Annotated in this window: 43 protein-coding genes (2 of these 43 cut by a window edge); 20 read left to right on the top strand and 23 right to left on the bottom strand. The window is 67.1% G+C overall.

The features are described from left to right. The 4 genes from AC07XB_RS06450 to AC07XB_RS06435 form a co-directional block, all read right to left on the bottom strand. Positions 1-879 carry the 5' portion of an alpha/beta fold hydrolase gene (locus tag AC07XB_RS06450; RefSeq protein WP_492809232.1) on the bottom strand. It extends 84 nt beyond the left edge of the window, so the window shows 879 of its 963 coding nt (coding positions 1-879); the start codon lies at positions 877-879; the stop codon falls past the left edge of the window. Further along, entirely contained in the window at positions 876-1,790 is a 915-nt protein-coding gene (locus tag AC07XB_RS06445) for an SDR family NAD(P)-dependent oxidoreductase (protein ID WP_492373242.1), read from the bottom strand. Before AC07XB_RS06445 ends, AC07XB_RS06450 begins: the two co-directional genes overlap by 4 nt. A 66-nt stretch (positions 1,791-1,856) precedes the next feature. Further along, entirely contained in the window at positions 1,857-3,455 is a 1,599-nt protein-coding gene (locus AC07XB_RS06440; RefSeq protein WP_492827564.1) for a flavin-containing monooxygenase, read from the bottom strand. 273 nt (positions 3,456-3,728) lie between these two features. Further along, a complete protein-coding gene (locus AC07XB_RS06435; protein ID WP_492827566.1) occupies positions 3,729-4,832 on the bottom strand; it encodes an AraC family transcriptional regulator in 1,104 nt (367 codons plus the stop codon). A 193-nt stretch (positions 4,833-5,025) separates the two neighbouring features. Between AC07XB_RS06435 and AC07XB_RS06430 the strand changes: the two genes are divergently transcribed. The 6 genes from AC07XB_RS06430 to AC07XB_RS06405 all read left to right on the top strand — a co-directional run bounded on the left by AC07XB_RS06430 (position 5,026) and on the right by AC07XB_RS06405 (position 12,102). Then, on the top strand, positions 5,026-5,610 hold the full coding sequence (locus tag AC07XB_RS06430) for a hypothetical protein (protein WP_492827568.1): 585 nt from the start codon (positions 5,026-5,028) through the stop codon (positions 5,608-5,610). Between the two features lie 21 nt (positions 5,611-5,631). Beyond that, positions 5,632-7,227 carry a GMC family oxidoreductase gene (locus AC07XB_RS06425; RefSeq protein WP_492827570.1) on the top strand — a complete coding sequence of 532 codons (1,596 nt, stop codon included), beginning with the start codon at positions 5,632-5,634 and terminating at the stop codon, positions 7,225-7,227. 278 nt (positions 7,228-7,505) lie between these two features. After that, positions 7,506-8,441 (top strand): TetR/AcrR family transcriptional regulator, encoded by a 936-nt coding sequence (locus AC07XB_RS06420; protein ID WP_492827572.1) that lies wholly within the window; start codon positions 7,506-7,508, stop codon positions 8,439-8,441. Positions 8,442-8,780: 339 nt separating this feature from the next. After that, a complete protein-coding gene (locus AC07XB_RS06415) occupies positions 8,781-9,608 on the top strand; it encodes a DUF1571 domain-containing protein (RefSeq protein WP_492809225.1) in 828 nt (275 codons plus the stop codon). Between the two features lie 383 nt (positions 9,609-9,991). Further along, complete coding sequence (locus tag AC07XB_RS06410; protein WP_492373258.1) at positions 9,992-11,215, top strand: DUF2957 domain-containing protein; 1,224 nt, start codon at positions 9,992-9,994, stop codon at positions 11,213-11,215. A 35-nt stretch (positions 11,216-11,250) separates the two neighbouring features. Further along, positions 11,251-12,102, top strand: coding sequence for an OmpW/AlkL family protein (locus tag AC07XB_RS06405; RefSeq protein WP_492373259.1), 852 nt, complete (start codon positions 11,251-11,253; stop codon positions 12,100-12,102). An 80-nt stretch (positions 12,103-12,182) separates the two neighbouring features. On the opposite strand, the gene AC07XB_RS06400 is transcribed toward AC07XB_RS06405, so the two are convergent. Further along, positions 12,183-12,641 (bottom strand): Lrp/AsnC family transcriptional regulator, encoded by a 459-nt coding sequence (locus tag AC07XB_RS06400; protein ID WP_492373249.1) that lies wholly within the window; start codon positions 12,639-12,641, stop codon positions 12,183-12,185. A 154-nt stretch (positions 12,642-12,795) separates the two neighbouring features. Between AC07XB_RS06400 and AC07XB_RS06395 the strand changes: the two genes are divergently transcribed. Next, the gene (locus AC07XB_RS06395) at positions 12,796-13,404 is read left to right on the top strand and encodes a glutathione S-transferase family protein (RefSeq protein WP_492827574.1); all 609 of its coding nucleotides are present in this window, start codon (positions 12,796-12,798) and stop codon (positions 13,402-13,404) included. A 24-nt stretch (positions 13,405-13,428) separates the two neighbouring features. On the opposite strand, the gene AC07XB_RS06390 is transcribed toward AC07XB_RS06395, so the two are convergent. Next, positions 13,429-14,160, bottom strand: coding sequence for an oxygen-binding di-iron domain-containing protein (locus AC07XB_RS06390; protein ID WP_492827576.1), 732 nt, complete (start codon positions 14,158-14,160; stop codon positions 13,429-13,431). Positions 14,161-14,371: 211 nt separating this feature from the next. Between AC07XB_RS06390 and AC07XB_RS06385 the strand changes: the two genes are divergently transcribed. After that, positions 14,372-15,508, top strand: coding sequence for a CapA family protein (locus AC07XB_RS06385; RefSeq protein ID WP_492827578.1), 1,137 nt, complete (start codon positions 14,372-14,374; stop codon positions 15,506-15,508). Positions 15,509-15,512: 4 nt separating this feature from the next. Here AC07XB_RS06385 and AC07XB_RS06380 read toward each other — a convergent pair whose 3' ends face one another. The 4 genes from AC07XB_RS06380 to AC07XB_RS06365 all read right to left on the bottom strand — a co-directional run bounded on the left by AC07XB_RS06380 (position 15,513) and on the right by AC07XB_RS06365 (position 22,074). Next, positions 15,513-15,971, bottom strand: a complete 459-nt coding sequence (locus tag AC07XB_RS06380) for a GNAT family N-acetyltransferase (protein WP_492827580.1) — start codon at positions 15,969-15,971, stop codon at positions 15,513-15,515. Between the two features lie 210 nt (positions 15,972-16,181). Continuing rightward, complete coding sequence (locus AC07XB_RS06375) at positions 16,182-17,657, bottom strand: efflux transporter outer membrane subunit (protein ID WP_416050037.1); 1,476 nt, start codon at positions 17,655-17,657, stop codon at positions 16,182-16,184. A gap of 1 nt (position 17,658) precedes the next feature. Further along, positions 17,659-20,811 carry an efflux RND transporter permease subunit gene (locus AC07XB_RS06370; protein ID WP_492373254.1) on the bottom strand — a complete coding sequence of 1,051 codons (3,153 nt, stop codon included), beginning with the start codon at positions 20,809-20,811 and terminating at the stop codon, positions 17,659-17,661. A gap of 30 nt (positions 20,812-20,841) precedes the next feature. Continuing rightward, positions 20,842-22,074, bottom strand: a complete 1,233-nt coding sequence (locus AC07XB_RS06365; protein WP_492373255.1) for an efflux RND transporter periplasmic adaptor subunit — start codon at positions 22,072-22,074, stop codon at positions 20,842-20,844. Positions 22,075-22,520: 446 nt separating this feature from the next. Here AC07XB_RS06365 and AC07XB_RS06360 point away from each other — a divergent pair, with 446 nt between their 5' ends. Continuing rightward, positions 22,521-23,282, top strand: a complete 762-nt coding sequence (locus AC07XB_RS06360; protein WP_492373256.1) for a TetR family transcriptional regulator — start codon at positions 22,521-22,523, stop codon at positions 23,280-23,282. A gap of 34 nt (positions 23,283-23,316) precedes the next feature. Here the strand turns inward: AC07XB_RS06360 and AC07XB_RS06355 are convergent, their stop codons facing one another. Next, the gene (locus AC07XB_RS06355) at positions 23,317-24,474 is read right to left on the bottom strand and encodes an ABC transporter substrate-binding protein (RefSeq protein WP_492373260.1); all 1,158 of its coding nucleotides are present in this window, start codon (positions 24,472-24,474) and stop codon (positions 23,317-23,319) included. 247 nt (positions 24,475-24,721) lie between these two features. Between AC07XB_RS06355 and AC07XB_RS06350 the strand changes: the two genes are divergently transcribed. The 9 genes from AC07XB_RS06350 to AC07XB_RS06310 all read left to right on the top strand — a co-directional run bounded on the left by AC07XB_RS06350 (position 24,722) and on the right by AC07XB_RS06310 (position 34,852). Continuing rightward, positions 24,722-25,396: a response regulator gene (locus AC07XB_RS06350; protein ID WP_043352486.1), complete on the top strand. Its 675-nt coding sequence runs from the start codon at positions 24,722-24,724 to the stop codon at positions 25,394-25,396. After that, positions 25,396-26,865, top strand: coding sequence for a sensor histidine kinase (locus AC07XB_RS06345; protein ID WP_492376765.1), 1,470 nt, complete (start codon positions 25,396-25,398; stop codon positions 26,863-26,865). The genes AC07XB_RS06350 and AC07XB_RS06345 overlap by 1 nt, the downstream gene beginning before the upstream one ends. Positions 26,866-27,237: 372 nt before the next feature. Then, entirely contained in the window at positions 27,238-28,206 is a 969-nt protein-coding gene (locus AC07XB_RS06340) for a tripartite tricarboxylate transporter substrate binding protein (RefSeq protein ID WP_150986401.1), read from the top strand. Between the two features lie 242 nt (positions 28,207-28,448). Then, entirely contained in the window at positions 28,449-28,922 is a 474-nt protein-coding gene (locus AC07XB_RS06335) for a tripartite tricarboxylate transporter TctB family protein (protein WP_492809219.1), read from the top strand. A 16-nt stretch (positions 28,923-28,938) separates the two neighbouring features. Beyond that, positions 28,939-30,453: a tripartite tricarboxylate transporter permease gene (locus AC07XB_RS06330; RefSeq protein ID WP_006162311.1), complete on the top strand. Its 1,515-nt coding sequence runs from the start codon at positions 28,939-28,941 to the stop codon at positions 30,451-30,453. A gap of 301 nt (positions 30,454-30,754) precedes the next feature. After that, complete coding sequence (locus tag AC07XB_RS06325; RefSeq protein WP_492827584.1) at positions 30,755-31,813, top strand: AbrB family transcriptional regulator; 1,059 nt, start codon at positions 30,755-30,757, stop codon at positions 31,811-31,813. A 39-nt stretch (positions 31,814-31,852) separates the two neighbouring features. After that, on the top strand, positions 31,853-32,293 hold the full coding sequence (locus tag AC07XB_RS06320; protein ID WP_492375452.1) for a PaaI family thioesterase: 441 nt from the start codon (positions 31,853-31,855) through the stop codon (positions 32,291-32,293). A gap of 55 nt (positions 32,294-32,348) precedes the next feature. Further along, entirely contained in the window at positions 32,349-33,278 is a 930-nt protein-coding gene (locus AC07XB_RS06315) for a patatin-like phospholipase family protein (protein WP_492827586.1), read from the top strand. 80 nt (positions 33,279-33,358) lie between these two features. After that, a complete protein-coding gene (locus AC07XB_RS06310; RefSeq protein WP_492827588.1) occupies positions 33,359-34,852 on the top strand; it encodes a dihydrolipoyl dehydrogenase family protein in 1,494 nt (497 codons plus the stop codon). A 14-nt stretch (positions 34,853-34,866) separates the two neighbouring features. On the opposite strand, the gene AC07XB_RS06305 is transcribed toward AC07XB_RS06310, so the two are convergent. The 10 genes from AC07XB_RS06305 to AC07XB_RS06260 all read right to left on the bottom strand — a co-directional run bounded on the left by AC07XB_RS06305 (position 34,867) and on the right by AC07XB_RS06260 (position 51,110). Next, on the bottom strand, positions 34,867-35,766 hold the full coding sequence (locus tag AC07XB_RS06305) for a ChaN family lipoprotein (protein ID WP_492827590.1): 900 nt from the start codon (positions 35,764-35,766) through the stop codon (positions 34,867-34,869). 52 nt (positions 35,767-35,818) lie between these two features. Further along, positions 35,819-36,139, bottom strand: a complete 321-nt coding sequence (locus AC07XB_RS06300) for a DUF2149 domain-containing protein (protein WP_441640460.1) — start codon at positions 36,137-36,139, stop codon at positions 35,819-35,821. After that, positions 36,136-36,645 (bottom strand): MotA/TolQ/ExbB proton channel family protein, encoded by a 510-nt coding sequence (locus tag AC07XB_RS06295; protein WP_492827592.1) that lies wholly within the window; start codon positions 36,643-36,645, stop codon positions 36,136-36,138. The genes AC07XB_RS06300 and AC07XB_RS06295 overlap by 4 nt, the downstream gene beginning before the upstream one ends. 6 nt (positions 36,646-36,651) lie before the next feature. Continuing rightward, positions 36,652-40,743, bottom strand: coding sequence for a cobaltochelatase subunit CobN (cobN, locus tag AC07XB_RS06290; RefSeq protein ID WP_492827594.1), 4,092 nt, complete (start codon positions 40,741-40,743; stop codon positions 36,652-36,654). Between the two features lie 21 nt (positions 40,744-40,764). After that, positions 40,765-43,050 (bottom strand): TonB-dependent hemoglobin/transferrin/lactoferrin family receptor, encoded by a 2,286-nt coding sequence (locus AC07XB_RS06285; RefSeq protein ID WP_492827596.1) that lies wholly within the window; start codon positions 43,048-43,050, stop codon positions 40,765-40,767. A 281-nt stretch (positions 43,051-43,331) separates the two neighbouring features. Continuing rightward, complete coding sequence (locus AC07XB_RS06280; protein WP_492827597.1) at positions 43,332-46,529, bottom strand: efflux RND transporter permease subunit; 3,198 nt, start codon at positions 46,527-46,529, stop codon at positions 43,332-43,334. An 18-nt stretch (positions 46,530-46,547) separates the two neighbouring features. Then, on the bottom strand, positions 46,548-47,792 hold the full coding sequence (locus AC07XB_RS06275; RefSeq protein ID WP_492375460.1) for an efflux RND transporter periplasmic adaptor subunit: 1,245 nt from the start codon (positions 47,790-47,792) through the stop codon (positions 46,548-46,550). A gap of 198 nt (positions 47,793-47,990) precedes the next feature. After that, positions 47,991-48,620, bottom strand: a complete 630-nt coding sequence (locus AC07XB_RS06270) for an MOSC domain-containing protein (protein WP_492375461.1) — start codon at positions 48,618-48,620, stop codon at positions 47,991-47,993. A 147-nt stretch (positions 48,621-48,767) separates the two neighbouring features. Beyond that, a complete protein-coding gene (locus tag AC07XB_RS06265) occupies positions 48,768-49,943 on the bottom strand; it encodes an MFS transporter (RefSeq protein ID WP_492827598.1) in 1,176 nt (391 codons plus the stop codon). Positions 49,944-50,096: 153 nt separating this feature from the next. Continuing rightward, the gene (locus AC07XB_RS06260; protein WP_492809212.1) at positions 50,097-51,110 is read right to left on the bottom strand and encodes a D-2-hydroxyacid dehydrogenase family protein; all 1,014 of its coding nucleotides are present in this window, start codon (positions 51,108-51,110) and stop codon (positions 50,097-50,099) included. A 568-nt stretch (positions 51,111-51,678) separates the two neighbouring features. On the opposite strand from AC07XB_RS06260, the gene AC07XB_RS06255 reads away from it, so the two are divergent. Continuing rightward, entirely contained in the window at positions 51,679-53,535 is a 1,857-nt protein-coding gene (locus AC07XB_RS06255; RefSeq protein WP_492375464.1) for a phosphoenolpyruvate carboxykinase (GTP), read from the top strand. Between the two features lie 273 nt (positions 53,536-53,808). Here the strand turns inward: AC07XB_RS06255 and AC07XB_RS06250 are convergent, their stop codons facing one another. Together AC07XB_RS06250 and AC07XB_RS06245 are read right to left on the bottom strand one after the other, a co-directional pair. Then, entirely contained in the window at positions 53,809-54,477 is a 669-nt protein-coding gene (locus AC07XB_RS06250) for a response regulator (protein WP_492387246.1), read from the bottom strand. Further along, entirely contained in the window at positions 54,474-55,901 is a 1,428-nt protein-coding gene (locus AC07XB_RS06245; protein ID WP_492827600.1) for a cache domain-containing protein, read from the bottom strand. Before AC07XB_RS06245 ends, AC07XB_RS06250 begins: the two co-directional genes overlap by 4 nt. Positions 55,902-56,293: 392 nt before the next feature. Here AC07XB_RS06245 and AC07XB_RS06240 point away from each other — a divergent pair, with 392 nt between their 5' ends. After that, positions 56,294-57,671, top strand: the 5' portion of a protein-coding gene (locus AC07XB_RS06240) for a carbon starvation CstA family protein (RefSeq protein ID WP_183035997.1). It continues 695 nt past the right edge of the window; the window shows 1,378 of its 2,073 coding nt (coding positions 1-1,378); it begins with the start codon at positions 56,294-56,296; the stop codon falls past the right edge of the window.

Genomic DNA, 57,671 nt, shown 5'->3' with positions numbered 1-57,671 from the left:
GCGCTGCAGCCGCGCGCCAGGAATGCGCCCGGCAAAGGCTTGCGCATGCGCCGGCGGGATCCAGCGGTCACGCTCGCCCCACAGCACCAGCGTGGGCGAGCGGATGCCATTGAGCGCCTGCGTGTCGAGCGCGTCGAAGTCCAGCTTGGGCACCATGCGGCCGACCGCTTCGCGGCTGCCCTCGGCGTAGAAGAAATCGACATAGCGACGGAAGGTGCCTTCGTCCACCCGCGAGGCATCGCCGTAGACGTCGCGCGTGGCGGCGCGGATCACGCACTCCGGCAGCAGCCACGGCGCCGACCAGCGCACCGGCGCGTGGTTGAACAGCGCGATGTAAAGCGGCAGCTTCATCGGGAAACCGGCGGCATCGATCAGCACCATCTTGTCGACGCGCCCGGGATGGCGCGCGGCCATGTCCCATGCGATCAGGCCGCCCAGTGAGTTGCCGATGACGCTGGCGCGCTGCAGGTGGATGGCGTCGCAGAAGGCGTCGATAAAGCGGCGGTACGTGTCCACATCCATGGTGAGAATGCGCCCGCGCGCATCGCGCAACGGCCCGGTCAGGCCAAAGGGCGGCAGGTCCACGCGCAGCACGCGATAGCGTTGCGCGAGTGCCGGCAGCACACCTTGCCAGGTGTGCAGCGAAGCGCCGAAACCATGGATCAGCAGCAGCGGCTCGCCGCCGGGCACGCCTTCATCGGTGTAATGCACGAGCGTGCCCATGACCTGCACCCAGCGCGAGGCGGGCAGCGCGTAGCGTCTGGCGAGCATTTCACGCGACAGGCTAAACAGCCCTACGCGGCCCTGGCCGAACCAGCGCGTGAGCGCGCCGGGTGGCTGCGAGAGGCGGCTGTCCGCCGGCATGGCGACGCGGTTCATTGCGCATCTCCGCCATTGCCGCTGGCCTTGGCCGGCACCGTGTTGGGCACGTCCGCGGCAGGCTTGCCGAGCGGGCCTTTGCGGCGCGCGTCGAACACCACCAGCTTCTGGTAGGCCGCGGGCAGCAGCCGCGCCATCATGTCGGCGGCAACCGCATCCGGGCCGATCAGCACGCGGCGGCGGTTGTGGCGCACGCCGTTGAGGATCACGCGCGCGGCCTTGTCCGCCGTGGTGATGAAGTACTTCTCGAACTCATCGCGGCCCTGCTGCTCATCGTGCACCAGGAAGCCGGTGACGTTCGCGGAGATACGGCTGGCCTGCGCAATATTGGTCTTGATGCCGCCCGGGTGCACGCAGGTCGCGGACACGCCGCACGCCTGCATGTCGAGCTCCTGGCGCAGCGATTCCGTAAAGCCACGCACCGCATACTTGCTCGCGTTGTAGCCGCTCATGCCGGGCTGCGCGAAGATGCCGAAGATGCTCGACGTATTGATCACGTGGCCGTCGCCGCTGGCCTTCAGGTAAGGCAGGAACGCCTTGGTGCCATGCACCACGCCCCAGAAGTTGATGCCCATGATCCATTCGAGGTCATCGTAGCTCATGCCCTCGATGGTGCTCGACAGCGCCACGCCGGCATTGTTGAAAATCAGGTTGATGCGCCCGTGCGCGCGCGCGGCCTGCTCGGCCCAGGCGTACATCGCGGCGCGGTCCGATACATCCACGCAGTGCTGCGTGAACACCAGGCCTGGCGCCGCGCGCATGACCTCGGCCACCGTCTGCGCGAGGCCTTTTTCATTGCGGTCCGACAGCGCCAGCTGGCAGCCTTCGCGCGCCAGCGCGAGCGCCAGTGAGCGGCCCATGCCGGAGCCTGCGCCGGTAATGGCGGCCACCTTGTTCTTGAAATCCTTCATGCGGTGTCTCCTCGGTGTTCTTCTGGTGTGCTTCTGGTCAGCTTCGCGGCCGGGCACGCAACGCGCTCACGCCTCGATGGCCCGGTTGGCTTCGCTGGCTGCGTTGGCTGCATTGGGTGCGAGCGCGTGGTGCATCAGCGGGCGGATCTCGTAGTCGGCCATGCGAAAGCGTGCGGTGGCGCGGCGGAACTGCCAGGTGAACCCGGGCCACAGCGTGGTGTTCTTGCCGGTCTTGGGGTCGAGGTACCAGCTCACGCAGCCGCCCTCCGACCACACCGCGCCCGCCAGCTTGCGCTGCAGCCCCGCGTTGTAGTCGCGCTGCGCGGGCGGGCGCACGTCGATGGCCTGCACGCGCTGCTGGCCCATGGCCTTGAGCGCGCCGAGGATGTAGTTCACCTGCGACTCGATCATGAACACCATCGAGCTATGCCCCAGGCCGGTGTTCGGCCCCACCACCAGGAACAGGTTGGGGAAGCCGGCCACGGTGGTGCCCAGGTACGCCTCGGCGCCATCGCGCCAGGCATCGAGCAGATCGGCGCCGCGCTGGCCGAGGATGGCGCCGCGCGGAATCGGATCGGTGGCGTGAAAGCCGGTGCCAAAGATGATGCAGTCCGCCTTGCGGCGGGTGCCGTCGCGCATCACGATGGCGTCTTCCTCCACGTGGTCGATGCCGCAAGTCACCACATCCACGTTGGCGCGCGCCAGCGCAGGGTAATAGTCGTTGGAGATCAGCACGCGCTTGCAGCCGATGGTGTAGTCCGGCGTGACGGTGGCACGCAGCGCGGGATCGGCGATCTGCCGCTTGATATGGCGGCGCGCGATGCGCGCCACCACCGTCATCAGCTTGGGATGGATCACGAAGCCAAGCACGCGCGACTCCAGCGCCCAGTAGATGCCGGTGCGCATCAGCTTTTGCGTGAGCGGCAGGCGGCGGAACAGCCAGCGCTCGGCGGCTGACACCTTGCGATCGGGCTTGGGCATGATCCACGGCGGCGTGCGCTGGAACAGGTCCAGGTGCGCCACCTGCGCAGCGATCTGCGGCACGAACTGGATGGCGCTGGCGCCGGTGCCGATCACCGCCACGCGCTTGCCAGCCAGCGCGTAGTCATGGTTCCAGTGCTGCGAGTGAAACGCCTCGCCGCGAAAGCGCGCCAGGCCCGGGATATTGGGATACGCCGGCCGGCTCAGGCCACCCATGCCCGACACCAGCACGCGAGCCCGCACGCGCTTGCCATCGGCCATGTCGAGCTGCCACGTGCCGCTGGCGTCGTCCCATGCGGCGCGGCGCAGTTCGTGGTTCAGGCGCAGGTGGGGGCGCAGGCGGAACTGGTCGGTGCAGCGTTCCAGGTAAGCGCGGATCTCCGGCTGCGGCGAAAACATGCGCGACCAGTTGGGGTTGGGCGCGAAGGAGAACGAGTACAGGTGCGACTGCACATCGCAGGCGCAGCCCGGATAGTGGTTGTCGCGCCACGTGCCCCCCACCGAGGCGGCCTTCTCGAACAGCGCGAAGTCATGCAGGCCTGCCTGCTTGAGATGGATCGCCATGCCCAGCCCGGCGAACCCGGTGCCGATGATGGCGATATCGATGTGCTCGGTGGGGCCGGGCCCCTGCGGTGACGGCTGGGCTGTGGATAACTCCGGGGGCAGGTCTGCTGGCGCATTCATAAGCTGTCTCTCGTGTCGCTGGCGTGCACGGCGGGATGCCGCATTGCGTCGCAACATCCTTGATTGTGACATTGATGAATGTCATCGTAGGCACGCCAGCGCCCCGGGTCAACTCGGAGATTTGAATCGCCATTCTAATTTTTAGCGGATTTTAGTGGCTTGTTGAGCGCATAAAACAGGAAGAAAGCGCGCTTTCCCGCACCAAGGGGCGTACCCACCGCTGCGTTTGAAACCGGCACCAATCTGTCGAACATGGCAGAAAGGCGACGTTGGCTATCCCGGCGCGCGCCCCAGCAATCGCTTTCGCCAGGCATTCGGGGTTTCCTGCGTCCAGCGTTTGAACGCATGGCTGAACGCGCTCTGCTCCGAAAAGCCAAGCAGCATGGCCAGCTGGGCGAGGCTGATGGCGGGGTCGGCGAGGTAATGCTCGGCCTGCGCGCGGCGCACCCCGTCGACCAGCGCGGAGTAGTTCAGCCCCTGCGCCTGCAGCCGCCGCTGCAGCGTGCGCACCGGCAAGCGCAGATGCGCCGCCACCGCCGCGATCGGCACCTCGCCCCGATGCAGCGCCGCGCTGATAAAGGCCCGCGCCTGCGCGATCTCGCCGGTGCCGTCCGCCTCCAGCGCGCGCAGCTGGGCCTGGGCGATGCGCGTCATCTGTGCCTGCATTTGCGCATCGGCCTGCATCGAAGGGCGCGCCAGCAGCGCGGGATCGATGTGCATGGCGTGGCGCCCGGCGTTGAAGACCACCGGGCAGCCGAATACCCGGCTGTAGTCGTCGGCGTGGCCATCGGGTGGTGGCGCGTGGGGAAACTCGATACGCTCGGCAAAGAAGCCGTCGCCCAACAGCCAGCGGGCAAAGCCGATCCACGTGGCCATGTGCAGCTCGTGCGCGTGGCGCGACAGCGGGCCGTGCTGCGCCTCCCACGTCATCCACGCGCCCTGCGCCGTTTCATGCAGGCGGGTGCGGCCGATATCGTTGGCCAGCACCTCGTAGCGGATGCCCTGCAGGATGGCCTCGCGCACCGTGGGCGTGGTCAGCACCACATAGCCCATCTCGGCATAGTGGCGCGGCCGGAACGCCGCGCCCGCGTGCAGGCCCGCCAGCGGATCACCGGCGGCGCGCTCCAGCGCATCGAGCAGCGTCAGGTAGTGCGCAACGCCGATGCGCGTGGCGGGGCCGGCCGGGCTGTCGAGCAAGGCGGGATCGAGCCCTGCGAGCACGAGCTGGTCGGCCGGCGCGATGCCGGCGGCCTCGCCGTAGTCGAGCACGGTGCGCAGGTAGGGCAGCGACACGGTGCCGGGCGTCTCGGCGACGTAAGCTGCGCTGGCGATGTCGGTGATAGCAGCGGCGGGGAGCGCCGCGTTGGCGCGTGGCATCAAATCACCTGTCATGCGGGATCAAGACCGGGGCCCGATCTTTATCCAAACTGCGGCGAGCGTCAATGCGGGGTATCGGCAACGCGCATCGCATGGCCCGCGCCATGGACCCGCAATGGACCCGCAATGCACCCGCAATGCACCCGCAAAAGACCCGCAAACAGACGGATAAGCGCAAAACAGGAGACACACCATGCACACCCCAGCCACCGAGCCGCCCGCGCGCGCGCTGTCGCGGCGCGGCTTTCTCAAGATTGGCTTTGGCTTGTCCGCCGCACTCGCGTGCGCCGGCCTGGTCCCGGCATTGTCCGGCTACCCGCCCGCGCACAAGCAACCCGCCACCGGCATGCAGTTCCTGCGCGACGGCGACGTGGCGTTGTTCACCGCCTTGCTGCCCGCCGTGGTGGCGGAGCTCGCCGAGCGCGAGCGCGGCCCGCGCGAACTGCAGCTCGGCCAGGCCGTGCGCAATGTCGACGCCACATGCGCCGCCATGGATGCCAACGCACGCGCGGAACTGCGCAAGCTGCTCGACCTGCTCGCCATCGGGCCGTTGCGCTGGGCACTCGCCGGTGTGAGCCAGGACTGGAAGCAGACCGACATACAGCAGGCACGCCACTTTCTTGCGCGCTGGCGCGCCAGCCGCTTCGCCACCTTGAATGCCGGCGCCGTGGTGCTGGTCAAGCTCAGCAGCGTGGGCTACTACCTGCTGCCGGCAGCGTGGGCGGGCAGCGGATATCCCGGCCCCAATCCTGCGGTCTTTCGTGCGCTGCACGCCTGAAATCCAATACACGAGTACCTCATGGCCATTCCCGATATCTATAGCGCCGGCATCGCCGCCGGCTGGAACGTGGTGGACGGCGCCGCGCTCACCGCGCCGCTTTCGCTCGACGCCGACGTGGTGATTGTCGGCAGCGGCGCCGGCGGCGGCGTGGCCGCCGAGATCCTCAGCGAGGCCGGTCTGCGCGTGGTGCTGGTGGAGGAGGGCGCGCTGCGCACCTCCGACAGCTTCAAGGACATGGACGAGGGCCGTGCCTATCGCGAGCTGTACCAGGAGGGCGCGGCGCGCGCCACGTCCGATGGCGCCATCGCCATCCTGCAAGGGCGCTCGGTGGGCGGCAGCACGACGGTGAACTGGTCGTCGAGCTTTCGCACGCCAAAGGAAACGCTGGCGCACTGGGCCGCGCACCATGCGGTGAGCGGCCACAGCGCCGCGGACATGGCACCGTGGTTCGAGCGCATGGAGGCACGGCTGTCGGTGGCGCCGTGGGGCATGCCGCCGAACAACAACAACGATGTGCTCAAGCGCGGCTGCGACAAGCTGGGCTGGGAGTCGCACGTGATCCCGCGCAATGTGAAAGGCTGCTGGAACTCCGGCTATTGCGGGCTGGGCTGCCCGGTCAACGCCAAGCAATCGATGCTGGTATCGACCATTCCCGCCGCGCTCGCCAAGGGCGCCACGCTGGTCCACCGCGTGCGGGTGCGCGCGCTGGAGCATGACGGCAAGACGGTCACCACGCTTGCCGGTGAAGCGCTGGGTGCCGATGGCCGCACGCCCACCGGCATTGCGGTAACGGTACGCGCGCGGCACTACGTGGCGGCCGGCGGCGCCATCAACACGCCGGCGCTGTTGCTGCGCTCGCGCGTGCCGGACCCGTATCAGCGGGTCGGCGCGCGCACCTTCATCCATCCGGTCAACCTGAGCGTGGCGGTGATGCCCGAACAGGTCGACCCATACTACGGCGCGCCGCAATCGATCGCCTCCGATCACTTCCAGTGGAAGGATGGCGCCACCGGCCCGATGGGCTACAAGCTGGAAGTGCCGCCCTTGTTCCCCGGCATCAGCGCGGGCGTGTTCAACCAGGTGGGCGAGGCGCTGCGCACCGACATGGCCGCGCTGCCGCATACCAACGCGATGCTGGCGCTGCTGCGCGATGGCTTTGTGGCGCAGAGCGAAGGCGGGCGCGTGCGCATTGCCGACGACGGCAGCCCGGTGCTGGACTACGACCTGAGCGACTACGTCTGGGACGGCATGCGACGCGCCTGGCTGAGCATGGCCGAGGCCCAGTTCGCGGCCGGGGCGCTGCGCGTGCGCCCGGCCCACCTGGACGCGCCGTACTATGACAGCTGGGCGCAGGCCCGCCAGGGCATTGCCACGCTGCCGCTGGCCAAGTTCCGCGCGGCGCTGTTTACCGCGCACCTGATGGGCGGCTGCGCCATGAGCGACCAGCCGCAGGGCGGGGTGGTCGACAGCCATGGCCGCCATCACCAGCTGGCCAACCTGTCGGTGCTGGACGGTTCCGTGTTTCCGACCAGCATAGGAGCGAACCCGCAACTGTCTGTTTTTGCACTCAGCGCGCAGAACGCCCAGGCGCTGGCGGCGCGGCTGGCCGGATGAGCGCGGCCCGCCAATCCGCGCGGCTACGGGCGTTGGCTCGCAAGGACACGCCCCCCTTAAGCAGGGAAGTAAAATCCCGCATGGCGCGCGCGGCATGCGGGCACAATCAAATCGGATTAGAGGCATCGCTCCAAAATTACACTTGTGAAACGCCCGCAGCGCTCGCTAGGCTCCGTACAACTGTTTCAAGCATCCGTTTGCCGTCAGAGCAAGGAGCTGTTGCAGTGCGTGGAATTTTGCTGGGGTTGTGCGGCATGACCATGAGAGAGACGCCCCCTATGAAGACCGGAAGAGGCACGGCAGGAGACACCAAGGCCCGCATTCTCGACGCCACCGAGCGTTTGTTCATCGAGGTTGGTTACGAAGGCACCTCGCTAAGGCAAGTGACATCGCGCGCGATCGTCAACCTGGCCGCCGTCAATTACCATTTCCGCAGTAAAGAGATCATGATGCAGGCGGTCCTGGGCCGCCGGCTCGACCCGCTCAACACGCGCCGCCTGGCGCTGCTCGATGCCTGCGAGGCACGCTGGCCGGGGGCGCAGATACGCTGCGAACACGTGATGGGTGCGCTCTTCGTGCCCGCGCTGCAAATGGCGCGCGAGCCCGACGTGGGCGGCCCGTCGTTCCTGCGGCTGCTGGGGCGCGTGTATTCCGATACCTCGCCATTTATCCAGTCTTATCTGCTTGGCCATTACGCGCCGGTGTTCGGCCGCTTCTCCGATGCCTTCGCCCGCGCGCTGCCCGAGATCCCGCCACAAGAACTGGGCTGGCGCCTGAACTTCGCGCTCAAGGCGCTGGCCGGTGTGCTGGCCGGCGAGGAGCTTGGCAACCTGCTGCCGGCCTTTACGCAAGGCAAGGACCTGAGCGACGCGCACGTGCTCGCGCAGTTGAGCGCGATGGTGGTGGCTGCACTCAAGGCACCCGTGCCCGCCAGCCAGCAGCTGTGCGCGCTGCAGGACGTGTTCCAGATCGGCGAGACCCAGCAAGCTGAAGAGCATGCCGGGCATGCCGCGCTGACTGCCCTGGTGGCAGAACAGGCGCAACGCGCCGACACCCTATCCGTTGCCGCGCGCAAGACACGCCGCGCGGCACGCAACGAGGGCGCGACACGCGCTGCCGTCACCAGCATGGCGGTGCGCGGCGCGCGCGAGCACCCCTTCGTCTTCCCGAGCAATCCGCTCGACGACTGGATGCGTACCCGCTCCAGAACCTAGCGGCGCGCTGGCGCCGGCCAACCGCCGGCGCAGGCCTGGCCGCCTCCAGGAACCCGAGTTGCAAGTGCCCCGCTTGAGCCAGGCATCCGGCCGTCCTTAGCCCGGCATTTCCGCAGCGATCCGCACTCGGGCATTCCGTTCTCAACGACACCACGCGTGCGTCCCGCGCACGCGGTGGACCGCTGTCGCCCGCGTTTTCCGCGCGGGCCGACACCACAACAGGAGATCCGCATCGTGAAAGCCTTGTATTCCCACGCGCCGAGCGCAACCGTATCCGCATCGAGAAGGTCATTGCCCTTATTGCGCAATCTTGCGGCCACCGTCGCATTCGCACTCGCGATGGCCTTGCCCGCACCCGCACAGACGCAGCCGCAGGCGAGCGCCGGTTCGGGCACCGCCTTCGACGGGCTCGGCGCCCAGCAACAGGCCGCGCTGCTCTCGAAGCAGATCGCCAGCGGCGAACTGGCGAAGCTGCCCGACGAGCAACTGCTTGCGGCCATCAACGCATTGCAGCCCGAGGCCGCGCTGCTGTGGGCCAAGGCCGAGATGAACCGCTACCCCGAGTACGAGTACTGGATGACGCGCCAGGAGCGCCTCAACGGCCAGTGGCAAGACCAGCCCGCGCGCATGATGATCCGCTACCGCCACGCGCCGCGCCAGCTCTATGCGAAGTGGCTGCCGGGCGGCAGCCAGGCCGGCCAGGAAATCCTCTACGACGAGACGCAGCGCAAGGATGAGATGTACGGCCACCTCGGCGGCATGCTGGGCTTCACCTCGATGTGGATCGCGCTCGACGGCACCATCGCGCGCGCGCAGTCCAACCACACGGTGCGGGACCTGGGCTTCCAGTACGTGGTGTCGATGCTGGAGCGCGATGCCAGGTCGCTGCGCGCGGCCGGGCTCACGGAGAAGTTCACGCGCGCGGACATTGTGCAGGAGCAGGGCATGCGCATGGTCGCGCTCACCTGGGACCTGCCGGCCGGTGCGCCACGCTATTACGCCAAGCGGGTGCAGCTGATGCTGGACCTGAAGAACCCCTGGCCGCGTGTGGAAACCGCCTGGGATGCCGAGGGCAACATGGTCGAGAAGATTGTCTTCGAGAAGGCGGTGCGCAAGACCTTCGACGCGAGCGCCTTCGATGCGAAAAACAGCGACTACAAGTTCTGATGCTGCATCACCGTGTCCGCCATGCAGCGCCGCGCGCGTTTGAATCTGCTTGCGCGGGCACGCGTGCAGCAGTTTGAACAAACGGCGCGAGCGCTTGCGCAGCGGTGGCAAGGGCACGGCGCGCCATGTTTGGAACGCGCACTCTATTGACGCTCGCTTGCCCCGGCAGCGAGAGTCGCAGCACGGAAAAGGACGATGCGTTGCCAAGCATAGCGGCACGCAAGACAAAACAAAGCGGCACCACGCGCGACACAGCGCTTCAGGAGACAAGCATCATGCATCAGCATCCTTTGCAGCACGGACAGCATCGGCAGCGTACGCCGTGGAGAAAACATCATGGGCAGCGGATCCTGCGCTACGGCGTGGCGCTGCTGGGTGCCACGATGCTGGCCGCCTGCGGCGGCGGCGGCGATGGCGGCAGCGGCGGTGGCAGCGCCGCCGCGAGCACCAGCTCCGCCCCGGCCACACCAGTGCGCCTGTGTCCCGCGGCACTCGACTACACCACCACCTTCACCGGCGGCACCGGCTCGGGCGAACTGGTCAAGGTGCAGATCGACACCACCAGGAAGACCTGGCAAGTGACCTTCCTCGACTCCTCGGTGCCGCGCACCACGGGCACGGTCATGCCGACCCGCAGCGACACCACCGGCGGCCAGAACGTGATGACGGGCACGCTGTCGCAGGAAACAGGCCTGCCCACCGACAAGCTCAACCAGTGCGCGTTCCAGCTCAACGGCGCAAGCCTGGACCCGAATCGCCCCGCGCGGCTGTTCGTTGGCGAAGGCGTGGCGGGCGGCACCATTCCGGGTGCGCGCATCCAGTTCAATGGTGTCCTGGGTGCAGGCGCGGTGCCGGATACCACCTTCCCGTATTTCCAGTTCATCGGCTTCGCGCAGACCGAAACCGACCTCACCAAGATCGCCGGCCAGTACAACGGCTACGGCTTTCACGAGGTGCCGTCGAAGAACTTCCAGACGGTGGCGCAGGACTACCGCATGGCGCTGGCGGCCGACGGCTCGTTCCAGGTGTGCGACAACAAGACGGGCGGCACCTGCTCGCAAAAGGGCAAGAACTTCGTGCCCCAAGCCAACGGCAGCCTGATGTCGGCCAACTACAAGGGTGAGATCGATCCGCCCACGCTCGGCGCGACGCTGGGCCGCGCCTACCTGATCGTGGGCAAGCTACGCGGCCAGTTGGTCCCGGTGATGATCCGCGTGGGCTACGCCAACGGATCGCTCACCAACGGCATGCCGCTGGGCGCCGACGACGAGATCGGCATCGGCATGATGGCGCCAGCCATCGCCGTGACGCAGGGCACGGTCAACGGCGAGTACGTCGGCGTGGACAGCAACTTCGACTACCGCACCACCGCGCTGGTGGCAGCGGACGCGGCCATGCTCGACCCGTTCCACCCGTCGGACGCCTCGCTCGCCACGGCGCTCAAGCTGGACTTCTCCCAGCAGTTGCCCGGCGTGGTCACCACCACGCGCAAGGATGGCGCGGCGGGCAGCCCCACCGGCAAGTTCATCTTCACCGGCGGCGTGTTCGGTTTCCTCGAGTCGCGCAGCGGCAGCCCGTACTTCACCATCGGCGCCTTCGTGCAATGACGGCCATGCAATCCAACTTATTCCGGGAAGACAAGATGACGAAGAATGCCTTTCGTTTGGCAGCGCCCTTGCTGATCGCCGCGCTCGCCTGGCTGGGCGGCATGCCCAGCGCCCATGCACAGAAAGCCGGTGACAACGTCGTCGCTGCCGGCTGGTTCCACATCAACACGAGCGGCAACAGCAGCCCGTTCACCACCAGCGTGATCGATGCGCCCATCAATGGCCCGCTGGGCTTGCCGTCGTCATTCACGGCGCCGGGCAGCAGCATCAGCACATCCAACGCGGACACGCTGGGGCTGACCTTCAGCCACTTCTTCACGGACCACATCGCGCTCACGGCGGTGGGCGGCATTCCGCCCAAGTTCAAGCTCTACGGCCACGGCAACCTGATCCCGCCGGGCCCGGCGGGCGCGCTGGGGCAGCAGCCGCTGGGCGACCCGGGCCTGAACCCGATCATCACCAGCGCACGCCAGTGGAGCCCGGCGTCGATGGTGCAATACCACTTCTTCGAGCCTACCGCGCGCGTGCGTCCTTTCCTGGGCATCGGTGTGTCGTACAACTTCTTCACCAACATCGAGCTCAACCCGGCGTTCGCCGCCTCGGTCAACAACAACCTGGGCGCCACGCTGGCCGCCGGCGCCGGCAAGCCGGGGCCGACCTCCGTCGAGGCCAAGGCGTCGAACTCGTTCGCGCCGGTGTTCAACATCGGCGGCTCCTTTGCGATCACGGACCAGTGGGGCCTGACCGCATCGGTCACCTACATTCCGCTCAAGACGACGTCGTCGATGATCATCAAGGCGTCCGACGGCACGGTGTTGTCCACCTCCAAGGCCACCATCAGCCCGAACCCGCTGATCATGTTTGTGGCGGCGACGTATAAGTTCTGAAGTGGGCAAAGCCGCTTGCGATGACGAGGGCTGTCACTCCCTCTCCCACTTGTGGGAGAGGGGAGCAAACCAGCGCTAGATCAAGCCGTTCGAACTCTCACGGCCGGTACCGTCACGGTCTTGCGCACAGGGCTTGAGAGCACCAGCGATGTGGTCACCGAGCCGTGGGCCGCGAGCGTGTCGACCACGTGCTCCAGGTCGGCCGGATCGGCGATGGCGCAACGCACGATAAAGCAATGCGCACCGGTCACGCGATCGGCGCTCAGCACTTCGGGCATGCTCTCGAACAGCTTCACATACTTCTGGATATAGGCGTGCGTGGTCTCGATATGGATGATCGCCTGCAGGCCGACGCCCAGCGCGCGCAGGTTCACCCGCGCGCCGTAGCCTTCGATCACGCCCGCGTCCTCCAGCTTGCGCACACGCTCGCTCATGGCGGGCTGCGACAAGCCAATGCGCTTGCCCAGCGCTGCCAGGCTCTGGCGGGCATCGGCCTGCAGCGCCTCCAGGATCAGTCGGTCTTTCTTGTCCAGCTCCATCCCATTCTCCTATGGCACCTGTTGCGCGCCACCGATGAATCATCGGTGCGCGGTGCCGATTTCCGATGCCTTGCCATTCGTGGCGACGGCTGCTGCGATTATGCTGGAACTCAGTGCGGCTCAATGCGCAGCCCGATATCCTTCCGGAGGCAATATGCAACTCATCGGCATGCTCGACTCACCCTATGTGCGCCGCGTGGCCATCTCACTGCGGCTGCTGGACCTGCCGTTCGAGCATCGAGCCGTCTCGGTATTCAGCACGTTCGAGCAGTTTCGCGCGATCAATCCCGTGGTGAAAGCGCCCACCCTGGTTTGCGACAACGGCGTGGTACTGATGGAGTCCGGCCTGATCCTCGACTATGCCGAGACGCTGGCCACGCGCAGCCTGATGCCCGCGCAGCACAAGCAGCGCCAGCACGCCTTGCGCGTGATCGGCCTGGCGCTGGCGGCGTGCGAGAAGACGGTGCAGATCGTCTATGAGCGCAACCTGCGCCCGGCGGAAAAGCAGCACGAGCCATGGATCGAGCGCGTGCAGGGGCAGTTGCATGCCGCCTACGCGGCGCTGGAAACCGAACTGGCGGGGGCCGCGCTTCCCGCGGATGAGCGCTTGCTCATGCAGGCCGACGTGACCGCCGCCGTGGCGTGGGGCTTCACGCAGCTGATGCTGCCGGCATGCGTCGAGGCGTCAGCGTATCCTGCGCTGGCGGCATTCAGCGCGGCCGCCGAACGCCTTGCCGTGTTCAAGGACACGCCGCAGACCTGATCCACTGCCGCGCGCCGGCCGTGCTTAGTGAGCCAGGGCCTGGGCGAGCGCGCGCAGCAGGCCGGCGCCGTCGCCGCGCCAGGCGCTGCCATGCATGCAGGCCAGGGTGGTTGGCTGCAGCAGCGCCATGCGCTCCAGCATGGCGCCGGCGTTCGGCGTGTGGGAGAAGTAATCCATGCCGCGCCGGAACGCTTCGCTCGGCCCGAGGATGTCGGCCTCGGTCAGAGGCGGGAGCTCGGCACCGCCCTGGCTGAACAAGTCGCCGCAGAGCAGCGTGCCGGTGCGCTCCTCCATCATGAGCCCGCACTCCCAGGCATGCGGCAAGTGTGGCGTATCGAACCAGCGCACGGTATGGTGGCCAAGCGGCACGGCTTGCCCGTCCGCCAGGCCCTGCGCGGGCCGGTCGGCCAGGTCGTTGACGGACACCATGGCGGCGACGGTGCCGCACAGCGGCGATGCGTGGGGCGCCGCCGCCAGCCATTCATTGAGCGAGCCGCACTCGTCGGCTTCCACGTGCGAAAAGGCAATATGACGCAGCCGGCCCGGTGCGATCACGCTGGCCACGGCTTCATGCACCAGCGGGAACATCTTGCGCAGCCCCGTATGGAACAACAGCGGCTCGTCGTCGACGATCAGGTACTGGTTGAAGGAGAAGCCGCCCGGCCCACCGTCGATGTGGACCGGGGTATTGATCCGATAGATCCCGTCCGCGATTTCGTGGACGTTGGTGCCCGACCGGGCGTTGGTGACGGTCATCGTTGTCTCCTGGAAATCGTCTGGGCGCGGGGACCCGGCCGCCTGCGCCGGCCTGCTTCATTCTAGTCACTGCAACGCCACAGGCATGCCACCTTTTGCTTGGCCGGGCTGCACATGGGGCGCTCGACGGCGCAAAATGGGGACGACGATCCGGCAAGCGGGCGGCCGCGCCAGCCGGGAAGAGGGGGAAGAGGGAAGAGGGAAATGCGCGATGGATGACGTGACTCGGGCAGCCCGCGACAGCGTGCGTCTGTTCCTGTGCGGCGATGTGATGACCGGCCGCGGCATCGACCAGATCCTGCCGCATCCGGGCAAGCCGCACCTGTTCGAGGGCTGGCTACGCTCGGCAGTCGACTATGTCGAGCTGGCCGAGCGTGCCACAGGCGCAATACAGCGGCCGGTTGATCCTGCCTATCCGTGGGGCGACGCGCTCGCGCAGCTGGATCGCTTCCGGCCGGATGTGCGCATCGTCAACCTGGAAACGGCCGTCACCGCGAGCGAGGACGCACAGCCGGGCAAGGGCATCCACTACCGGATGCACCCCGCCAATGTGGCGTGCCTGCGCAGCGCGCAGCTCGATTGCTGCGTGCTGGCGAACAACCACGTGCTGGACTGGGGGTGCGCCGGGCTCGACGAAACCCTGGCAACCTTGCACGGGGCAGGCATGCGGACCGCGGGCGCCGGACGCGACGAGGCGCAGGCCAGCGCGCCTGCCGCGATCGCGCTCGCGCAAGGGGGAAGGGTGCTCGTCTTTGCCTATGCCACCGCGGCAAGCGGCGTGCCGGCGGACTGGGCCGCGGCCCCCGGGCGCGCCGGCATCCATTTCCTGCCCGACATTTCGGTGCGCGCCGCCGATGGGGTTGCCCGCCTTACGGCAGCAGCGAAGGGCGCGGGCGATATCGTGGTGGTGTCGCTGCATTGGGGCGGCAACTGGGGCTTCGACATTTCGCGCCAGGAGCAGGCCTTCGCGCACCGGCTGATCGATGCGGGCGGCGCCGATATCGTGTACGGGCACTCGTCCCATCACATCAGGGGTGCCGAGGTGTATCGCGACCGCCTGATTCTCTATGGCTGCGGTGACTTCCTCAACGACTACGAAGGCATCGGCGGATACGAGCGATACCGGCCCGACCTGGCCTTGATGTACTTCCCGCTCGTCGACGGCGCAACCGGCGCATTGCGCCAGCTGTCCGCCGTGCCGATGCAGATCCGCCATTTCAGCCTGCGCCGCGCACCGGAGCAAGGCGTGTCGTGGCTCTGCGCCACGCTGGACCGGGAAAGCGGCAAGCAGGGCACGCACGCGACCCGTGTGGCGGACGATACCCTGGCGTTGCGCTGGGACGGCTAGCGCGCTACGCGCGCATGGCTTTCGCCATCTCGCTCGTGGCGTGCCAGCCCAGCGCGACATACAGCGACCGGCCCATCTCGGTGGCGTGCAGGATCGCGTACTGGAGGTCGCGCCTGGTGAATTCGTCCTCCGCCAGCTGCATGAGGCGGCGCCCCAGCCCCTGCTTGCGATGCGTAGCCTCCACATACACGTTCAGCACGTAGCCACGCTTGTCCTGCAGGGGATGGGCCGGATGCGGCGGCCAGTCGATCGCCATCAGGCCAATGCCGCCCACCGGCTGGCCCTGGTCCATCAGCACGAAGCCGAAGTAGCTGCCATCGCGCAGGCGCGGCACAAGCCATGGCCGGAACTGCTGCGTCATGGCCTGCAGGACCTCCTCGCCGCGCCCGGCCTCGCGGAACATGGATTCGCGATGGCGGCAGACCAGCTCGACATCATCGGCACCAAGCGGGCGGACTTCCATGGCAGGCTTCCTTGGGGATTTGCGTGGGTGGTGGGAGAGAGAATTTGCGCGGCGCGCACCGACATCCTAACGCAGTGCATTGCGATTCGGAGAACTTCCCACCGGCGCCATGGCCCGAAGCCGGGAATAAAAAAAGCGAAGCGCTGTTGGCGCTTCGCTTCGAGGCCATCCGGGCTGAATGCACCGGATGGCAGGACGAACCCTTCTGCCTTACTGCGTGGTCACGGCCGGCTTGACGTCCACCGAGGCCACCGGTCCGGTCTCGCTCAGGCCGCCGCCAAGCGACCGGTACAGGTCGATGGCATTGTTCAGGCGCAGTTGCCGCGCCTGGATCAGGGCCTGGTCGGCAGCGAACAGCTGACGCTGCGAGTCGAGCTGGTCCAGCTGGCTGGCCACGCCATTCCTGAAGCGCATCGTCGACAACTCGTAGCGCGCTGCCTCGGCGTTGCGCACCTGCTCCTGGCTGGTCACCTGCTCTTCCAGCGTGCCGCGCGCCACCAGTGCATCCGCCACTTCCGCGAAGGCCGTCTGGATGGTCTTCTCGTAGTTGGCGATCTGGATATTCTTGCGCACGTTGGTCAGGTCCAGGTTGGACAGGTTCCGGCCGTAGTCGAAGATCGGCAGCACCAGCTGCGGTGCGAACGACCACGCGCCGGTGCCGGAATCGAACAGGCTCGAGAAGGTCGGGCTGATCGCGCCGGCATTGGCGGTGAGCGTAATGCGCGGGAAGAACGCCGCGCGCGCCGCGCCGATATTGGCGTTGGCGGAGAGCAGCAACTGCTCGGCCTGGCGGATGTCGGGACGCTGCTCGAGCAGGTCCGACGGCAGCCCTGCCGGGATGTCGCTGATGATCCGCTCGTCCGACAGGCGCATCGGTGCAGGCAGGTTCTCGATGGTGCCAAGCGGCTTGCCCACCAGCACCTCAAGCGCGTTCTGCGCCTGCGCGCGCTGGCGTGCCAGCTGCGCGGCGGAAACGCGGGCCTGCGCCACCAGCGATTCGTTGTCGCGCAGGTCCAGCGCCGACGTGGCGCCCGCATCGAAGCGTTGCTTGGCCAGGCTCAGCGTGTACTCGCGCGTCTTCAGCGTGTTCTGCGCGAGCTCGTATTGCTCGGCGAAAGAGCGCTCGGACAGGTAGGCCTGGGCGACTTCGGAGACCAGCGAGATCTGCGCGGAACGGCGTGCTTCCTCGGTGGCGAAGTACTGCGACAGCGCCGCGTTGGACAGACTGCGCACGCGGCCGAAGAAGTCCAGCTCGAACGAAGTCACGCCGGCGCCCGCCTGGAAGTACTCGGAGACAAACGGCTTGCCGGTGGCCGACTGCAAGGCGGGGGTGCGCGAACGGTTGAAACCGCCGGTGGCGTTCACCGTGGGCAGCAGGTCGGCGCGCTGCACCTGGTACAGCGCGCGCGCTTCCTCGATGCGCAGCGCAGCGGTGCGCAGGTCGCGGTTGTTCTCCAGCGAGGTGGCAATCAGCACTTGCAGGCGCGGGTCGCGGAAAAACTCGCGCCAGCCGATCTCGCTCGCCCGGCGGGTTTCGCCGGTCTTCACTTCGGCGGCCGCGTAGCCTTCCGGCGCGGCCGGGAAGCTGGTGGCCACCGGCGGGGCAGGGCGTTCATAAACGGGTGCCAGTGTGCAACCCGAGAGGACGCCCGCCACCAGCAACAGCGTGGTCAGTGTCTTTGTCATGTCAGATTCCTTCCTTGGGTTCGAGCCCTTGCTCGTTCAGCATCTGCTCGCGCTTGCTGCCCTTGAAGCGGCTACGGATCACCACGAAGAACACCGGCACCAGGAAAATCGCCAGCACCGTGGCGGTGATCATGCCGCCGATCACGCTGGTACCGATGGCGCGCTGGCCGCCCGAGCCCGCGCCGCTGGCGATCGCCAGCGGCAGCACGCCCAGGATAAAGGCCATCGAGGTCATCAGGATCGGGCGGAACCGCAGGTGCACGGCTTCGAGCGTAGCGTCGATGACGCTGCGGCCCTGGGCCTGCAGATCCTTGGCGAATTCCACGATCAGGATGGCGTTCTTCGCCGACAAGCCAATCGTCGCGATCAGGCCCACCTTGAAGTACACGTCGTTGGGCATGCCGCGCAGGGTCACACCGAGCAGCGCGCCGAGCACGCCGAGCGGCACCACCAGCAGCACTGCGACCGGGATCGACCAGCTCTCATAGAGCGCGGCCAGGCACAGGAACACGATGATCAGCGACAGCGTGTACAGCATCGGCTCTTGCGAACCGGCCAGGCGCTCTTCATAAGACTGTCCCGACCACTCGAAGCCGAAGCCCGGCGGCAGCTTGGCGAAGTTGTCTTCCATGATCTTCATGGCTTCGCCGGTACTGCGCCCCGGAGCGGCCTGGCCAGCGATCTTCACCGCCGGCAAGCCGTTGTAACGCTCCAGTCGCGGCGAGCCCATGATCCACTTGGAAGTGGCAAAGGCGGCGAACGCAACCATGTCGCCGTTGCTGTTCTTCACGCGCAGCTTGGTCAGGTCATCGGGCAGCTTGCGGTCGTTGCCTTCGGCCTGGGCGATCACCTTGCGCACACGGCCTTCGTAGATGAAGTCGTTGACGTAGGAAGAGCCGAACGCGATGGCCAGCGTCGCGTTGATATTGGCCACCGACACACCCAGCGCGCGTGCCTTCTCGCGGTCGATGTCGATCTGCAGCTGCGGCGCGTCTTCCTGGCCTTCGGGGCGAACGCCCACCAGCGCGGGATTCTTCGCGGCCATGCCGAGCATCATGTTGCGCGCTTCCATCAGCTTGGCGTGACCCTGGCCGGTGCGGTCCTGCAGGCGGAAGTCGAAGCCCGAGGAGTTGCCCAGCTCGGAGATCGCCGGCGGGTTAAGCGGGAAGATGATGGCGTCCTTGATGAAGGACAGCGCACCAAACGCCCGGCCAACCAGTGCCTGCGCGGTCTCGTCCTTGCCGGTGCGGTCCTTCCAGTCCTTCAGGCGCACGAACGCGATACCGCCGTTCTGGCCGCGGCCGAAGAAGGAGAAGCCCGCCACGGTGATCATCTGGTCCACTACCTTGGATTCCTTCTGCAGGTAGTAGTCCTCGATCTGCTTGAGCACGCCGATGGTACGTTCCTGCGTGGCGCCGTTGGGCAGCTGCACCACCGTGATCATGTAGCCCTGGTCTTCCTCGGGGAGGAAGGAGGAGGGCAGGCGCTTGAACAGCACCACCATACCCACGACGATGAGCGCGTAGATGATCAGGTAGCGCCCGGCGCGCGCCAGGATGCGGCCCACCATGCTCTGGTAGCCGGTGGCGGCGCGTGCGAAGGTGCGGTTGAACCAGCCGAAGAAACCCTTCTTCTCGTGGTGGTGGCCAGCCTCGACCGGCTTGAGCAACGTGGCGCACAGCGCCGGCGTGAGCGTCAAGGCCAGCAGCGCCGAGAACGCGATCGACGCGATCAGCGACAGCGAGAACTGGCGGTAGATGTTACCCACCGAACCCGAGAAGAACGCCATCGGGATGAACACCGCGGTCAGCACCAGCGTGATGCCGACGATGGCGCCGGTGATCTGGCCCATGGCCTTGCGCGTGGCGTCGCGTGGCGAGAGTCCTTCCTCGCTCATGATCCGCTCGACGTTTTCCACCACCACGATCGCATCGTCCACCAGGATACCGATCGCCAGCACCATGCCGAACATCGTCAGCACGTTGATGGAGAAGCCGAAGGCCAGCAGCATGCCCGTGGTGCCCAGCAGGGCCACCGGCACCACCACCGTCGGGATGATGGTCGCGCGGATGTTCTGCAGGAACAGGTACATCACCAGGAACACCAGCACCACGGCTTCGACCAGGGTCTTGATCACTTCCTCGATCGAGATCTTGACGAAGGCCGAGGTGTCGTAAGGCACGGAGTACTGGTAATCGGCCGGGAAGAACTTGGAGAGCTCTTCCATCTTGGCGCGCACCGCGGTGGCGGTGGCCAGGGCGTTGCCGCTCGGGGCCAGCTTGATGGCGATGGCCGCCGAGGCCTTGCCGTTGGTACGGGCCAGCGTGGAGTAGTCGGCACCGCCGAGTTCGACGCGGCCGATGTCCTTGATGCGCACCGAGGAGCCGTCCGGGTTCGTGCGCAGCAGGATATTGGCGAACTGCTCCGGCGTGGTGAGGCGGCTCTCGGTGGTGACGGTGGCGTTGAGCTCGGTGCCCTTGGGCGACGGCGTGCCGCCCAGCTCACCCACGGCGACCTGGACGTTCTGCTCCGAGATGGCGGCGGTGACGTCCTGCGGCGTCAGGTTGAAACCGGTCAACTTGGCCGGGTCCACCCAGATGCGCATGGCGTACTCGGTGCCGAACAGGTCGGCCTGGCCCACGCCCGGCACGCGGCGGATCGAATCGATCACGCTGGACGAGATGTAGTTGCCCAGCTGGATGGCGTCGGCCTGCCCGGACTTGGACGCGACCGTCAGGAACATCATGTAGTTGTTCCCGGCCTTGTCCACGCGCACGCCCTGCTGGCGCACTTCCGCCGGCAGGCGCGCTTCCACGCGCTTGAGGCGGTTCTGCACCTCGACCGAGTTCAGGTCGATGTTGGAGCCCGGCTGGAAGGCGATCGTGATCGTCGACAGGCCGGTGGCTTCGCTGGTGGAGTTGTAGTAAAGCAGCCCGGGAATGCCGTTGAGCTCTTGCTCGATCACCGTGGTGACCGAGTCTTCAAGCGTCTTGGCGGATGCGCCCGGATAGGTCGCCGTGACCGAGATCGTCGGCGGGGCGATGTTGGGGTACTGGGCGATCGGCAGTTGCACCACCGACAGCAAGCCCCCCAGCACGATGATCAGCGCAAGCACCCACGCGAACACCGGCCGGTCAATAAAAAACTTGGCCATAACACTGGCTCCCTTCGAATTGCGCTGTGATTAGCCCTGCTTGGCGTCGGCCTTGTCAGCGGTCACCGCGGCAGGAGCCGAGGCTCCGCTGGCGGCCGGCTGCGTGGCGGGAGCCGAGGCGGCGGCGGTCTTCGAGACAAACGGCACGGCCTTGGCGGGCGCGCCGACCTTGACCTTCTGCAAGCCCTCGACGATCACCTTCTCGCCACCCTTCAGGCCCTCGGTGACGATCCAGCTCTCGCCGATGGCCTGGGGCGCCTTGACCGGCACCGCCGCGACGTTGCCGTCGCCGCCCACCACCATCACCGACGCGCCTTGCGCATTGCGGATCAGCGCGCGTTGCGGCACGGTCAGCGCGTTTTCGTCCACGCCCTGCTCGATCTTGACGCGCACGAAGGTGCCCGACAGCAGCTCGCGCTTGGCGTTGGGGAACTGCGCGCGCAGCGTGATGGCGCCGGTGGTCGGGTCAACCGTCATGTCCGAGAACAGCAGCTTGCCGGTTTGCTCGTACTCGCGGCCGTCCTCGATGAACAGATGGACGCGGGCGCCACCGTCGACGCCCTTGACCTTGCCGCTCTCGATGGCGCGGCGCAGCTTCATCACTTCGCTCGCGGGCTGGGTGAAGGTCACCCAGATCGGGTCGACCTGCTCGACCATGGTCAGCTTGGTGGCTTCGCCGCTGCCGACCAGCGCGCCTTCGGTCACCAGCGCGCGGCCCACGCGGCCGCTGATGGGCGCGGTGACGGCGGTGTAGCCGAGGTTGATCTGGGCGGTGGAAACGGCAGCCTTGGCCGAGGCAATGTCGGCGGTGGCCTGGCCCGCGGCCGCCACGGCTTCGTCGTATTCCTGCTTGCTCACCGCGTTGACGGCGACCAGCGGCTTGTAGCGCTCGGCCTTCTGGCGGGCCGCCACGGCGTTGGCTTCGGCACGGGCAAGGCTGGCCTTGGCCGACTCGAGCTGTGCCTGGTAGGGCGCAGGGTCGATCTTGAACAGCAACTGGCCTGCCTTGACCTCGCCGCCTTCCGTGTAGTTACGGGACAGCACGATGCCGGCAACCCGTGCCCGCACTTCGGCGGTGCGCACGCCTTCGAGGCGGCCCGGCAGTTCATTGATAACAGAAACGGTCGTAGGCGTGACGGTGACGACACCCACTTCCGGCGGCGGCATGGCGCCGCCCTGCGGCTTCTTTTCGCCGCAGGCGGATAGCGCAAGCGCCGACAACACGGCAGCGGCAACGCAAGTGATACGTTGGGACTTCCTCATCGATAACCCCATGATGGCAATTTGAGATCGGCCGCATGCGCTCCCGGTGTCGTATCCGGATACGGCGCGGCCCACCGCTGGCAGATGGCACAGAGGCGGGCAAAAAGAGTAATGCTAGCCACAATTTGCAACGCTGACGTGGCACATGCGACGAAAGGTTGCAAATTAGTAACGACATGCCGACATGGCAGCGTGAACCGTGGAGCGGTGCGCGCCGCCGTCTGCCAGCCCATCACGCCGATGGGCTGGCCGAAAGTCAGGCGAACGCGTATTATATATACATTCAAGCATGTATGTAAGAACTTGTTGCAACGCGGCGATAGCCGCCCTATATATCCACGTCCTAACGCGCCGGCGCGGCGCGCACAGTGCAAGGCGGGCTTCACCGCCAGCACTCAGGGAGACAGAACCAGACCGGTCCCTCGTGGCCGGCACCAGAGAACATCATGGTCAGACGCACCAAGGAAGAGGCGCTTGAAACACGCCATCGCATTCTCGACGCGGCCGAGGCGGTATTTCACGCCCGCGGCGTTGCCCGCCCTTCGCTAGCCGATATTGCGGAGGCGGCCGGCGTGACGCGCGGCGCCATCTACTGGCATTTCAAGAACAAGAGCGATGTCTTCGCCGCGATGTCCGACCGCGTCCACCTGCCGCTCGAGGCACTGTGCGAGCCGGGACGCATCGCGAGCCAGGAAGACCCGCTTGGCAGCATTCGCGACATCTGCGCCTTTGTGATGCGCCAGACCGTGGAAAACCCGCAGTGGCGGCGCGTGTTCGAGATCGTTTTCCACAAGTGCGAGATGGTGGCGGACAACGGCGCCATCTTCGAGCGGCAGCGCCAGTCGCACCAAGAGGGCACGGTGAAGATGCGCGAGCACCTGCGCATGGCGGTGGACCGCGGGCAGTTGCCGGCCGACCTCGACCTGGACCTTGCCGTCAATGTGTTCCACGCCTCGATTGGCGGCATGCTGTCGCACTGGCTGTTCGCCCCCGAGGAATTCGATCTCGAGAGCAATGCCGAGCGGGTGGCCGACGCCTTCATCGACACCCTCAAGCTGTCGCCGGCTCTGCGCCAGGGTTATGTGGCGCGTCCCGTGCCGAAGCTCGAGGAAGAAGTTGCCTCGATGTGCCAGGAGGCCAAGAAGAAGGCCGAGGCCGAGACCAAGCAGGCTGCGCAGACACTCACCGCCAAAGCGCTACCCGGCTGATCGCCGCAGCGGCGCGAGAGCCGCTCAGCCCCACTCAGCCCCGCACGGCCTCGCGCCAGCGTGCCAGGAAATTGCGCTTGCGCAGCGTGTCCTGCGCCGCCAGCAGGCCGGGGCCGACGCTGATCGGCTTGAGCGCGTAGCCCAGCCGCTCCGACAGCGCCGCCGCGGTGTGCTCGCTGTCGGTGTCGGTGCGGATCGTGTAGAGCTGCGAGGCGCTCTGCCCCAGCAGCGTCTGGCCCGCACGCGAGAGCAGGAAATCCAGCCATAGCCGGGCCGCATTGGGATGCGGCGCGCGGCGCGCGATGAAGGCCACGCGCGACATCACCAGCGTGTAGTCGCGCGGCGCGATGACATCGATCTCCGCCCCGCGCTCCATCAGCGACAGCGCGTACGAACCCAGCAAGTTGTAGCCCATCACGAATTCGCCGGAGGCGATACGCTCGATCATGTTCGCGGTGGACGCCGACAACTGCACGCCGCAGCGCCCCAGCGCCTGGGCCAGATACCAGAACTCATCACCCATGCGCGCGTCCTGCTGCGCCAGCAGGTAGCCCACCCCGGATTTTTCCACATCGTAGGTCACCACCCGCTGGCGCCAGCGCGGCGTGTTTTCCTGCAGCAGGCGCGCCAGGCCGGTGCGGCTGCGCGGCGTGCGCATGCCGGCAAAATGGCGGCGGTTGTAGACGATCACGGCGGGCTCGAAGGTGGTGCCCCAGGCTTCATCGCGCCAGGCAGCCCACGCCGGCAGGCCGGCCCGCTCGGGCGAGGGGTAGCGCAGGGCATGGCCATCGTTGACGAGCTTGATCTGCAGGTCCATTGCCGTGCTCCACAGCACATCGGCGTAGTCGGGGCCGCCCACCTGGCCCGCGCCCAGCGCGGCGCTATCGGCCAGGAAACGGCCGTTCAACTCCAGCGTGTTGAGGTCCTGATAGCGCACCTTGATGCCGGGGTAGCGTGCCTCGAACGCGGCCAGCAGCGGCCGCGCGATTTCCATGTCGGTGGAGGCATGCACGTTGACCGAGCCTTCCTGCACACCCCGCGCGATGATCTCGGCGTAGCTTGCCGGATAGCCCGCCGGCACCGGCGCAACGGCCTGGGCATGCACGCCATGGCTCAGCCCCGCCAGCGTGGCCGCAGCGGCGCCGGCCAGGACGCGCCGCCGGTGCCAGCTTTCTGGCAGTTCGGCAACCATGGCGGGAGGCGTGAAGGGCAAGGGCAAGGGGGACGGGGAGGGGGGCAGCTTGCGCAAGGCGGGAACCATCGGTGGTGACATCGGTGGCCAAAAAAGGGGCCATGGCGCACTCGCCGCGCGCAGCCCGGGGCGGAGGTATTATAAGCGCCCGCGGCGTGTCCTCGCGGGGGCGGCGGCCTTGCCAGCCATGGCGGCGCAGCCATCGCATGATTTCAAACGGACGCTTACCTGGCAGGGGAGGACCGCCGTGCGCTTATTGCTGGTGGAAGACGAGATTGAACTGGCGCGCTGGGTTGCGCGTGCCCTGGAGCAGGGCGGCTTTGTCATCGAGCATGTGGCCGACGGCCTGCAGGCCGAGGCGCGGCTGATGGCCGAGGAATACGACGTGGTGGTGCTGGACCTGCGCCTGCCCGGCAAGGACGGGCTGGCCGTGCTCAAATCCATGCGCGGGCGCGACGACCGCACCCCGGTACTGATCCTGACCGCGCAAGACACGCTCGACGAACGCGTGCGCGGCCTCAACCTCGGCGCCGACGATTACCTGCCCAAGCCCTTCGCCATTGCCGAGCTCGAAGCCCGCATCCTGGCGCTGATCCGGCGTAGCCGCGGCCGCGCGCATCCGCGCCTGCAGTGCGGCACGCTGGTGTTCGACGGCGAAACGCGCAGCTTTACGCTCGAAGGTGCGCCGCTCGCGCTGACCCCGCGCGAATCGACCCTGCTGGGCGCGCTGCTGGCCAAGAGCGGCCAGCCGCTGACCAAGGCACAACTGCTCGACAAGGTGTTCTCGCTCGATGCCGACGTCAGCCCCGATGCCATCGAAGTGCTGGTCTACCGGCTGCGCAAGAAGCTCTCGGGCCACGGCGTGACCATCGTCACGCTGCGTGGCTTCGGCTACCTGCTGGAACCGGAAGGACAGCCCTGATGCTGCGCCGCCTGCCACGGCACTGGTTGCGGCGCTGGCTGCAAGGCAGCCTGCGCCGCCAGTTGCTGCTGCTGCTCGTGCCCGCGCTGGCGGCCATGATGGCGCTCGACACGTGGCTGACCTACGGCACGCTGCGCGATGCCGCCAACGCGGCCTACGACCGCTCGCTGTACGGCTCGGTGCGCGCCATCGACAACGCCATCGGCATGGCCGGCGAAAGCGTGCAGATCGCGCTGCCGGACGCCGCCATGGAGATGTTCGAGACCGCGGCGCAGACTCATGTCTTCTACCGCGTCTCGCTGGAACGCAATGGCAAGATCGAAACCGTCACTGGCTACGACGACCTGCCGCTGCCCAAGGCAGAGATCGCCAGCAACCAGCCGCGCTTCTACGACGCCGACTATCGCGGCGACCCGGTGCGCATCGCCGTGCTGGCGCACCCGGTGTATCGCCCCAACGCCCACATGCGCGTGATCGTGCAGGTGGCAGAAACCGCCGAGCCGCGCTTTGCGCTGATCGCCACCGTGTGGCGCGGCGCGCTGGCGCGCGACGTGCTGCTGATCCTGATCAGCGCGGGCATCCTGGTGGCCGGCATCACCTATGTGCTGCGCCCGCTGGCGCGCGTGCGCGACGACGTGCAGGCGCGCTCCGCCGACGACCTCACGCCGCTGGCCTTCGACCATGTGCCCATGGAAGTCCGCCCGCTGGTCGATGCGGTCAACCTGCACGTGTCGCGCTCGGCCGCCATGACGCAGGCCCAGGCGCAATTCATCGCCGACGCCGCGCACCAGCTGCGCACGCCGCTGGCCATCCTCAAGACGCAAGCCGAATTCGCCCAGCGCCAGCTTTGCGCCAGCGCAGATCCCGCGCGGGCGCGGGACGCCGCCGGTGAGGCGGTAGGCGGCATCGTCACGCAGCTGGAGCAGGCCGCGCGCCTGACCAACCAGCTGCTGGCGCTGGCGCGGGTACGGCAGCACCCGGGCAGCGACGCGCCTGGCGAAGCCGAGCCGCTGGAGCTGATCGACGCCGTGGCCGTGGCCGAGCAGGTGGCGCTGGACTACTTGCCGCTGGCGCGCGGCAAGCAGCAGGATTTTGGCTGGGAGCGCCCGCAGGGGCTGGCGCTGCCCGTACGGGCCGATGCCGCGCTGTTGCGCGAGGCCTTTGCCAATCTTGTCCACAACGCGATCCAGTATTCGCCGCGCGGCAGCCGTATCACGCTTTCCGCCGCGCGCGTCGGGGACGCCGCCTGCCTGGTGGTGGAGGATGATGGGCCGGGCATTCCTGCCGAGGAACGCGAAAAAGTATTTGCGCGGTTTTACCGCCGGGTTGGGAACGTGGAGCCGGGCTCCGGCCTGGGACTGGCGATCTCCCGCGAAATGGCGGCGCGCTTCGGGGGAACGGTAGCGCTGGGGATTGCGCTGCAGGGCAAAGGGGTTCGGGCGGTCCTGACGCTGCCGATCGGGGAATGAGAGGGCGCTAAAAAGACCAGAAAATCTAAAAAAAGCAAATGTCCATACATCCGACCCCACGTAAACCCCACCCCATTGCCTGACAAATTGACAGCCTTTTGACAGTTTCTACCCCCTAGAATCGCGCCATGGCCGCTGTACCGGCCAGACCAAGTCAGAAAGTCAAAGAACAAGTCCGGCATGCAAGCGCTGCCAGGGACAGGAGACAACGCCTAGCCACCCGGTCAACGCACGCAGCGCCGGCGCACCGCACGACTCTCTCGCCCCCGACAGCCAGCTTCACTGCCAGCCGGACACCTCCGGGGTCGGTCCTCGCCAGCAACGCCGGCAACCGTTCACCGGCAATCCTCTGAAAAAGAACAGGAGACCGTAATGCGTCGTTCGATTCATCGCTTTGCCCACGTCGTCATGGCTTCGGCCGCGATCACCGCCACCGTGGCTGCCGCGCCCGCGTTCGCGCTCGACAGCGTGAAGTTCATGATCGGCGCCAACCCGGGCGGCGGCTTCGACCAGACCGGCCGCTCGCTGGGTGCGGCGCTGGTTTCCGCCGGCGTGGCCAAGACGGCCTCTTACGACAACAAGGGCGGCGCGGGCGGCACCATCGGCCTGACGCAGTTCGTCAATACCGACAAGGGCAACCCCAACGCGATGATCGTCACCGGCGCGGTGATGGTTGGCGCGATCGAAACCAACCATCCCCCGGTCACGCTAAAGAACGCCACCCCGATCGCTCGCCTGTTCGCCGACACCATGGTGATCACCGTGCCGGCCAACTCGCCGCTGAAGTCCATGAAAGACCTGACCGCACAGCTCAAGGCCAACCCGGGCAGCGTGAGCTGGGGCGGTGGCTCCAAGGGTTCGATCGACCACATCCTGGCAGGTCTGGTAGCCAAGGAAAGCGGCGTGGATCCGAAGAAGATCAACTACGTGCCTTTCCAGGGCGGTGGTGAAGCCTCGGCATCGATCCTGGGCGGCCACGTGACCGTCGGCCTGGCCGGCGTGTCCGAGTTCCTGCCCTTCATCAAGAGCGGCAAGATGCGCGCGCTGGCCGTGACCTCCAAGGACCGCACCGCCGATATCCCGACGCTCAAGGAGCAGGGCATCAACGTGGAGATCTACAACTGGCGCGGCGTGTACGGCGCGCCGGGCATCACCGCCGAGCAACGCAAGGCGCTGGTGGATGCGGTGGTCAAGGCAACCGAAACCCCGCTGTGGAAGGAAACGCTGGCCAAGAATGACTGGACCCCGTTCCTGCTGACCGGCGACGAGTTCGGCAAGTTCGTGGACAGCGAGTCGGCCCGCCTGGGCGGTTCGCTGCGCGAGCTGGGCGTAGCGAAGTAAGCCACGCTGCCTGAGCGTTTCACCGCATTATCGTTTCAGCGTTTTACCTGTCGGCCCTGCCTGCGGCGCACCGTAACGCTCGGTGCGCATGCGGCAGGCGGGGGTCCGGTGTCCACCTGCGATACCTAAAAACCAAACTACACATCGCCGGGCCCCCGCCTTAAGCGGGGACGACAAACCGCGGGACGCCAAGGGCCGGACAACACGGCCGCAGGCACCGCTTGAAGGAGCCACTTCCAATCATGAAACCCTCACACCTGGCGATCGGCATTGCCGTATTGCTGCTCTCCGCCTTCTACTTCGTCGGCCTGTCGGGCATCTCCGGCGACGAGGGCTATGCCGGCCTGTCGCCACGCTTCATGCCCACGCTGGTTGCCATCGGCCTGGCCGCATGCGGCGCGGCGCTGACCTGGCAAGGCGTTCGCGGCGGCTTTCGCAATATGCCGGAAGAAGACGCCGAACTGCCCGACGCCCCGCACAATTTCCGCGGCTTCCTGTGGGTGGCTGCCGGCCTGGTGGCCAACATGGCGCTGATCGGCACGCTGGGCTTTGTGCTGGCGTCGACCCTGCTGATGGTCTGCGTGGCGCGTGGCTACGGCAGCAAGCGCTTTGTGCGCGATGCCCTGATTGGCCTGTGCATTACGTTGCCGATGTGGGCACTGTTTGAATTCCTGCTCGGCATCAATTTGCCGTTGCTGCCCGTCGCCGGGTTCTGAACGGAGCTGATGATCCATGGATACGCTTAACCTGCTGATGCATGGCTTTGCCATCGCCATCACGCCAATCAACCTGATGTGGGCCCTGGTGGGCTGCTTCCTGGGCACCGCCATCGGCGTGCTGCCGGGCATCGGCCCCGCGCTCACGGTAGCGATGCTGCTGCCGCTGACCGCCAAGGTGGAACCCACCGCCGCGCTGATCATGTTCGCCGGCATCTACTACGGCGCCATGTACGGCGGCTCCACCACCTCCATCCTGATGAACACGCCGGGCGAGTCGTCGACCATGGTCACGGCGATGGAAGGCAACCTGATGGCCAAGAGCGGCCGCGCCGGCCCGGCGCTGGCCACGGCGGCCATCGGCTCGTTCGCCGCGGGCACCATCGCCACCGTGCTGCTGTCGATGTTCGCGCCGGTCGCGGCCGACGTGGCGCTGCAGTTCGGGCCCGGCGAATACTTCATGATCATGCTGCTGGCCTTCACCACGGTGTCGGCGGTGCTGGGCTCATCCCTGCTGCGCGGCATGACCAGCTTGTTCCTGGGCCTGGGCATCGGCCTGATCGGCATGGACTCGCTCTCGGGCCAGACGCGCTACTCGATGAATGTGCAGGAGCTGTACGACGGCATCGACATCGTGGTGGTCGCGGTCGGCCTGTTCGCGGTGGGCGAGGCGTTGTTCAACGCCTTCTTCCCGCAGCCCGCGGGTGGCTTCAACAAGCTCAGCTCGGTCATGATGACCAAGTCGGACTGGAAGCGCTCGGTGCCGGCGTGGATCCGCGGCACCATCATCGGCTTTCCCTTCGGCCTGATCCCGGCCGGCGGCGCGGAAATCCCGACCTTCCTGTCGTACGCCACCGAGAAGAAGCTGTCCAAGCACAAGGATGAGTTCGGCACGGTGGGCGCGATCGAAGGCGTGGCTGGCCCCGAGGCCGCCAACAACGCCGCCGTGACGGCCACGCTGGCTCCGCTGCTGACGCTGGGCATCCCCACCTCGAACACCACCGCGATCCTGCTGGCGGCGTTCCAGAACTACAACCTGCAGCCGGGCCCGATGCTGTTCCAGACTTCGGGCGACCTGGTGTGGGGCCTGCTGGCTTCGCTGTACATCGGCAACGTGATGCTGCTGGTGCTGAACCTGCCGGCGATCGGCCTGTGGGTGCGCATGCTGCGCATCCCCACGCCGCTGCTGTATGGCGGCATCCTGATCTTCGCGGGCCTGGGCGCCTACGGCATCCGCCAGTCGTGGTTCGACCTGCTGCTGCTGTTCATCATCGGCGTGCTGGGCATGGCCATGCGCCGCTTTGACTTCCCGACCGCACCGGTGATCGTGGGCATGATCCTGGGGCCGATCGCGGAGAAGCAGCTGCGCAACGCGCTGTCGATCAGCCAGGGCGACTGGTCGATCTTCGTGACCCAGCCGATCTCGGCCACCATCCTGGCCATGACGGTGGCGGTGGTGCTGATCCCGCGCATCCTGGGCTGGCTGGCCCGGCGCTCAGCGCGTGGCAAAGTGGCTGACGCCACAGGTTGATTAGCGCAAAATGCGGGCAAGGCCCGGCACTCCAGGGTGCCGGGCTTTTTGCCTTTTGCTTGTTGACTGTTGACCCGGCTGGCACTGCGCATGTGGTCTCCCCTCTCCCACTTGTGGGAGAGGGGCCGGGGGAGAGGGCGGGCGCTGCCTACGCCGCCATGCCGGAAAAAACCATGGGCTTCGTTTCTCGTGGCTCCTAGCTAAGCCACCCCTCTCCCCAACCCTCTCCCCCTGAGGGGAGAGGGAGTAAACACCGTCGTCATCTCAGATGGCTTTGGCGCAATAGCCAGGCCGCTGCAACATGCCCTCACTCCTTCACCGTTGGCGTCCGGTCCTCTTGACGCTGCTGCTCGGCCTGGCCGCCGCGCTCGTTTGCACGCTGCTGCACACACCGCTGCCATGGATGATCGGCCCGCTGCTGGCGGTAGCCATCGCACGCATGCGCGGCGCCGACCTGCGCGCGCCCACGCAGGCGCGCAACGCCGGGCAGTGGGCCATTGGCACCTCGCTCGGGCTTTACTTCACATCTGACGTGGTGGCGCGGCTGATCGAGTTCCTGCCGTATATCGTCGCGGGCTCGCTGTTTGCGCTGCTGCTCGGCTGTGGCGGCGCCTGGCTGCTGCGCAAGACCACCGGCGTGGCGTTCAAGACGGCGTACTTCTCCACCGCCATCGGCGGCGCGTCGGAGATGGCCAACCTGGCCGAGCGCAACGGCGCGCGCATCGACCAAGTGGCGGCTGCGCATTCGCTGCGCGTGCTGATGGTGGTGGTGGCCGTGCCCGCGCTGTTCCAGTACGGCGGCATCCACGGGCTTGACCCATACGTGCCCGGGCCACGCACGGTGGACTACCTGTGGCTGCCCGTGCTGATCGCGATCACGGTCAGCGTGGCGCTGGTGCTCAAGCGCTTCAACCTGCCCAATCCCTTCGTGATCGGCACGCTGCTGGCAGCCGCCGTGCTGACCGCCTCGGGCTTCGAGCTGTCCGCCATCCCCACGTGGATGAGCCGCGCCGGCCAGCTGATGATCGGCGTGTCGCTGGGCGCGCGCTTCTCGCGCGACTTCCTCCATACCGCGCCACGCTTTCTCGGCGGCGTGGCGGTGTACACGCTGGCGGCGCTGGTGCTCTCCGCGCTGTTTGGCTGGGGCCTGTCGGCACTGTCCGGCGTGCATCCCGCCACCGCCATCCTCGGCACCACGCCCGGCGGCATCGCCGAGATGTGCATCACGGCCAAGGTGCTGGAGCTTGGCGTGCCCCTGGTCACCGCCTTCCACGTGATCCGGATGGCCTTCGTGGTGCTGTGCACCGGCCCCCTGTATCATTGGCTCAAACATCGTGCCGCGCCGCAGGAGACGGAATAGCAACCTGGCCCGGCCCCATCCCAGACAAACGGGCGTGCCATGCCAGAGCCAACGCTAGTACCAACGCCGGAATCCGGCTTCACGCTTGCCGATATCGACCACACCCTGCAGCGGGTACTGGCGCCATGGGTGCGCCAGCTCGGGCTGCGTGCCGAGCACGTTGATGCGCAGGGCGTAACGCTGCGCCTGCCTTTTGACGAATCATTTCGCCATGCGGGTGGCGTGGTGTGCGGCCAGGTGCTGATGTCCGCGGCCGATACCGCCATGATCGTGGCCATCGCCAATGCACTTGGCGCCTTCAGGCCGATGACCACTGTCACGCTCACCACCAACTTCATGCGCCCGGTGATCGAGGGCGACGTGCTGGTGCGCGCCAATGTGCTGCGCCTGGGCAAGACCGTGGTGTTCGGCGAAATCGAGCTGACCGGCACCGATGGCAAGCTGGCCGTGCAGGCCACTACCACTTACGCGCTGCTGTGAGCGGCGCATCACCCAATTGCACGCCAAATTGCACGCAATCTCCCAAGCCATCTCCATGCATGAGCCCCGCAGCCTGACGCCTGCCCCCATCCAGCCCGCCGCCACCTCGCCGTTCGACCAGGTGGTGTTTGCCGGCGGCGGCAACCGCTGCTGGTGGCAGGCAGGCTGGTGGGATACGGTGGCGCCCGAGCTGGGGCTGCGCCCGCGCGTGATCACGGGGATCTCGGCCGGGGCCGCCACGGCGTGCATGATCTATGCGCACGACTCCCGCCAGGTGATGGCGTACTACGGCCAGGTGCTTGCCGGCAACCGGCGCAATGCGTACTGGGGCAACCTGCTGAGCAAGCAACGCGTGTTTCCGCATTACGGCATCTACCGCGCCGCATTGCTGAACATCTTCGGCGAGGGCCGCCTGGCAAACCTGCAGACGGCGCCGGAGATCCGCATCGGCGTGGCCCACATCCCGCGCTGGAGCGGCCCGCGGCTAGCGGTGATGGCCGGGCTGGTCGCCTACAACATCGAGAAGCACTGGCTCAAGACCTTGCACCCGCGCCTGGGCCGCAAGCTAGGGTTTCATCCCGAGTTCGTGCGCGCGCAGGACTGCGGCTCGCCCGAGCAGCTGGCGGACCTGCTGCTGCAATCGTCCTCGACCCCGCCCTTCACGCCGGTGCTGCGGCGCGACGGCCGGCCCGTGCTGGATGGCGGCATGGTCGACAATGTGCCGGTCGACGCGCTCGACGCAACGCCCGGCAACGTGCTGGTGCTGGTGACGCGGCTCTATCCGCGCCCGCGCCGCTTTGTCCTGCAACATGGCGTGCAGCGCCGGCTCTACCTGCAACCTTCGCAACGGGTACCGATCTCGAGCTGGGACTACACCCAGCCCGGCGCGATGATCGGTGCCTACGAACTCGGCCGGCGTGACGGGGAAACCTTTTTGCGTGACTGGCCGTCTGTCATGAAGACGGAGCTTGGCACCGCCGGGTAGCGCTCCCGCGCGCCGGCCGTGCTCGCGGCTCCGTCATCACGATGTGCAATGCGGCCTTCGCGCCGCTACTGGAGGCATTGATGACGAAACGCCAGGCAAGATCCACGACCGAGCGTCAGAGCGCCCGCAGGGCCAGCACCGAGCAGGCTGTCGAGCAAGTCCCCCGTCGTGGCAAGCGCAAGGCCGGCGCGCAGCGCGAAGCGGATTTCGTGGTGATCGGTGCCGGCTCGGGCGGCGTGGCGGCTGCGCGGCGCGCGGCCACGCTGGGCGCGCGCGTGGTGCTGGTGGAGCGCGACGCGATCGGCGGCACCTGCATCAACCGGGGCTGCGTGCCCAAGAAAATGCTCTCGTATGGTGCCAGCCTCGCGGCGGTACTGTCAGGCTGCCTTTCGCACACCGGCGGCAAGGAAGACTGGAGCGATGCCATTGTGCGCGTCAACGCCGAGATGGCGCGGCTGCACGTGGCCTACACGCACCGGCTGCAGCAAGCCGGCGTGGAACTGCTACGCGGCGACGCCACGGTGAGCGCCGCCGAGCAGGTACAGGTGGGCGCCGAGACCATCCGCGCCAAACGCATCCTGATTGCCACCGGCGCACGGCCGCGCGCGTTGCCGGTGCCGGGTGGCGAGCTGGCCTGCACCTCCGACGACATCTTCACCTGGCAAAGCCTGCCAGCCTCGCTGGTGGTGATCGGTGGCGGCTATGTGGCGGTGGAGCAAGCCTCGATCCTGTCGCGCTATGGCGTCAAGGTGGAGATGCTGGTGCGCGAGGCGCGCCTGCTGGCGCGCTTTGACCACGAAGTGGCCGAGGCGCTGGCCGAGGCGCTCACCGCCAAGGGCGTGCGCCTGCATTTCAATGCCGAGGTGACGCTGCTGAACCAGGCCAACGGCGCCATTGACGTGTGCTACCGGCAGCATGGCAATGGCGCGGATCGCGCGGACGGCGGCAACAATGGCAACGGCAAGGACCGCATCCAGACCGTGCGCGCGCAGGCCGCGCTGGCGGCTATCGGGCGCGACCCGCATTGGGATGGGCTAGGCCTGGAGGGGCTGGGCATCGCGAAAACGCAGAAGGGCGGCATCCAGGTGGACCGCTCGTTCCGCACCAAGGTGCGCTCGATCCATGCCATTGGCGATGTCATCGACGGCTTGCACCTCACGCCGGTGGCCGGCGCTCAGGGCCGCTGGCTGGCCGACCGCCTGTTCGGCCGCCGCGGCGACCGCGCGGATTTCGACCTGGTGCCAACGGCGGTGTTCTGCGAGCCGGCCATCGGCAGCGTGGGACTGACGGAGCAGGCGGCCATCGAGGCAGCTGGCAAGCCCGAGCGCATCCACACCGTGGTGCGCCGCTTCGTCTCGCTGGAGAATCGCTTTGCCGGCAGCGAGCAGGCGTCCATGGTCAAGCTGGTGGTGAATGCGCGCAGCGGGCGCGTGCTGGGCGCGCACATGATGGACAATGCCGCCGCCGAGATCATGCAGGCGTTTGCCGTGGCGGTGCGGCTCGGGGTAAAGCTGTCACACCTGCAGACCACGGTGCAGCTGCATCCCACCGTGGCCGAGGAGCTGTTCGGCTAGGCGCGCCGCCGAATTCAGGCCGGCTCGGCCATCGCCGCCGGCTTGGCGCCCTCGCACGGATCGGGCCGCTTGTGCACCGGCACCAGCACCACGCGGTCATAGGCACCGATCTCGCGGCCGCTGGCCTGCTCCAGGTAACCCACGCTGTAGATCGCGCCCGGCTCGGCGGCGAGCCAGCGCGGCGCGCCCACATCGCGCCGCACGTGGCCGTTGCCGGCGATCAGCACGGCGCCGCGGTCGGCGTATTCACGCATGGAGGCAGCCATTACCGCATCGCGCGCGGCCTGCGCGTCCAGCATGCCGGGCAGCATGGCCTTGGGGAAATTGCCGCAGTGGCCACGGTCGAGCACCGCGGTCTGCTCGGTCACCACGTCCGCGGGCAACGGCGCGGCGAGGCCGAGGCGCTTGCGCTGCGTCGCATCGAACACGCCATCCAGCCCGCCGCGCATGATCTTGCCCGCATCCGCGCGCGACAGGTTGGCCGCCACCAGCGGCAGGTCGTAGCGCAAGGCCAGCGCCACTACCGGCGTGTAAAGCTCCCACTGCCAGCTCTTGCCACCCGCCTGCGCCACGACATACGCCGCGTCGCCGGGCCGCTCGCGGCGGGCGCGGTCGATATCGGCCTGGCGCTCGCGGTCGAACTGTTCCATCGCGATGGCCGGGCGCCAACCGGCCGCCAGTGCGTCCGACAACGCCAGCAGGCGCCGCTTTTGCCCATCGGCGTTGTCGTGGACCTCGCCCAGCAGCACGTAGGTCTTGCCGGTGAACTGATGCGCGACATCGCCAGCCACGGCGGCAGGCGGCGTGCCCGCGCAACCGGCGAGCGTGGCGAACATGGCGGCCGCGAGCGCCAGTCCGGCGGCGCGGGTAGGGACAAAGCTGGCTAGGCTGGCAACGCTGTGACGAATCTGCATGGCTAAGTAATCCTGGTTGCGATGGCTCGCTCGTGCTCATTATTGCGCAGTTTTACTGCGCGGCCGCGGCTTCCGGCACATACACCATCGAGCCGTCCTGCAACCGGTACGCCACGCCGGCCTTGGTGCCGTCGCCGCTGCCGACCTGGCCGCTGGCCTGGTAGCGCACGACCTTCTCGCCTTGCTTGGAGACGATCTCCATGTTGGGCTTGCCGGGATTGGTGATGATGGTGACGTCCGCGTGCGTAAACGGGTTCATCGGGTTCTGCGCGATGGCCACCAGCAACGCGGCGATCACCACCAGGAACACGTCGATCAGGTTGACCACCGACAGGATGGGATCGTCGGCCTCGCTCTCCTCCAGGAACTTCATGCGCCGACCTCCCATTGCGGTTGATGCTTGCCCAGCCACACCAGCTCCTCGGCGAGCCAGCGGCGGCGCACGTTGACCACCCAGAAGGTGATGCTGGCAGCGATCAGCGCGAGAATCACCGCGGAAAACGCGATGGTGAGGTTCTCTCCCACGTTGGCGAGGTTGCCGCCGGACAAGCCCTTGAGCGCGGGACCCATCGGGATCATGGTGGCCACCAGTCCCAGCATCGGCGCGACGCGCGTGGCAATGCGCGGCCACTCCAGCAGGCGGTGCGCGGTCACGTCGAGCGTGTCCGGGTCCTGGATGCGGTGGCGCAGCGCGAACGCCACCAGCACATAGCCGCGCCCCGTCTCGATGCCGTGGCGGCGGCGTTGCCAGCCTTGCGTGATGAACTCGCCGAGCGTCCAGAAGGCGTACAGGAACAGCAGCCCGATCAGGGCCAGCGTCGGAAACAGGAACAACTGGCCGACGTCGTACATCAGGGTTTCAAGCAGGGTAGGAGTCATGATGCCTCAGCGGGTTTCGGATTGTTTTTGGACGAAGGGCGCAGCGCCAGCGCGGCGGCGCGCGCTGAGGGCGCCGCCCAGCATGGCGCCGGCAAGCGCGATGCCGCCGGCAAGCCACGACAGCACGGGCACGAGAGCCGCCGCGGGCGGCGTTTTCTCTACCAGTTGCATGCCTTGCACCGGCACCGTTTGCGGCTGTGCCTTGGGCTCGGGTTGCAGCTCGGGTTGCAGCTCGGGCTGCGGCTTGGGTTTGGGCTGCGCTTGCTGCTGAGCAGGACGCGGTGCCGCCTGCGGGGCTGCTGCTGCCGGTGCGCCGGCGGGCGGTGCCGCCGGAGCCTGCGTGCCATAGCCCGCGGCGCCGGGCGCCGTGGCCTGCTGCTGCACGTAGCGATTGAAGCTGCGGTTGTCGCTGCGGATATCGTGCCGCTGCGACAGCGCCTGCCACCTGTCGGCCAGCGTCTTGAGCATCTCGGGATCGGCCCCCCAGTAGCCCTTGCGTGCGGCTTCCAGCATGCGCTCGATCACCTGTGCCTGGGCCTGCGGCGCGTTCTTCTCGAACCATGCGTCCAGGCCGAGCTTGTGCTTGTCCTTGACGTAGACCTCGGCGAACTCGGTCCACTGGTCGTCGCGCACAATCTCCGGCGCGACCGCGGTCCAGCCCCAGAAGTTGTTGACGGTATCGAGCACATTGAGCGCGCCGCTATAGCCCTCGGCCTTCATGCCTTCGATCCAGCCGGGATGGAAGTAGCGCGTGCGCAGCTCGGTGGCGAGGAACGATGCCGCCGTCTGCGTGCGCGCGTTGTTGGCGTCGCGCAGGTTGGAGATCAGCAGCTCCGGCGCCTTGCCCGTCAGGTGGCGCACGGCCAGGCCGATGCCGCCGAGATACTGGAAAGGATCGTCGGTGGTCAGCATGCCGTACAGGTTGGAGCTGCGCGCCAGCAGCGCGCCTTCCACGCCCTTGAGGTTCTCCGCGTAGAGATTCAGTTGTGGCAGTTTCTCGCCCCACGTCTTCTCGTCGGGCCCATAGCCGTATTGCATGCGCTCGAGATAAAGCTTGGCCAGCTTGGCGTCCGCTTCCTTGCCGCTGCCGAAGCTGTCGCTGGCCAGCGTAGCGTCGTTCAGTCCCGTGCCATAGTTGCCGGTTTCGCTGGCGAAGATGCGCGTGAGCGCCAGCGACTCGATGCGCTCCGGGGTCATGTCCGCGGCCTTGCGTTGCGCCAGCCGCGCGCTGAGCGCGCGCGTGCTGGCGGCAACGGCGTTGTCGGGCTCGGGCTGCGCGGCGGCGAGCTTGACCGCTTCGGCCAGCCACTTGATCAGGTTGGGGAAGTGATCGCGATAGAGGCCGGTCGCGGACAGCACCACGTCCACGCGCGGCCGCCTGAGCTCGGCGGCGGGAATCGCTTCCACGCCGACCACGCGGCCGCCGCCGTCCCACTTCGGGCGGACGCCCATGGCGGCCATCGCCTGCGCCTCCAGCATGCCCTGATGGCGCATGGTCTCCACGCTCCACAGCGAGAAAGCCAGCTTGGTGGGCCACTTTCCGTTGCGCTTGCGCCAGTCGGCAATCATGCTCTGGGCCGCGGCCTGGCCGGCCTGCCACGCTTCGCGACTAGGTACCTTCGAGGGATCGAACCCATACAGGTTGCGCCCGGTCGGCAGTGCGTCGGGATTGCGCACCGGGTCGCCGCCGGTGCCGGCCAGCACATAGCGGCCAGCCAGCGCGGTGAGGATGGATTCGCTCTCCGGCGCGGCGTCCAGGCTGGCGTACAGCGTGCGGGCACGCTGCATGTCTTCGCGCTGTTCTTCGCGCTGTTTGGCGTCGGCAAGGTTGGTCAGCGGCGCGCCGTCGATCACGTACTTGCGCAGCATGGCGTACGGCGCCGATTGCGCGAGCTGTTTGTAATCAAGCGCGAACAGTTCTTCCGGCTCGTCGGGAAACACGCGCTTGAGCCACGGTTGCCCGAGCATGGCCATCACCGTGTACAACCGCAGCTCGGGATCCTGCGACTGGCCGAACGTATGCAGGCCGTAGGGCTGCAATGCGCCGGCGAGCTCGTGCAGATGCGTGTGCAGCGCGTCGAGGTATTCGGCAAACTGCGCGCTCGCGCGCGCTTGCGGCCAGCCCATGTCGTCGAGCAGGTGCATGCGCGCGCTGCGCTTGAGGACGTCCTCGCGCAGCGTGTCCTTCACTGCGCCGTCGTCCTGTTGCAGGTAGTTGTGCAACTGGTCGTGCAGCGCCGACAGATCGGTGTGCAGGCCCGCCGGCTTGAACGGCGGCGTCTGGTGGCTGACGATGGTGGCGCGGCCGCGGCGCTTGGCCTGCAGCGCCTCGCCCACGTCATCGACGATGTAGGGATAGATCACCGGCACGCTGCCGAGCACCATGTAGGGCTGGTCGGTCACGGACAGGCCGCGCTCCTTGCCCGGCGTCCATTCCTGCGTGCCGTGGGTGCCGTAGTGCACCAGCGCCTCGCGCCCTTCGCGCGCCCACAGGTAGGCCGCCATGTAGAAATGGCTAAGCGGCGTCTTGGTGGAGTGATAGAGCGCTTTCTCGGCGGCTTCGTCGCGCTCGCCGCGTGGCGGTACCGGCATCAGCGCCACGTTGCCGAGCTGCAGGCGCGGGATGGCGAAGCCGGCCACGCCGTTGCGCCTGATCGCCATCGACGAGGCTTCGGGTTCGCCCCAGCGCGCGCTGACCTCGGCGCGAAACGCAGCGGGTTGCGCGTCGTACCAGCGGCGGTATTGCGCCATCGGCATCCACACCGCGCGATCCGCATCGAGCAGCGCGCCAAGCTGTCCATCGCGGTAGAAGGGCGCGAGCAACGCGCCCAGGTCGCGCTGCAGCGTGAGCGCATCCGCAGCGTCGGTACGGTAGCCGGCCGCATGCAATGCGGCCAGCGTGGACGACAGGCTGCGCGGCAGGTTGAGGAACGATGCCGACAGATTCTTCTCGCCCGCCGGATAGTTGTAGAACAGGATCGCCACGCGCTTGTCGGCGTTCGGCGTGCGCTGCAGGCGCGTGAGCGCCAACGCCTTGTCCGCCACGGCATCGAGCTGCGCCGGCAGGCTGACGATGCTGCCGTCCTTGTGCGAGGTGGCGGCGGCCAGCATGGGATCGCTCACCCCGGCCAGCTCGGGCTGCACGAGGTAGAAGGGCGTGTCGGTCAGGCTGATGCCGTGCGGGTCGCGCTCCCAGTCCTGCGCGTCGCCCTTGCGATAAGGCATGACCTGCAGCACCGGGATGCCGAGCGCCTCGAACTCCGCCTTGCGGCCTGCCGCGTTGAGCATGATCTGGCCGTTGATGAGCACGTCGACGATGCGCTTGCCGCCGGGGGCGGCCATGCGCAGCACGCCGTGCGCATCCATGACGCCGCTGTAGAACACCAGCGCACGCGCGCCGCGCGCTTCGATGCGCGTGATCAGGTCGTCGATGAAGGCGCTGTCCAGACCCGACACGTAGGCCTGGTGGATGGCGACGCCGATCACCGGCTCGCCCGCATGGCCGGACACCTTGAGCGCGTCGTCTGGCGATGCGGTGACCACGCTGGCGAGCCGCGGATGGTAGTAAGCGGCCTTGGGGAAAACGACCGGCGCGGGAATGGCGTTGTCCGCGTGCAGCTTGAACTGCTGCGCGGCCAGTGTGCGCATCATCGCGTCGAAGTTGGCGCGGCCGCCGTTGACGTAGTACGCCTGCAGCTTCGCGCCCAGCGCGCTATCCACGCCGTGCGCATCGAAGCGGTCAGTGGCAATCAGCAGGCGCGGCACGCGCGCATGGGTCCACAGCGGCCCGAGCTTGGCCAGCATCTCGGTGACGATGTGGTCGCGCGGCGCGTCCAGGATCAGCAGGCCGGCGCCGTCGATAAACGGCGCGATATCCTGCGCGCTCATGCGCTCCAGGTAGCGCGCGTCCAGCGTCATGCCGTGTGCGCGCGCCATGGCCTGCAGCGGCTCGAATTTGCCAGCGGGCACCGGCGAGGTGGTCAGCACCGCGATGCGCGGCGCTGCCGACGCTGGCTGCATGCCGAGCACCAGCCAGGTTATCCACAGCAGGCACAGCGCGCGGAGAAACCGCATCTTGGTCTTATCTTGTGGGGACATGTCGGGTCGATTCGCCTCCGGTCAGAACGACAGCTTCACGCTGGCGGCAAAGGTACGTCCTGGCTGCGTGTAGAAGTCCAGGCCCGGCTCGCTGGCGGCCACGCTGCCTTGGCGCACATCGCCCCACAGCCAGTACTTTTTGTCGAACACGTTATTCACCGACAGCACCAGGCTGGCGTAGCGGTTAAAGCGCCACCAGCCCTGGATGTCGGCCACGCCATAGCCGCCCGGCTTGAAGTAGGCGAACGAGGTGTCGTCGGTGCGCGTCACGGCGCGCGCGCCGCGCCAGCGCAGGCTGGCGCCCTGGCCCTGGCTGCTGCTGCCGCGCTCCCACGTCAGCGCGGCGCTGGCGCGCAGCGGCGAGACGCTGTTGAGGGGCTGGCCGGTCTGCTCGTTATTGCCGTGCGCGTAGGCCACCGCGCTGTCCACGCGCCATTGCGGCAGGAAGCGGTAGCTGCCGCGCCACTCGGCGCCGTAGATGCGCACGCTGCTCTGGTTGCGGTACTGGTACGTCGCACGCAGGCCGGCAAGACAAGCGGGGTCCGACGGGCAGCGCAGCGCGACTTGCTCGATGAAGTCCTTGTAGCGGTTGTCGAACACCGCGACGCTGGTCTGCACGCGCTCATCCGTATAGCGCGCGCCGATTTCGAACGAGCGGCTCTTCTCCGGGTTCAGGTCGCCATTGGGCGCGGCGCCGTAGCCCTGGATGGTGTTGCGGAAGCTGCCGTTGATCTCCTGGTAGTTGGGCGCGCGGTATCCGAATACGTACTGGGCCCACAGGTTGATGCGGTCGGTGGCTTGCCACAGCGCGGAGAGCTTGGGCGACAGTGCCGAATCGCTCTTGCTGATGGCGGGCTTGGAGGCCACGCTGTTGTAGAGCTTGTCGTCATCCGGGCCGAGCGAGTAGTGGTCAAAGCGCATGCCCGGCGTGAGCGTGAAGCGGCCGCCGGCGAACTGCAGTTCATCCTGCACGAAGATGCCGGTCTGGCGCGTTTCGCCCTTGGGAAAATCGTGGATCGGGAAGTTGTCGCCGGCCAGCGATTTGGACACCACGCCGGTGGTGCGGTTGTAGGTGGTGCCGTCGCGCATCTCGCTGGTCTGGGTACGCAGGAAGTCCACGCCGGTGATCAGGCGGTGGCCAACAATGCCGGTGTTGAACGACTTGTCGGCCTGCACGTTGAAGCCGGTCTGCTGCTGGCGGAAGCCGAACAGCAGGTTCACGTCGCACAGGCTGCTGCCCGCCGTGGAGCCCGAGCAACCCGAACTGGTGCGGCTGCGCACCTGGTTGGTCACGGTGTTGGACTCGCTCTCCTGGTAGAACACCGCCGCGCTCAGGCGATCGATGACGCGGCTGGCCGGCTTCCATTCGTAGTCCAGGCTGACGCGGTTGCGCGACAGGTCTTCGGTGCCGCTGGCGGAGGTCACGCGCGGCAGCGCCGTGGACAGCCGGCGGATATCGGTGAAGGTGTCGTTGTCGCGATGCTCGTAAGTCAGCTTGAAGCGATGGCCCACGGCGGGGTCGAGCACGATCTTGCCGAGCCACGCGTTGGTCTCGCTGTTCTGCGGATTGGCCTTGGTGCGGCCGGTCGACGTGGTGTCGTTGCCGCCCATGCTCTGCACTTCGTGCCCCTTGCGGTGCGCGTACATGAACAAGCCCTTGATGGTCTCGTTGCCGCCGGCCACGCCCGCGGTCTGGCCGAAGCTGCGGTCGATGCCGTTCCACGACAGGCCGGCTTCGCCACCCACCGCGCGCCCGCGCATGATGTCCTCGGGATCCTTGGTGACGTACGACACCACGCCGCCGATGGCGTCCGAGCCGTACAGGCTGGAAGCCGGCCCGCGCAGCACCTCGACCCGCTTGAGGAAGGAGAACTCGGGCGCGTCGCGCGTGGCGCTGGACAGGTTGGAGGGGCCGCCGCCGTTGTAGTAGTCGGGCAGGCGCACGCCGTCGACCATCAGCAGCACACGGTTGTCTTCGATGCCGCGGATATTGATGCTGCCGGCGCCAAAGCGGCGACGGTCGCGGGGCACGTCGATATCAGGCTCATCGGCGAACAGGGCGGCCTCGTCAACGGGCTGGGCGCGTTCGATCCGGCTGGCGTCGATGGCGGTGATGGTGGAGGCAACGGCGTCGGCGCGCTCCTCGGTGCGCGTGGCGGTGACCACCACCTCGCTTAAGTGGCGGGCCGGATCGGCGGCCGGCTCGGCAGCCAGGGCAGGGCCACCAAGGGCGGCGCAGACGGCGGCGATGGGCGCGACTCGGATAGAGGCAGAGGCGCGCAAGCGCGCCAGACAGCGGCGTTTCATGGATTTTCCCTAAAGAAAGCGAAACGCTGGCTGGCTAGTGCGAAAACTGTGGCTCGCTCGCGTGGTCAGGCGTGGCTCGGCGAACCCGGTCACGCATTATTGAGAATGCGAATTATTATCAATAAGTAACCATTTGTAAAGCATGGATCACCACAATCCATGCTCCTGCGCACGAAGCGCCGCGAGTCGTGGCAATGCCGCAACGAAGCCGAAACAAAAAGGGCGGTGCCGACCGATACGGCACCGCCCCCGAGGCGTCGCGATTGGCTACGGCAGCACGCTCAGTGCGCGGCCTCCCCGCCCACCAAGGCCGGCAGGCGATTGCCTTGTTCGTCGATCTGCAGCGGGCCGGTGCCCGAGAACCGATCGAGCGCCAGATAGATCACCGGCGTGATGAACAGCGTGATCACCTGCGAGAACAGCAGGCCGCCCACCACCGCCAGGCCCAGCGGCTGGCGCAGCTCGGCGCCCGCGCCCAGGCCAAGCGCCAGCGGCAGCGCGCCCATCACGGCGGCGAAGGTCGTCATCATGATCGGGCGAAAGCGCAGCAGGCAGGCCTGCCGGATCGCGCGCGCCGGGGCCATGCCCTGCTCGCGCTGCGCCGCCAGCGCGAAGTCGATCATCATGATGGCGTTCTTCTTGACGATGCCGATCAGCATCAGCACGCCGATGGTGGCGATCAGAGACAGCTCCACGTCGAAGATAAAGAGCGTCAGCAACGCGCCGACGGCCGCCGACGGCAGGCCGGCCAGGATGGTCAGCGGATGGATGTAGCTCTCGTACAGCACGCCCAGCAGCGTGTAGATCACCGCGAGCGCCGCCACCAGCAGCAGCACCTGCGTAGCCTGGGACGACTGGAACACCGCCGCATCGCCGCCCCAGCTCGTGAAGATCGAACCCGGCATGGCGATCTCTTGCTTGTAGCCATCGATCTTGGCGGAGGCCGCGCCCAGCGCCGCGCCCGGCGCGAGGTTGAACGACACCGTCACCGAGGGCAGCTGGCCCTGGTGGTTCACGGCAATCGGCCCGACCCGGCGCTCGGTAGTAGCGAAGGCGGAGATCGGCACCATCTGCCCGGTCTTGCTGCGCACGTAGATCTTGGAGAACGCGGTCTCGTCGGCACGGTCAATGTCGGCCGCCTGCAGGATCACGTAGTAGTTGTCGATCGGCGTGTAGATGGTCGACACCTGGCGCTCGCCAAAGGCGGAGTACAGCGCCTGGCGCACGTCCTGGATCTGCACGCCCAGCGCGTTGGCCTTGTCGCGGTCAATCGACAGCTGCGCTTCCAGGCCCGACTGCTGCGAATCGCTGGTGACATCGCGGAACAGCGGATCGGCGCGCATCTTGCCCATCAGCTTGTCGGAGTACTCCTGCAACTGGCCGGCCTTCACGCTTTGCAGCGTGTACTGGTAGCGGCTCTTGCTCTGGCGCCCGCCCAGGCGCAGGTTCTGCACCGGCGAGAAGTAGACCGCCAGGCCGGCGATGCCCGAGACGTCCTTGCGCAGGGACTCGACCACCTTGGCCATCTTGGGGCGCTCGCCCAGCGGCTTGAGCTCGATGAACATGCGGCCCGTGTTGATGGCGGGGGAGGGCCCACCACCGATCGAGATCACGATGCTGCGCACCGCCGGGTTCTTGCGCATGCGCTCGGCCGCATCGCGCAGGCGCTCGGCCATGGCGTCGAAGGAAATATCCTGCGGGCCTTCGGCATTGACCTGGATCTGCCCGATGTCTTCTTCCGGGAAGAAGCCCTTGGGAATCATCACGAACAGCACCGCGGTCAGCACGAAGGTCAGGCCGGCCACCGCCAGCACCGACTTGCGGTGCGCCAGGCACCAGTCAAGCCCGCGCGCATAGCGGTGGAGCGTGAATTCGAACAGGTTCTCGAACCACTGGGTGGAGCGCAGCCCGATGGTCTGCTTCTGCACGATGGCCGGCGCGTGGCCGGCATCCGCGTGGTCGCCATAGGCATGTTGCGACTCGTCGATCGGCACGTTCTCGGCCGACAGGAAGCGCGCGCACAGCATCGGGATCAGCGTGAGCGACACCAGCGCCGATACCAGAATGGCCAGCGACACCACCGCCGCGAACTCGTGGAACAGCAAGCCGATCACGCCTGGCATGAAGAAGATGGGGATGAACACCGCCACCAGCGAGATCGAGATCGAGAGGATGGTGAAACCCATCTCGCGCGAGCCGACCAGCGCGGCCTTGAGCGGCGGCACGCCCTCCTCGATATGGCGCACGATGTTTTCCAGCATCACAATGGCGTCGTCCACCACCAAACCCACGGCGAGCGTGATGGCCAGCAGCGACACATTGTCCAGGCTGTAGCCGAAGGCCTTCATCAGCGCCACCGTGCCGATCAGCGAGATGGGCAGCGACACGGTCGGAATCAGCGTGGCGGCGGCGCGGCGCAGGAACAGGAAAATCACCATCACCACCAGCCCGACGGTCAGGGCCAGCGTGAACTGCACATCGTGGATGGATTCGCGGATCGACTGCGAGCGGTCGTTGACCACCGCCACGTTGACCGAATCCGGCATCTGCTGGATCAGGCGCGGCAGCGCGTTCTTGATGGCGTCCACCACCGCCACCGTATTGGCATCCGGCTGGCGCAGCACGGCCAGCACGATCGAGCGCTCGTTGTTGAGCCAGCTGCCGGTCTTGATGGTCTCGACGCTGTCTTCCACATCGGCCACGTCAGACAGCCGCACCAGCGCGCCGCTGGGCTGGCTGGCCACGATGATGTTGCGGAACGCGTCGGCGCTGGCAAGCTGGCGGTTGGCCTGGATGGTGAGCGTCTGGCGCGCGCCGTCCAGCGTGCCGACCGGTGTATTGGCGTTGGCACGGTTCAGCGCCGTGGCCAGCTCATCCAGCGTGAGGCCGCGCGCGGCAAGCGCGTCCGGGTGGGCGCGCACGCGCACGGCGAAACGCTTTTGCCCGAATACCTGCACCTGCGCCACGCCTGGCAAGGTGGCCAGGCTAGGCGAGATCAGGTTGTCGCCGAAGGCGTTGAGCTCGGCCAGGCTCATGGCCGGCGAGTTGATCGCCAGCAGCAGCACCGGCGCATCGGCCGGGTTGACCTTGCGGTACGACGGCGGCACCGTCATCTCGATCGGTAGCGCGCGCTGCGCGCGGAACAGCGCCGCCTGCACGTCCACGGCCGCGGCGTCGATGTCGCGGTCGTTGTTGAACTCGATGGTGATGCTGGAGTTGCCGAGCGTGTTCGACGAGCTGATCACCGACACGCCGGGAATGGTGGCGAACTGCTTTTCCAGCTGGGTCGCCACCGAGGCCGCCATGGTCTCGGGGCTGGCCCCGGGCAAGGTGGCCGTGACCTGGATCACCGGCGAGTTGAACGACGGCAACGCCGCGATCGGGATGGTGGGGTAGAGCGCAATGCCGGTGACGATCACTGCCAAGCACAGCAGGATCGTCATCACCGGGCGGCGGATACAAAGCTCGGACAGGGTCATGGTGTCAGTGCCCTGGGCTCAATGCTTGGCATTGGCGTTAGCATCGGCGGCGGCAGCGCTTGCCGCGCCAGCCTTGGCCGCGGGCGTCGCTTCCCGCACCATGCTGCCGGCGCGCAGGTTCTGCGCGCCTTCCACCACCACGCGCGTGCCGGGCGGCACGCCGTCGATCACGGCGGCGCTGGCGGTGGAGACCTGCACCTTCACCGGCATCGGCTTGACGCGGTTGTCCGCCTGCACCGCGTAGACAAAGCGGCCTTCCGGCCCCGTCACCACCGCCTGCGGCGGCACCGACAGCGCGTTCTTCAAGGTCTGCACCACGGCGTCCACGTTGGCATACGTCCCGGGCCACAGGCGCTGCTCGTCGTTGTCGAACTGCGCCTTGATGCGGATGCTGCCGTACTGCGGGTCCACCGTGTTATCCACAAAGCTGATCTTGCCGGTCACGGGGGTCTTGCTGCCGTCGTTGGGCAGCGCGGTCACGGCAACAGGGCCGGCGTGCAGCGCCTCGCGCAGCGCGGCGAGCTGGCGCTCGGGCAGGGTGAAGGTGACGGCAATCGGCTGCACCTGGGCGATGGTGACCATCGGCAGGGCGCTGTTGGGCATCACCAGCGAGCCGGGGAACATGTTGATCACGCCGGTGCGCCCGCCGATGGTGGCGCGGATGGCGCCGTAGCTGACCGCCACGCGGCTGGCCTCGATGGCGGCCTGGTCGGCGCGCAGGGTGGCCTCGAAGCCGTCGACCTTGGCCTGGGCCGTATCCACCGCGCTCTTGGAGATGAAGTTGCGCTGCAGCAATTCATTGCTGCGCACCAGCGTGCGGCGGGCATCGGAAAGGTCGGCCTGGTCGCGCATCAGCTGGGCCTGGGCCTTGGCGAGGTTGGCCTCGTCCATGCGGGTGTCGAGCGTGAAGAGCAGGTCGCCCGGCTTGACCGTCTGGCCTTCCTTGATATGCACGGTGCGCACGGTGCTGGACACTTGCGGGCGGATCTCCACCGTGGCGAGCGCGCTCACTGTGCCGTTGGCCGTCACCCGCAGCGGCACGTCGCCCTGCTGCACCACCGCAGTGGCCACCACCACCACAGGCGGCGCCTTGGCCGCCGGCTTGGGCGCCGTCCAGGCACGCCAGCCGAACCATCCGCCAGCAGCCAGCGCAATCAAGACCGCGCCGAGCAACCAGGGCGACACCCCCTTGCCGGTACCCGTGGAAGGACTCCACTTAGCGTCGACGAAGCCCTTGGCCTGGTCGATCCCGTTCGTTTTCATGTGAGGACTCTCTGACAGTGCGCGCAAAATGCGCCCGCTCCCCCGTGGCCCGGCCTTCTGGGAAGCCGGTGCCGCGCCGCGGAAAACCGCTAGTAGTACAGGATCAAGGGCGTTGAAGGCCAGTACCCATGCAATCCGCGCCATTACAAACTATTACAGCGCGAAGGGATACTTGCTTGTATCGAGAGCCAAACATTATCAGAAAAGCAGGATCTGGCGGCCATTGCGTTGCCGCGCGTTGATGCTTTCTATCGACACATCGCGCGGTCCCGGCTTGATGATCACCGCGGCGCCGGCCTGGAGATCGCCGGGGGTGACTACGCTCAGGTAAATGCCGGAATAACCGCTTTGCACCATATGCTTGATCGCATGCCGGTAGCCCATCACGGCGTTGAACTTGTAGCAGGGCTGGCGCGGCGACTCCACCTGGAGCACTACGTCGCCAATGCGCAGCAGATCCCCCACCCACAGATCAGTCTCGAGCACGCCCTCCAGGGTCAGGTTTTCGCCCATGGCGCCTGGCACGAGCGGCTTCTCGGCCTCGGGCAGCCGTGCTTCCCGGCGGCGCGCGTTCCACCAGGCGTAGTGTTCGGCCGGGTAGGCGTAGACCGCCTTGTCCAGGCCACCGTGCACGCTCAGGTCGGCCTGTTCGTCACCCGCCAGCCCCAGCGGACGCACCGCCACCGACAGCGGGTGCAGCAAGGTGCTGAGCGGATGCTTGCGGATGCCGGACATCACCACCGCCTCGGTGCCCACCGCCGCCACGACGAGCGGGCCCGCCTTGCCGACGCTGATGGCGATGAGGCGCATGCCGTTGGATGTGCTCATGCCGTCTCCTTGATCCTGTGTCCTTTATCTTAGCGCCGGGATTTTCCAAACAGAGGTATCAAGCGGCTGCCACGTGTGCGGCGCCGCACGGCTGGCGGCATTGTTCGCTTTGTCTGCTTTGTCCAGTGGGTCGATGAGCCGGTTGGCTCAGGCCTGCTGCCGCGCCGTCTCGCGCAGGCACCAGCGCTGCCCCAGCACCCGAGCGCGCTGCGACACCACCAGCGCCAGCAGCATCAGCACTGCCGCACCCCAGTGCAGGGAGTCGGCGCCGGCGGTTGCGTAGATCGCCGCGCCGCCCATCGCGCCCAGGGCCTGGCCGAGGTAGATGGAAGACGAGTTGAGCGAGATCGATACCGCCGCGCGCTCCGGCGCCAGCGCTACCAGCCGCGCCTGCTGCGCGCTGTTGGTGGCAAAGCCGCCGACACCCCACAGCATGAAGATGAGCACCAGCGCCACCGGCCCCAGTGTCGCCAGTGGCCACAGCAGCATGGCCGCCAGCGAGGTCAGCATGGCGGCCTGAACGATGCGCGCGGGCGTGGCCCGGTCCATGCGCGACGCCGCCAGCACATTGCCGCTGACGCCGCAGGCGCCGTAAGCCAGGAACATCAGGCTGAGCGTGCCGCCGCTGATACCATGCACGTCGCGCAGCAGCGGGGCAATATAAGTAAACAGCGTGAACATCCCGGCCGACTGGATCATGGTGGTGGCCACCACCAGCACCATCGGCGTGTGCCGCAGCACCGCACCCCAGGCCGCCCGGCCCACCGGTTCCACATACAGCCGCGCCGGCAAGGCCCGCCACACGCCCACCGATGCGCCCAGCGCCAGCAAACCCACCAGCCCCATGCTGAAGCGCCAGCCCAGCGTGCTGGCGATCCACGTCCCCATTGGCACGCCCACCACGCTGGCCACGCTCCAGCCCAGGAAAACAAAGCTGATGGCGCGCCCGCGCGTCTGCGCGTTGACTAGCAACGGCAGGGTGGCGGCGGCTTGCGGGGTGAAGATGGCCGCGCCGATCGCGCTCAGCAAGCGGATCGCCATCAGGCTGGCAAAGCTCGGCGCAAAGGCCGCGGCCAGGTGCATCGCGGCATAGACCAGCAATGAGCCCGCCAGCAGCAGCCGGCGGTCGATGCGCGAGCCGAGCGTGGCGAACAAGGGCGCGCCGACGCAGGTCGCCAGCGCAAACACGGAGATCAACTGGCCCGCGGTGCCGGCTCCAAGCTGGAAATCGCCGGCAATGTCATTGAGCATGCCGGTGACGATCATCGCGCCGGTACCGATGACAAAATTGCCAAGGCACAGCATCACGAGCCTGGGATCCATGGCGACGGGGGCGGAGAAGGAGGTGCGGAGGACGAAAAACGCGGCCAGAGGCCGCGCGCGAAGTCCGAGTGTAGCGGTTTTGCCCGGTTCGCGTTGAGCGTAGCGCACTCGCCGGCAGGGAGGCCGGCGGGGCGCTCGCCTGCGGGCTAGCGCTTAGCGCGACAGCGCCGGCGTCAGCGCCTTGGGATTGGCGATGCTGTCATGCTTGCCGCTCAGCACATCGAGTATGTTCTGGAAGGCGATGCGGAAGTACATCTCATAGCTTTCGCGTTCGACATAGCCCAGGTGCGGCGTGCAGATGCAGTTTTCCATGCGCAGCAGGGCGTGGCCCTGCAGGATGGGCTCGGACTCGAACACATCGACCGCCGCCATGCCGGGGCGTCCACGGTTGAGCGCGGCCAGCAGGGCGTTTTCCTCGACCAGCTCGGCGCGGCTGGTGTTGACGAACAGCGCGGTGGGCTTCATGCGGGAGAAGTCGGCCAGCTTGACCAGCCCACGGGTCTCGTCACTCAGGCGCAGGTGCAGCGACAGCACGTCGCTGTCGGTAAACAATTGCTCCTGCGACCCGGCCACGGCCAAGCCGTCCGCGCGCGCGGCGTTCTGCGAGTTCTCGCGTCCCCATACCAGCACATTCATGCCGAAGGCACGGCCGTAGCCCGCCAGCAGCTTGCCGATCTTGCCGTAGCCCCAGATCCCGAGCGTCTGCCCGCGCAGCACCTGGCCCAGGCCGAAGTTGGGCGGCATGGTGGTGGACTTGAGCCCGGACTGCTGCCAGGCGCCATGCTTGAGGCTGGCCACATACTGGGGAATGCGGCGCTGGGCCGCCATGATCAGGGCCCAGGTGAGCTCGGCCGGGGCCACGGGCGAGCCCGCGCCTTCCAGCACCGCCACGCCGCGTTCCGTACAGGCCTCGACATCCACATGGCCGCCAACGCGCCCGGTCTGGCTGATGATCTTGAGCTTGGGGAGTTTTTCCAGCAGTTGCCGGGTGATGCGCGACCGTTCGCGGATAAGCACCACGGCTTCCACGTCGGACAGGCGTGCCGCCAGCTGGCCAACGCCCTTGACAGTGTTGTTGAACACCTTGACGTCATGGCCATCGAGCAGGCTGAAGCACGACAGCTTGCGAACGGCATCCTGATAATCGTCGAGTACGGCAATCTTCATCGGAAACTCTATTTTGGCTATCGCAAGGTGCGCACACCCACATTGCCGCGCACCCATCAACGTTATAGTTTTAGCATCTGCCGCCCGACACCGCACCGAGTGCGCAACGCGGCGGGAACAATCCCGCGCGACGCGAAAGTGAGCCGACGGACAGGCAAACGAGACAATACGGCATGGCCCGGAATCGCGCACAAACATTGCTGCGGAGCAAAAAACAGCGGCGAGCGGCGGTGGTATCCTTGCCGGTTCCGGTGCCGCCCCAGATTGTCGGTCGAGCCTTGCTCCCGTCACCCGGGCCGCGCCGGACAAAGCCTGCCCGGCCCTGCCACAGGCGAAGCGCCACTGTAGCGCAGCCGCGGGGCCTGTCGCGACCTTTTGCGCAGTTCCGGTCGCTGTGCAGTTGTAACGGGATGTGACGATCCTGGTCAGAGCCGCCCTATGCGGCCCGGTGCGGAACCAGCGGCGAATTGCCGCGGTCTGCCCAGGTCATGGGGCGCTGCCAGCCGTCTCCCGACCGCGGCAACCGGCCTGGCTTTGCAAGATTTCCTTTACGCTTTGGAGTAGCAGTATGAACCACCCCGCCATGCAGGGCACGCCCGCACTCAACGTACCGGCCTGGGTCAAGCACCAGAAGCTGGTCGCCTGGGTGGCCGAGTTCGCGGCCCTCGCCAAACCCGACAATATCTACTGGTGCGACGGCTCGCAGCAAGAGTACGACCGCCTGTGCGAGCAGATGGTCGCCGCCGGCACCATGAAGCGCCTGAACCCGGCCAAGCGCAAGAATTCGTTCCTGGCGCTGTCCGATCCGTCCGACGTGGCGCGTGTGGAAGACCGCACCTTCATCTGCTCGCAGAAGAAGGAAGACGCCGGCGCCACCAACAACTGGACCGCCCCGGCTGAAATGCGCCAGACGCTGTCCGGCCTGTTCGACGGCTGCATGCGCGGCCGCACGCTGTACGTGGTGCCGTTCTCGATGGGCCCGCTGGGCTCGCCGATCGCCCACATCGGCGTGGAGCTGTCGGATTCGCCGTACGTTGCCGTCAACATGCGCATCATGACCCGCATGGGCCGCGCCGTGTTCGACGTGCTGGGCACCGATGGCGAGTTCGTGCCGTGCGTGCACACCGTGGGCAAGCCGCTGGCTGCCGGCGAGAAAGATGTGGCCTGGCCGTGCAACCCGACCAAGTACATCGTCCATTTCCCGGAAACGCGCGAAATCTGGTCGTATGGCTCGGGCTACGGCGGCAACGCCCTGCTGGGCAAGAAGTGCTTCGCACTGCGCATTGCCTCCACCATGGGCCGCGACGAGGGCTGGCTGGCCGAGCACATGCTGATCCTGGGCGTGACCTCGCCGGAAGGCAAGAAATACCACGTGGCCGCCGCGTTCCCGTCGGCTTGCGGCAAGACCAACTTCGCCATGCTGATCCCGCCCAAGGGCTTCGAAGGCTGGAAGGTCACCACCATCGGCGACGACATCGCCTGGATCAAGCCGGGCCAGGACGGCCGCCTGTACGCCATCAACCCGGAAGCCGGCTACTTCGGCGTGGCCCCGGGCACCAGCGAGAAGACCAACTTCAACGCGATGGCTACCCTGAAGGAAAACGTCATCTTCACCAACGTGGCGCTGACCGATGACGGCGACGTGTGGTGGGAAGGCATGAGCAAGGAAGCCCCGGCGCACCTGATCGACTGGCAGGGCAAGGACTGGACCCCGGCCATCGCCAAGGAAACCGGCGCCAAGGCTGCCCACCCGAACGCCCGCTTCACCGCCCCGGCAGTGCAGTGCCCGTCGATCGACGATAACTGGGACAACCCGGCTGGCGTCGCCATCGATGCGTTCATCTTCGGCGGCCGCCGCTCCACCACCGTGCCGCTGGTGACCGAGGCGCGCAACTGGACCGAAGGCGTCTACATGGCCGCCACCATGGGCTCGGAAACCACCGCCGCCGCTGCTGGCCAGCAAGGCGTGGTGCGCCGCGACCCGTTCGCCATGCTGCCGTTCTGCGGCTACAACATGAGCGACTACTTCGGCCACTGGCTGGCGCTGGGCAAGAAGCTGGAAGCGTCCGGCGCCAAGCTGCCGGGCATCTACTGCGTCAACTGGTTCCGCAAGGATGAGGCCGGCAACTTCGTGTGGCCGGGCTTTGGCGAGAACATGCGCGTGCTGTCGTGGATGATCGACCGCGTCGAAGGCCGAGGCAAGGGCACCGACCACGTGTTCGGCACCTCGCCCAGCTTCGAGGACCTGAACTGGGAAGGCCTGGATTTCACCAAGCAGCAGTTCGAGCAGGTCACCTCGATCGACCACGCCGCCTGGCAGAAGGAACTGGAGCTGCATGAGGAGCTGTTCACGCAACTCAAGCACAACCTGCCGCAAGCCCTGGTGGATGCCAAGGCCGCGCTGGCCAAGCGTCTGGCTGCCTAAATAACAGGCACATCCACCGAAGGCCAAAGCCAGGCGCCACGACGACGGCTGTCGCTCCCTATCCCCTCAGGGGGAGAGGGCCGGGGAGAGGGGTGGCTTAGCTAGGAGCCACTTGAAGCGAAGCCCGTGGTGTTCTCCAGCACGCAGGCATGACGAGCGCCCGCCCTCTCCCCCAGCCCCTCTCCCGCGCGCGGGAGAGGGGCGCGCGACAACGCAGATCCAGCTTCGTCAGCAAGCGCTAAAGCCCACTCCGTCAACTGGAGTGGGCTTTTTTCATTGGGAGCCGGTCGGGCCACCCTCCGTGCTCCCTTGCTCCACGGCGAACTTCACCAGCTCCGCGCGGCCTTCGATGCCCAGCTTGCGCCGCAGGTTGAGCCGGTGGGTCTCGATGGTGCGTACCGACACGCCCAGCGCGGCGGCAATGTCCTTGTTGGCCTGGCCGCGGCCGATGCAGTTGAAGATGTCGCGCTCGCGCGGGGTAAGCGCATCGAGCGGCCCGGCGGCCGGGGTTTGCTCGGCCATGCTGCGGGCAATGCGGGCGCTGTAGAAGACGCGGCCGGCCAGCACCGCGGCAATCGCGGCCATTAGCTCGTCGGCGGGTGCATCCTTGAGCACATAGCCGCGCGCGCCGGCTCGGATCGCCTGGCGCACGTATTCGAGGTTGTCGTGCATCGACACGATCAGCACGGCCAGCTCCGGATAGTCCTCATGCAGCGCGGCGGCCAGCGCGATGCCGCCCATGCCTCGCATGCCGATATCGGTGATGACCAGTTCAGGCATGTGCTCGGCGCTGGCCCGCGCCAGCCAGGCCAGCGCCGCCTCGCCGTCGTCGGCCTCGCCCACCACCGTGAGCTCGGGTTGCAGGCTAAGGCGCATGCGCATGCCGTCGCGCACCAGCGCGTGGTCGTCGATCAACAGGACGCGGGCGGGGGCGGGGGTCATGAGCGGAGGTTTCCTTGTGAATCTGGCGAATCCGGCGAATCCGGGTTGTGGCGTGTGGCCGACTGCGCCGGCACCACCGGCACCGCCGCGCTCAGCCGGGTCGAGCCCGGGCCGGAGACGATATCGAACTCGCCGCCCAGCGCGGCGATGCGCTCGCGCAGGTTGCGCAGGCCGATGCCGCGCTTCGGATCGAGCTGCATTCGCGCCACGTCGAAGCCGGCGCCGTCATCCTGCACGGTCAGCCGGGTAGCGTTGGCATCGAACGCCAGCCCCAGCGTGACATGGCGCGCATGCGCATGCCGCTCCACATTGGTCAGCGCTTCCTGGGCGATGCGATAGAGGGCTGTGGCCTGCTCGTCAGCGAGTTCGCGCGGCTTGCCCGTGTGCGACACGGAAATCTGCAGCCCGCTGCCTTCCTGCATCTCGCGTGCCAGGTGCTCCAGCGCGGCGAACAGGCCAAGGTCATCAAGCAGGGCAGGCCGCAGGTTGCGCGCCACCCGGCGCACCTCATTGAAGACCGTATCCAGGCGGACCAGCGCCGTGCCAAGCACGGGCGCCACCGACTGGCCCTGGTCCGGGGCCATGCGCAGGCGGTTGGCGGCCGTCTCCAGCAGCAGCTTGACCGACACCAGCAACTGGCTGATGCCATCGTGCAACTCGCGCGACAGCCGCGCGCGTTCCTCTTCCTGCGACTGCACCACGCGCTGCGCCAGCTGCCGCAGCTTGGCGTCGGCCTCGCGGTGCTCGCTCACATTGAGCGCCAGGCCGCTGGCGGCCACCAGCAGGATGCTGATCGCAGCAATCACGCCGATCCACGCCATGGTCTCGCGAATATCGGTCTCCGCCCGCGCATCGAGCTGGCGCAGGGTGCGCTCCACGTCGTCGAGATAGATGCCGGTGCCCAGCATCCAGTTCCACGCCGGCACGGCGACCACGTAACCCAGCTTGGGGGCCAGTTGCTGCGAGGAGGGTTTTCTCCACATATAGCGCACCGACCCACCGCCGGAGCGGGCCGCGGCGATCAGCTTCTGGATGGTGAGCGCGCCCTGCGGGTCCCGCAGGCTCCATAAATCCTGTCCGACCAGCTCGGGCTGGCGCGGGTGCATCAGATTGCGGCCTTGCAGGTCATAGAGGAAAAAATAGCCGTCGGGGCCGTAGTCCAGGCGCGCCAGGGCCTGCATGGCGGCGTCACGGGTGGCCGCATCGTTGTGGCCCGAGCGCACCATCGGCGCGATCGCGCTTTGCGCCAGTTCTACGTAGTGACGCAGCTCGGCTTCCTTGCTCTGCAGGTAGGCCGCCTCGACCAGGGCGCGCTCGTGGCTTGCCAGCTGGGTGGCTTGGTAGCGCACGGCCAGCGCGATGCCGAACATGGCCACGGCGAGCGGCGCGACGGCCAATAACAGGATTTTCTGACGGAGTTTCATCGGGACCGGGGTAAACACGGATGACGCGCAAGCGGCATGCGAGCGTCGATCTACGTAGTAACACGCAGCATCGCTGCGTAGTTCCGCGCTTGTGCCGCCAGGGACGGGTGTCAATACTACACGCCAGACGCACGCGCGCCGCTCAAGCGGCGTAATGCACGCGTCCTGCGCAGTGGGTGCGGCTAGCGTCTATGCTGTTTGCATCGCCCGCCTGCGACGACCAGATCCGGATCTTGCGAGACATACCGGGCGTCGACGGAGACATGGCAGGGACCATCCCGCCACCCACCCCTCCGCCCGCCGCCACCAGGGGACGCCGCCCAGGCGCCCCCCTTGCTTCCGGCACCTGCCGCCGCCGGCATTCCTAAAAATGGTCTGAGGAGACCCTCATCATGAATCGCATCGGGCAACACCTGGTGTGGCTGGCCGTCGCCATCCTTGGCGCCTTCGCCTTTGCCACCGTTGCACTGTCTCGCGGCGAAGCCGTCAGTGCCTTGTGGATCGTGGTCGCCGCGATCTGTATCTATCTGATCGCCTACCGCTACTACAGCAAGTTCATCGCCGAGAAGGTGATGCAGCTCGACCCCAAGCGCATGACGCCGGCCTGGCGCCATAACGACGGGCTGGACTACGTGCCGACCAACAAGGCCGTGCTGTTCGGCCACCACTTCGCCGCCATTGCCGGCGCCGGCCCGCTGGTGGGTCCCGTGCTGGCCGCGCAGATGGGCTATATGCCCGGCATGCTGTGGATCCTGGCGGGCGTGGTGTTTGCCGGGGCAGTGCAGGACTTCATGGTGCTGTTCATCTCCACGCGCCGCGACGGCCGCTCGCTGGGCGACCTGATCAAGTCCGAGATGGGCACGGTGCCAGGCATGATCGCGTTGTTCGGCTGCTTCATGATCATGATCATCATCCTGGCGGTGCTGGCACTGATCGTGGTGAAGGCGCTGGCGGATTCGCCCTGGGGCACGTTCACGGTGGGGGTGACGATTCCTATCGCCCTCTTCATGGGCATCTACACGCGCTATATCCGCCCGGGCCGCATCGGCGAGGTGTCGGTGATCGGCTTCGTGCTGCTGATGCTGGCCATCATCGGTGGCCAGTACGTGCATGAAAGCGCGGTGCTGGCACCGTTGTTTACGTACGACGGCAAGGCGCTGACGTGGATGCTGATCATCTACGGCTTTATCGCTGCCGTGCTGCCGGTGTGGCTGCTGCTGGCCCCGCGCGACTATCTCTCCACTTTCCTGAAGATCGGCACCATCATCGCGCTGGCCATCGGCATCCTGATCGTGGCGCCGGAGTTGAAGATGCCGGCGTTCACCCAGTTCGCCAAGGGCGGCGGCCCGGTGTGGTCGGGCAACCTGTTCCCGTTCCTCTTCATCACCATCGCCTGCGGCGCGGTGTCGGGCTTCCACGCGCTGATCTCCTCGGGCACCACGCCCAAGCTGCTTGAGAGCGAAGCGCATATGCGCTTTATCGGTTACGGCGCGATGCTGGCCGAATCGTTCGTGGCCATCATGGCGCTGGTCGCGGCCTCGGTAATCGAGCCGGGTGTGTACTTCGCCATGAACAGCCCGGCAGCCGTGATCGGCACCTCGCCGGAATCGGTGGCCCAGGTGGTGTCGGGCTGGGGCTTCGTGATCACGCCGGATGTGCTGATCCAGACTGCCAAGGACGTTGGCGAGAACTCCATCATCTCGCGCGCCGGCGGCGCACCGACGCTGGCGGTGGGGATTGCCCACATCCTGCACCAGGTGGTGGGCGGCC

The sequence above is a fragment of the Cupriavidus sp. GW821-FHT02F09 genome (genome assembly GCF_059421605.1).
This window is presented reverse-complemented; position numbering and strand designations above follow the sequence as displayed.

Excerpts from the sequence above, each read along its gene's own strand:
- AC07XB_RS06445 (WP_492373242.1), bottom strand. The coding sequence starts at position 1,790 with ATGAAGGATTTCAAGAACAAGGTGGCCGCCATTACCGGCGCAGGCTCC.
- AC07XB_RS06440 (WP_492827564.1), bottom strand. The coding sequence starts at position 3,455 with ATGAATGCGCCAGCAGACCTGCCCCCGGAGTTATCCACAGCCCAGCCG.
- AC07XB_RS06435 (WP_492827566.1), bottom strand. The coding sequence starts at position 4,832 with ATGCCACGCGCCAACGCGGCGCTCCCCGCCGCTGCTATCACCGACATC.
- AC07XB_RS06430 (WP_492827568.1), top strand. The coding sequence starts at position 5,026 with ATGCACACCCCAGCCACCGAGCCGCCCGCGCGCGCGCTGTCGCGGCGC.
- AC07XB_RS06425 (WP_492827570.1), top strand. The coding sequence starts at position 5,632 with ATGGCCATTCCCGATATCTATAGCGCCGGCATCGCCGCCGGCTGGAAC.
- AC07XB_RS06420 (WP_492827572.1), top strand. The coding sequence starts at position 7,506 with ATGAAGACCGGAAGAGGCACGGCAGGAGACACCAAGGCCCGCATTCTC.
- AC07XB_RS06415 (WP_492809225.1), top strand. The coding sequence starts at position 8,781 with ATGGCCTTGCCCGCACCCGCACAGACGCAGCCGCAGGCGAGCGCCGGT.
- AC07XB_RS06410 (WP_492373258.1), top strand. The coding sequence starts at position 9,992 with ATGCTGGCCGCCTGCGGCGGCGGCGGCGATGGCGGCAGCGGCGGTGGC.
- AC07XB_RS06405 (WP_492373259.1), top strand. The coding sequence starts at position 11,251 with ATGACGAAGAATGCCTTTCGTTTGGCAGCGCCCTTGCTGATCGCCGCG.
- AC07XB_RS06400 (WP_492373249.1), bottom strand. The coding sequence starts at position 12,641 with ATGGAGCTGGACAAGAAAGACCGACTGATCCTGGAGGCGCTGCAGGCC.
- AC07XB_RS06395 (WP_492827574.1), top strand. The coding sequence starts at position 12,796 with ATGCAACTCATCGGCATGCTCGACTCACCCTATGTGCGCCGCGTGGCC.
- AC07XB_RS06390 (WP_492827576.1), bottom strand. The coding sequence starts at position 14,160 with ATGACCGTCACCAACGCCCGGTCGGGCACCAACGTCCACGAAATCGCG.
- AC07XB_RS06385 (WP_492827578.1), top strand. The coding sequence starts at position 14,372 with ATGGATGACGTGACTCGGGCAGCCCGCGACAGCGTGCGTCTGTTCCTG.
- AC07XB_RS06380 (WP_492827580.1), bottom strand. The coding sequence starts at position 15,971 with ATGGAAGTCCGCCCGCTTGGTGCCGATGATGTCGAGCTGGTCTGCCGC.
- AC07XB_RS06375 (WP_416050037.1), bottom strand. The coding sequence starts at position 17,657 with ATGACAAAGACACTGACCACGCTGTTGCTGGTGGCGGGCGTCCTCTCG.
- AC07XB_RS06370 (WP_492373254.1), bottom strand. The coding sequence starts at position 20,811 with ATGGCCAAGTTTTTTATTGACCGGCCGGTGTTCGCGTGGGTGCTTGCG.
- AC07XB_RS06365 (WP_492373255.1), bottom strand. The coding sequence starts at position 22,074 with ATGAGGAAGTCCCAACGTATCACTTGCGTTGCCGCTGCCGTGTTGTCG.
- AC07XB_RS06360 (WP_492373256.1), top strand. The coding sequence starts at position 22,521 with ATGGTCAGACGCACCAAGGAAGAGGCGCTTGAAACACGCCATCGCATT.
- AC07XB_RS06355 (WP_492373260.1), bottom strand. The coding sequence starts at position 24,474 with ATGGTTGCCGAACTGCCAGAAAGCTGGCACCGGCGGCGCGTCCTGGCC.
- AC07XB_RS06345 (WP_492376765.1), top strand. The coding sequence starts at position 25,396 with ATGCTGCGCCGCCTGCCACGGCACTGGTTGCGGCGCTGGCTGCAAGGC.
- AC07XB_RS06340 (WP_150986401.1), top strand. The coding sequence starts at position 27,238 with ATGCGTCGTTCGATTCATCGCTTTGCCCACGTCGTCATGGCTTCGGCC.
- AC07XB_RS06335 (WP_492809219.1), top strand. The coding sequence starts at position 28,449 with ATGAAACCCTCACACCTGGCGATCGGCATTGCCGTATTGCTGCTCTCC.
- AC07XB_RS06330 (WP_006162311.1), top strand. The coding sequence starts at position 28,939 with ATGGATACGCTTAACCTGCTGATGCATGGCTTTGCCATCGCCATCACG.
- AC07XB_RS06325 (WP_492827584.1), top strand. The coding sequence starts at position 30,755 with ATGCCCTCACTCCTTCACCGTTGGCGTCCGGTCCTCTTGACGCTGCTG.
- AC07XB_RS06320 (WP_492375452.1), top strand. The coding sequence starts at position 31,853 with ATGCCAGAGCCAACGCTAGTACCAACGCCGGAATCCGGCTTCACGCTT.
- AC07XB_RS06315 (WP_492827586.1), top strand. The coding sequence starts at position 32,349 with ATGCATGAGCCCCGCAGCCTGACGCCTGCCCCCATCCAGCCCGCCGCC.
- AC07XB_RS06310 (WP_492827588.1), top strand. The coding sequence starts at position 33,359 with ATGACGAAACGCCAGGCAAGATCCACGACCGAGCGTCAGAGCGCCCGC.
- AC07XB_RS06305 (WP_492827590.1), bottom strand. The coding sequence starts at position 35,766 with ATGCAGATTCGTCACAGCGTTGCCAGCCTAGCCAGCTTTGTCCCTACC.
- AC07XB_RS06300 (WP_441640460.1), bottom strand. The coding sequence starts at position 36,139 with ATGAAGTTCCTGGAGGAGAGCGAGGCCGACGATCCCATCCTGTCGGTG.
- AC07XB_RS06295 (WP_492827592.1), bottom strand. The coding sequence starts at position 36,645 with ATGACTCCTACCCTGCTTGAAACCCTGATGTACGACGTCGGCCAGTTG.
- cobN (WP_492827594.1), bottom strand. The coding sequence starts at position 40,743 with ATGTCCCCACAAGATAAGACCAAGATGCGGTTTCTCCGCGCGCTGTGC.
- AC07XB_RS06285 (WP_492827596.1), bottom strand. The coding sequence starts at position 43,050 with ATGAAACGCCGCTGTCTGGCGCGCTTGCGCGCCTCTGCCTCTATCCGA.
- AC07XB_RS06280 (WP_492827597.1), bottom strand. The coding sequence starts at position 46,529 with ATGACCCTGTCCGAGCTTTGTATCCGCCGCCCGGTGATGACGATCCTG.
- AC07XB_RS06275 (WP_492375460.1), bottom strand. The coding sequence starts at position 47,792 with ATGAAAACGAACGGGATCGACCAGGCCAAGGGCTTCGTCGACGCTAAG.
- AC07XB_RS06270 (WP_492375461.1), bottom strand. The coding sequence starts at position 48,620 with ATGAGCACATCCAACGGCATGCGCCTCATCGCCATCAGCGTCGGCAAG.
- AC07XB_RS06265 (WP_492827598.1), bottom strand. The coding sequence starts at position 49,943 with ATGGATCCCAGGCTCGTGATGCTGTGCCTTGGCAATTTTGTCATCGGT.
- AC07XB_RS06260 (WP_492809212.1), bottom strand. The coding sequence starts at position 51,110 with ATGAAGATTGCCGTACTCGACGATTATCAGGATGCCGTTCGCAAGCTG.
- AC07XB_RS06255 (WP_492375464.1), top strand. The coding sequence starts at position 51,679 with ATGAACCACCCCGCCATGCAGGGCACGCCCGCACTCAACGTACCGGCC.
- AC07XB_RS06250 (WP_492387246.1), bottom strand. The coding sequence starts at position 54,477 with ATGACCCCCGCCCCCGCCCGCGTCCTGTTGATCGACGACCACGCGCTG.
- AC07XB_RS06245 (WP_492827600.1), bottom strand. The coding sequence starts at position 55,901 with ATGAAACTCCGTCAGAAAATCCTGTTATTGGCCGTCGCGCCGCTCGCC.